Origin of the sequence: Massilia sp. UMI-21 (assembly GCA_015277795.1) — a bacterium.
Classification (GTDB): Bacteria; Pseudomonadota; Gammaproteobacteria; order Burkholderiales; family Burkholderiaceae_D; genus Telluria.
This window is the reverse complement of the sequence record CP063848.1, coordinates 4,475,474-4,533,144: the sequence shown is the minus strand read 5'-3', so window position 1 is coordinate 4,533,144 and position 57,671 is coordinate 4,475,474. Positions and strand designations below refer to the sequence as shown.

Genomic DNA, 57,671 nt, shown 5'->3' with positions numbered 1-57,671 from the left:
GCCCACCGGCTGCGACTGCGCCCCGATCTATCCCGAAGGCTTCGCCTACTGCCCGAACTGCGGTCGACCCTTGCAGCGCCTTCCGGGCACGCCCTCGCGCCAGCCCGGCTGGTGGGGGCCTGACGGCGATGCCATGTTGCCGCGCCATGTGCCGCATGGGCTGCCGGTCACCTCGCTGCCGCTCGGCGACAGCCTCGAGGAGCGTCCCGCCGCGCCGCATCCCGGCCGCTGCGACCTGACCATGCCGGCGCCGCCCAACGCCTACTGCGTGTTCGCCGCCGCCCACTACGGCTTTCCCGAACAGCGCCTGCTGGCGCTGGCGCACACCCGCGGCGTGCTGCAGTACTGGGACCCGATGGCCGGCCTGTGGCACGTGATGACGCCGGACGATGGCGCCGCCAGCCTGGCCTTCACGGCATCGCGCTATGCCTGGCTGCCGGTACAGGAACCGCGCCGCGGCGAGGTCGCCATCGTGCCCACGGCCGGCGGCCTGCAACGCCTGTGGATCAACCCCGTCAACGAGAGCTTCCGCCTCGAACCGGTGCTGGAGGCGCCGCTGGTGGCCGCGCCCGGCGCGATGCGCCGTCACATCGCCTGCCTGATCGCGCCCGAAGGGACTGTGCGCCTGTGGAGCACGCGCGCGGATACCGGCGCGGTGGAGGAATTCGCCTGTCCCGACCTGCCGCTGGCCGGCTGGTCGCGCCCGTTCGGTTACGACGGCCGGCTGTTCTGGCTGCACGAGCAGGGCCAGCTCGCGTGGCGCCCGGGCGAGCCGCCGCTGTTCACGCCCTGGCCGCCGGGCTGGCAGCCGCGCCTGGCCTTCGGCGGCCCGACGCAAAGCCGCGACGGCCGCCTGTGGCACATCGGCCACGACGGGCAGGGTTATTCCTTCCTGGAGCTCGGCAGCGAGCGGCCGGAAGCGGCGCCGATCGACGGCGCGCGCCTGGGCTTCGCCAACTTCCTGTTCCGGCGCGGCCATCCGGTGCTGGACGAACCCTGGTCCGGCGAGCACGTGGAAGACCTGAACCAGGACGAGACCCTGGTGCTGCCGCTGCTGCGCGCCTTCAACAACAACCGCAGCCAGCCGAGCGGGCTGGTGCTGCGCCTGCACAAGGTCACCGGCCGCGCCGAGGATGCGCTGGAGTCGAAGATAAGCGCGCGCACCACCATCGAATGGATCGGCCGGCGCAACGTCATCCTCGACGAAGTGGTGCGCCTGGCCCGTCCGCTCGAATGCGTGCCTTTTGTCTACGACGGCTGCCTGTGGCTGCACCATCCCGACTGGAATGTGGTGCGCGGCTGGCGCCTGGAAGAACCGGCATGAGCGCACTGTTACGGCAACTGGTCGCAGCCCTGGCGCTGCTGGCCGCCGCCGGCGGCGCATCGGCGATCCCGCATGTGTTCCTGGTGCAGAACTCGGGCTGGATGGAGCCTTTCTACAGCGACCCGAACTCGCGGTTCAAGCCGCTCGTGGGCGCGCTGGCGGGCGCCGTGGTGCAGCCGGGCGACGCGCTGGTGCTGGCAGCCTTCAACCAGTCGCTGCCCGGCGCGCCGTCGCCCAGGGCGCTGGCCTCCTTCAAGGCCGGCGAGAAGTCCGTGCGCGGCCGCGTCGATGCCGCCCTGGCCGGGCTCGAGACGGCGCGCAAGCCGGGCGGCGGCGCCTTGGCCGACACCGACCTCGGCGAAGCGGTGGGGGCGGCCATTTCCACGGCGCTGGGCGGCAAGCCGGGCATCGTCTGGCTGGTGACCAACAACCGCAACAGCCCCAACAACGACCAGGCAACGGCCTTGCGCAACCGCGAATTCTACGCACTGATCCACCGCGGCGCGGCGATCGACAAGGTGGTGGCCTTCCCGCTGCGCATGCCGGTCCAGGGCCGGCACTACGGGGCGAACGGCCTGATGATCTACGCCTTCGCGATCGGCAGCGAGGGCAGCCGCGCGCTCGACGGCCTGCTGGCCTCGGGCCGCATCGCCACGGTGATCACCGAGCAGCCCGCGCGCCTGAAACCGCTCGACCGCGACACCGTGCGCCTGGCGCCGGTCCAGGTCGAGGATGCGCCGGGGGTGGCGTTCTCGCAGGCGCCGGGCGGCGCCCTGCGCGCCGACGTCGACCCGGATGCGCGCACGCCGCGCGCGCGCATCCGCTGGAACCTGGAAAACGCGACGTACCCGTACACCATCACCTCGGCCACCCTCGCTGCGCGCTCGATGCTGGCCGGCGAGGACCGCAAGATCGAACTTGCCGGCAGCCGCATCGAGAACCTGGCGCCGGGCAAGCCGCTGCCGCTCGGCTCGACGATGCAGCTGCCGGTGGCCCGGTTGCCCGACAAGTGGTCGATGCAGGCGCTCAAGTCCGCCGGTTCGGCCTATGTGCTGCCGGGGCGGATCGAGCTGCACCTGGCCGACCAGCGGCTCGAACTGTCGCAGGACTTCCGCCGGCGCATGGCCGCCCTGTTCCCGGGCGACCCGCTGCCCGAGATCTTCACGCCCCCGGCGTCGGTCCAGGCCTCGACCGCGGTACTGCCGCTCGAGGTGCGGGTGCACTACGGCATGGGGCCGCTGGCGGCCCTGGGCGGGCTGGCGGCGGCCTTGCTCGCCGCCGGGGGCGCCCTGGCCTGGGCCTATGGCCGGCCGCGGGTGGCGCAGCTCACCGTCGAGGACGAGCTGCGCACCATGCGCGCCCGCCCCGGCACGACGCAACCGGTCTACGACAAGGCCGGCGCCCAGGTCGCCACCCTCAAGACCACGCTGTTCGGCCACCAGCTGACGGACCTGCGCGAAGGCGCGCAGGTTCGCCTCGGCCGCTAACAATAAAAAAGAAAGGAAATCCATGCAAGGCACCCAGACACCATCCGCACCGTCACCCGCCGATCCCGGCTTCAAGCTGCCGGAAGAATCGGCCTCGCCCCAGGATTCGCTGCCGCGCACCCAGCCGGATACCGCCGGCCGCCCGGTCGAGGTGGTGCCCGGCGCCACGACGGCGCCGGCGCCGGCCACCGACACCTCGACGCGCGACCTGGCGATCGGCGCGGCGGTGTTCCTCATCCTGCTGGTGGTGTACTTCTTCGTGCGCAACGCCTACGTGCACCACCTGGTGGTGCGGCGCGTCGCGCCCTCGTCGGCGGGCAGTGCCGGCTGGCTGCTGTTCGTGGCCTTAAGCTTCCTGTCGGCGGCCGCGGTGCTGGCCATCATCAACGCGAGCAAATTCCTGACCTTCGCCGTGACCGGCCCGCTGGTGGCGGTAGGCCTGGTGGCGCTGGTCGCGGCCCTGTTCATCGGGCGCCGGTAATTCAACCAGTAGAGCGCATTCAAGAGAGCGATATGGCAGATTTCCCCAACCCAGCAGCCCTGAACGCCAAGTCGGAGCTCAAGGTCGATCTACGGCCGACCCTGTTCATCGGCGCCGGCGGCACCGGCATGGAAGTGATGATGCGGATCCGCCGCCGCATCCTGTCGGCGGTCTGGAACCGCCACCATCCGACCCGGGTCGAGTCGATCGCCGACTTTCCGGTGGCGCGCTTCCTGCACTTCGACCTGGACAACAACGCCGTGATCGACGAGGGCAAGTCGCAACGGACCGATCCCTGGTACGAACTGGTGAAGCTCACCGACGAAGAGCGCCTGGTCGAGCCGCTCGACCTGCCGCAGTACCACGAGTCCGACGACAGCCTGGCGCGCTTCCCGCTGATCGAAAGCTGGATGCCGCTGCGTCCCAAGAAGCTGCGCTCGCTCGGCATCGACCCGTCGAAAGGGGCGGGCCAGATCCGCGCCCTGGCACGGCTCTACCTGTACGACAAATACCCCAAGCTGCGCGGACGCATCAAGGGCGCGCTCAATAGCCTGAGCAGCAATGCCGGGATCGAACGCAAGGAGAACTATCAGCGCCTCGGCCTGCAGGTCGACACCTCGAAGTTCCGCATCGTCGTCATCGCTTCCTGCGCCGGCGGCACCGGCGCCGGCAGCGTGCTGGACCTCGGCTGGCTCTCGCAGGCCATCGCGCGCCAGGAGGTATCGAGCAGCCAGGTCGACCTGGTGCTCTTGATGCCCTCGGGCTTCGCCAAGGCCAACAAGGAACGCACCGAAGCCAACGCCTACGCCACCCTGATGGAGCTCGAGACGGCGATGCGCGACATGAACGCGCAGGTCCACTGGATGGACCCGGACAGCGTGGTCGGTCGCGGCGCGCCTTTCGACGACGTGTACTTCGTCGACACCGCCAACCTCGCCAACAAGGCCACGCTGGACGTCAAGGACGTGTACCAGATGGTGGCCGACACCCTGTTCGAAGATTTCGCCTCGGCCGATTTCGCCAACCGCAAGCGCTCGGTCGCGGTCAACCAGCAGCAGCACAAGCTGGGGCCCTACAACCCGCGCGTGCCCGAGCAGCGCTTCGGCGACATGCGCCTGTCCTACTCGAAGGCGTATTCCGCCTTCGGCCAGGCCGTGCTCGACACCCAGCAGAGCCTGCGCGACGACATCCGCGCCTACGAGCTGGCCGGCCTGATGGTGAAGGCCTTCTTCGGGCTGGTCGGCACTGACGGTTCCATGGCGCGCCGCGCCGGAGACGCCGAGCGCGACAGCTTCATGCGCGAGCACATGGACATGGCCGAGCGTCCCTTCGACACCTTTCCCGACTTTCGCAAGGGGACGGTGGACACCACGCCCTTCCCGGAATACGCGCTCACCGGCACGCTCCTGCTCGACAAGGACGGCCGCCTGCTGCTCGAACGCGTCGAGAGCAAGGTGCAGCTCGAGGTCGACCGCATCATGGCGTCCTACGACATCGGGCAGTGGCGCGAGAAGGTCGCCGAGCTGCTGCCGCAGCTCGAGCGCGACGCGATCCGCGAGGCCGGCGCCACCGCCGAGACCAGCGAAGACCGGATCAAGCGCCACACCACCGAGGTGACGGCGCGCCTCAAGACCCGGGTGCGCGAGCGCCTGTATGCGCTGCTCGACGACCGCAAGCAGGGCGGCCTGGAATTCGTGCTGTCGCTGCTGGAGCAGGTCAAGGCGCGCCTGTCGCAGCGCGACATCGCCAACGCCGAGCGCAACGGCCGGCGCTACCGCGACATTCGCGACGCCCTGCGCACGCGCCAGGTCGAGGAGTCGCTGAACAACCTGTCCCAGGCCGCCGGCCGCATGTTCGGCAAGGAGCCGCAGGCACGCGAAGTGATGAACCACCTCAAGCGCGACATTGCCGATTACCTGCGTTTCCACCTGCTGGCCGTGAGTGCCGGCCAGTCGATCGAAGTCATGCGCAACATGTCGGCCTGGCTGGGCGAGCCGCAAAGCACCGACGAGCACGGCAACGCGCAGTGGAGCGGCATCGCCGGCGAGTTCCAGGAGGGCCGGCGCCAGGTCCAGGCCATGCTGATGGCCGCCGACCAGCGCATCAGCCAGCTGCGCGCCGACGCGCGCCAGGAACACGCCACCTACATCAAGCTCGCCGGCGACACCCTGCCGCCGCCGGTCCGCCTCAGCGGCGACGTCAGCGCCTGGAGCGAGGAGGTGCTGCTGGAGTTCGGCGGCTCGGCGCGCCTGTTCCCGCAGCTGGGCGACGAGCGCCTGCGCGCCGACCTGCTGCTGAAACTGTTCCGGCGCGCCCAGCTGCAGCTGTCGAACCAGGAACTGGAGCAGCCCGAGCCGGTCGACCCGCTGCTGGAGCGCCTGTCCAGCATGACCCCGCCGGAGCGCCAGCGCGTGTTCGCCGAATGGATTCGCAGTGCCATGCCCTGGGTGAATGCGCGCTTCTCGGCCGAATTCACGCCGGCTGCCGACCAGTTCAAGTGCTTCATCGGCGTCGGCGACGTCGGCGCCTGGCGCAAGATGGAAGCCGAGCTGCGCGCCGCGGTACCCACCGGCTACTTCCACGGCGAGCTGCTGTCGATCGTCAACACCGGCATTTCCGGCAAGGCGGTCTGCTATATCGAGCTGTCGGGCTTCCCGATGACGGTGCTGCGCGGCCTGCCGACCTGGCGCGCCTCGTACCAGATCGAGAACCCGAAGATCCCGACCCACCTGCACTTCGACGCCACGCGCTTTCGCCATCCCTTGTCGCCTTCGATGGATGAACTCAACCGGCTGGCCGACGACTACGAGTGGTTCTTGCAGGCGATCGCGCTGGGCGTCATCCGCCGCAAGGCCGACCTGGGCGACCGCGAGGCCAGCTTCCAGCCGCGCGGCCAGTACCTGTTCGAGGTCGAACCCGGTTCGGGCGAGTGGCTGCAAATCGGCAACGAATTTGCGATTCGCTCCAACGGCCTGCCGCCGTACTACCGCGACGGCGTGATCGGGGCGGTGCGTCACCGCCTGGCCAATGTGGGCCCGCACCAGCTCCTGCTGCTGGCGGCCCTGATGCGCTACTACCAGCTGCGGGTCTACGAACCGCGCCTGGAGGTCGATGAAACCGGCGCCCAGCTGCCGTCGCCGTCGCTGCCCAACATCACCGCGCGGCGCCTGTACGACCAATGGATCCGCCGTGCCGCCGCGCTCGATCCGACCCTGACCCCCGAGCAGATCGAGGCCGCCCTGAGCGGCATCCAGGGGTGGACCGAGACCGTGCCGGATTCCGCCGGCGACGCCTACAGCTGGGAAGTCGAGCGGCCGGTGGACAAGCGCGTAATCCTGCCGCAGTACCTGCACGGCGACGAGCAGGCGGCGGCGGTGCTCCAGCGGCGTGGCGCGGCGGTGGAGCTGGCCAAGGCGCCGGTGGGCGCGGCTGCGCCGCTGACGCCGCGCTACAAGCTGTTCGTGCAGGGCGCCCAGCGCGGCCCGTTTACGATCGACGAGATCGCCACCCAGGCCGCGCGCGGCGAGATCGACGCCGCGACGCGCGCCTGGAACATGGCCTGGAACCCGAGGCTCGACAAGTGGAGCAGCATCGGGGCGCTGCCCGAACTGGCGGCGCTGCTGGGCGATGCGATTCCCGACCCGGACGACGCCGGGGCGGAATCCGGCGACGGCATTCCGGATCCTGAATGAAGGACGGCATGGTGCAAGACGACGTGGTCTACCGCTGCATCGGCCCGCACTGCGGGCGCCTGATGCCGAGGCGGGTAAATTTCTGTCCATGGTGCGGCACGGCGCAGCAGGCGGGGCAGCCGGCGCCCGCCGGCCTTGCTGCCGGTCCGGCCTGCATCGCGCCGGTACCGGCCAAGCCGCCGGTGGAGCCGCCGCGTCCGGTGTCCGCTACGCCGGCCCCGACTGCCGCCCCATCGCCGGCCCCGACGGCAAGCCCCGCAGCCGGTCCGATGCCGGGAGCGCGCCCCCAGGCCCAGCAGCCCCCGCAGCCCCCGCAGCCCCCGCAGCCCCAGCAGCAGCGCGGTCGTGGCATTCCGCCCCCGCCGGGTGTCGGCCGCGCCGCGCCCGGCCCGACACCGGCGCAGCGCGCGCAGCGCGCCCCGATCCGCCTGCGCTGGTGGATCGTCTCGCTGGCCGCCTTGTGGCTGGTCTGGATCATCGTGCGCCCCGAGGGCACCCGCATCGAGCGGCGCATGGAGCGCGCGGTGGCGCTGGCCGTCGAGTGCAAGGCCAGGCAGGCGCAGGACGAGCTGATCGCCCTGCGCGACACCCGCGCCACGCCCGAGCAGCTGCGCCAGGTGCAGCAGTCGCTCAACAAGGCGGCGGCCGACTGCACCCGCGCCGAGCAGCGCGCCAGGGCCTGGCGCGACGCCAGCGCCGCCATCCAGAAGCTGCGGCGTGCGCATACCTACGACACGGCCTTGGCCCGGCTGGCCGTGTTCACGAAGCGTTGGGGCGAGGACGACCAGACCCGGGCGCTGGCGCTGGCAATCAAGGACGAGCGCGAGCATCCGCTGGCCGACCCGACGCGCGGCGAGTAGGCGCTTGCCCATGCTACGGTCAGCCGCGTTTTTCGCAGCGGGTGTATGCTGGTGGGCAAGCAGACAGCCGGGAGTCGGACATGAAAACGAGCATCTTGGGCACGCTGCTGCTGCTTGCCGCGCTGGCAGGCTGCAGCCGCGATGAGGAAGCGTTAGGACCGGCGCAACGGGCCGGCAAGGCGCTCGACGAAGCCGGTGCGCGCGTCTCGCGCCAGCTCGACAGCGAGCTGGCCAGGGCCGATCGCGCCGCCGACGAAGCGCGCGACAAGATCAAGGATGCCACCAGGGATGCCAAGGGCGGCCTGAAGCGGGCCACCGAGGAAGTCGGCAAGAAGGTGGAAGACGCCGGCGAGAAGCTCCAGCAGGCGGTCGACTAAGGTCTGATTGATGCCGGCAACGGGATAGCGAAGTTCGTAGGGTGGTCGGCTCGGCCGACCGCGCGTTCAGCGCCGGCATGCGATGCGACTGCGCTCGCATCATGCGCTGGCGCGCAGATCCTGCTGGCTCCCCGTCACCACCGACAGCTGCACCTTGCCCGCGCGCCAGGCGCCCTCGAGGTTCTGCTCGATCTCTTCCATGCGCACCTCGGCCGGGTTGCCGAAGCCCTGTACGCCATAGGCGCGGTTGCGGCCATGCGACTTGGCCAGGTACAGGGCCATGTCCACCATGTTGACCGCGCGCTCCCACGGCAAGACCAGGCCGCCGCAGGCCAGCGGGAAGGGCGCGAAGCCGATCGACACGTTCACCGTCAGCACCTGGCCGCCGTGCGCGATCCGCACCGCCGAGATGCCGCTCAGGATGCGCTGGGCGACGTCGTCCAGTTCCGCGCGCGGAATGCTCGGCAGGAAGGCAAGAAATTCTTCGCCGCCCCAGCGCACGATCATGTCGGTCTCGCGCAGGATCTCGCGCAGGCTGGCGGCAATCGCGGTCAGCACCGCGTCGCCGGCGGCGTGGCCCCAGGTATCGTTGACGTGCTTGAAATGGTCGACGTCGAGCAGGAACAATGCGCCGCATTGTTCGCGCGCCGCGCTGTCTTCCTGCGCCTCGGGCTGGGGCATGGTGTGCATGAACTCCAGGAAGTGGCGCCGGTTGTACAGTCCCGTCAGCGGGTCGCACACGCTCTGCTGCTTGAGTTCCCTGTTTTTCTCGTACAGCTTGGCGTTGGCCTGGCGCACCTTGCGGTACAAGAGACCGACCACGGCCGAAGCCAGCGCGAAAACCGCCGCCAGCAGCCACCAGACACGCTGCTCCAGGCGGTTGACCTCGTTTTCGCTGCGCAGCAGTTCGATTTCGCGCTGTTTCTTTTCGGTCTCGTATTTTTCCTGCAGGTCGAGCACTGCGCGCTGGCGGCGCTTCTCGAACAGCTCGTTCGAGATCGCCCGTTCGCGGTGGTAGGCGCGCAGCGCGCCCGGCAGGTCGCCGACGCGTTCGAGCGCCTGGCCGTATTCCACCAGCACCTCCTGCAGCGCCGGCTGGTCGCCCAGGTTCTCGTAGGCCGACATGCCGGCCTCGATATGGCGCTTGCCTTCCACCAGGCGGCCGAGGGCCAGGTAGGCCTGGCCCAGGTTCAGGCGCGCGGTCGCTTCCAGGCCCGCGTCATTCAGCGCGCGCGCCGCGGTGATGGTTTGTTCGGCGTAGTGCGCGGCATTGCGGTAGTCGCGCAGTTTCAGGTAGCAGTCCGAAAGGTTGACCAGCGTATAGGCGACCATCGAATCGGCCCCGAGGCGGCGTTCGATGGCCAGGCTTTCCTGCAGTGCCTTGAGGCCGCGTTCGTACTGGCCGGTGCCGGCGGCCAGGTTATATTCCGCATGCTTGAGGGTGGACATGCGGCCGGGCGAATCCGTCTTCCGGGCCGCCCCGAAGGCTTCGTTCAGCGCCTCGAAGCCCTTGTCGTATTCGCGCATCTGCGCGTACAGGGCGATCAGTGCATTGAGCGACATGACCACCTGGGTCGGATCGCCATGCTTGCGCGCGACCGCCGCGGCGACCTGCAGGCGCGCCAGCGCCTTCGGGAAGTTGCCTTCCTCGGCGAAGGACTCGCCCGAGGAAATCGCGGTGCGCACCTGCAGTTCGATGTCGTCGGTGGTGAAGGCCAGGCGTTCGGCTTCCCATGCCAGGCGATGCGATTCGGCCAGCTCCGAACGGCGGTAGGCCATGTAAGCCTTGCGCAGCAGCCCCTTGGCCACGGCGATGTTGTTGTTGTGCTGGCGGCCGAGCGCCACCAGCTCGTCGGCAACGGCGTCGGCCGCATCGAGCTTGCCGACACCGTCATAGCCATTCGACAGCTGGTTGAGGAATTCGATGCGTTGCGCCAGCGGCGCCGCCCGCCCTTCCGTTTCGATCGCGAGCAGCATCGGCAGGGCCTGTTTCGGCACATACTTGTTGATCTCGCGAATCTGCGCCAGGCGCCCGGCCAGCGCGGTGCTCCCGGCCGCCGGCGCCGCCGTCTCGCCCGCCACCGCGCCCGCCGCAATGCACAGCGCCACGACAAGGGCGATGCCGCGGGAAGGCGTCGGCGGGGGAGGGGAGGAGGCGGTCATGGAAAGGTCTCGGGCTACCGTCAAGAAGACATCCGCTGGTATCGCGATCGTGATGACTAATTATATTCCTGTTGCAAACAGGAAATTCAGTTTCTCTTCAATTGTCACAGAAAAGACACATATTTGTAATCAATAATAGTCATTCTCATTGGACGTCCATCCCCCGATGTCGACCGTTTGTCGCAAATGGCTGGCGCTACCCCTGGCGATGTCCCTATAGTCGAACCCGACAAGACTATGGGGGGAAACACATGCTGGAGCTGCGCGCGGTGACCAAGTATTTCGGCAAGGACGTCAAGGCGGTCGACCAGGTGTCGCTGTCCCTTGGGCCGGGCGTCGTCGGCCTGATCGGCCACAACGGCGCCGGCAAGTCCACCCTGATGGGCATGATCGCCACCCTGGCGCGTCCCAGCGCCGGGCAGATCCTGTTCGACGGCGCGGATATCGTGCGCAAGCCGGACGCGATTCGCCGGCGGCTAGGCTACCTGCCGCAGGACTTCGGCGTCTATCCGAACCTGAGCGCGCTCGAATTCATGCAGTACTTTGCCGCGCTGAAGGGCGTGCGCGATCCGGGACGTGTGCGCCGCCTGCTCGAACTGGTCAACCTGCACGACCAGGCGCGGCGTCCGGCGGCCTCGTTCTCGGGCGGCATGAAACGCCGCCTCGGCATCGCGCAGGCGCTGCTGAACGACCCCGACATCCTGGTGGTCGACGAGCCCACCGCCGGGCTCGACCCCGAGGAGCGGCTGCGCTTTCGCAACCTGCTGGCGGAGCTCGGCCAGGGCAAGCTGGTGATCCTGTCGACCCACATCGTGTCTGACGTGGAGAGCATCGCCACCGAGCTGGCGATCATGCGTTGCGGGCGGCTGGTGGCGCACGCGACCCCGGAGGGCATCCTGGGGCGCGCCCGCGGCCAGGTCTGGACCGCCAGCGTGCCGGCGGACGACTACGCCGCGCTGCGCGAGCGTGTCCACGTGCTGGGCGCCCAGCGCCAGGATGGCCGCATGGTGCTGCGCATTGCCCACCCCGAGCTGCCTTGCGCGGGTGCGCGCCCGGCCGAACCGAGCCTGGAAGAAGCGCTGATGGCGCAGCGCTACGCCGTGCAGGCGGAGGCGGCATGAACTCGCATCCCCTGTTCCTGCTGGCCGCCAGCGAGGTGCGCCTGCGCCTGCGCCGCCTGTCCACCCTGGCCGCGGTGCTGGCCGTGGTGGCGGTGAGCTGGGCCATGATCGCCGACGTCGCCAGCGGCAAGGCCCTGATGGTGGTGAGCGGCGCGCGCGTGCGCTACACCAGCTCCGCGCTGGCACTGGGCAGCGCCACCCTGGCCGGCCTGCTGTTCAGCCTGGCCGGCTTCTACCTGGCGCGCGGACGCACCGGCGAGGACCTGCGCAGCGGAATCGGCGGCGTGATCGGCGCCACCCCGGCCGGCGACGCGCTGCTGGTGCTCAGCCGCTGGCTCGGGGCGGTCGGCTGGCTGGTGCTGCTGCTCGGCGCCTTCATGCTCACCACCCTGGCATGTCACCTGCTGCGCGGCGACGGTCCGGTGCAGCTGCTGGTCTACCTGCAGACCTATGCCTTGCTGCTGCTGCCCATGGCCTTGTTCGCCGCCAGCTGCGCCGTGCTGTGCGACAGCTGGAGTCCGCTCATGGGCAAGGGCGGCGACCTGCTGTATTTCGTGGTCTGGATGGGCATGCTGTCGTTCGGCGCGACAGTCGAGGAGGGTGGCGCGGCGGCCTCGCTGGCCTGGCTCGACTTCACCGGCACCGCCAACGCCATTGCCGCGCTGCGCGGCCAGGTCGATACCCGCGCCATGGGCATCGGCAGCATGCCCTTCGACGCCGCGCTGGCGCCATACACGCTGCCGCAGTGGCTGTGGAGCGGGGCCGTGGTGCGGGAGCGCCTGCTGTCCGCGGTGGTGGCGCTGCTGCCGCTGCTGCCTGCGGTGTTCCTGTTCCATCGCTTTTCGCCGGATCGGGTCAGGGCCGGCAAGGCGCGCCGGCGCCGCTCCCCGCTGGCACTGCTCGACGGCTGGCTGCGGCCGCTGGCGCGGGTGCTCGCGCCCCTGATGCGCCTGGCCGCGCGCCTGCCGGGGCCGGGCGGCCAGGTGCTGGCCGATTGCGGCCTGGTCCTGGCGTCCGCGCCCAGCGCGATCGCGGCGATTGCCGCCTGCCTGGCGGGCGGGCTGCTGCTGCCGGCGGGCGTCCTGCCCGGCCTGCTGGCCACGGCGCTGGTGTTGTGGGGCGTCCTGTGCAGCGAGAGCAGCACGCGCGATATCAGCGCCGGCTGCGCGGCCCTGAGCGCGGCCGTCCCGGGCGGCATCCGGCGCCGCTTCCTGCGCCAGTGGGCGGCCGCGTTGTTGCTCGGCCTGCTGTTCATGGGGACGATCGCGCTGCGCTGGAGCATGGACGACCCGGTGCGCGCCTTCGCGGTGCTGGCCGGGATCGTGGCATTGTCCGGCTGCGCCGCCCTGTTCGGTCAACTGAGCCGCACGCCGCGTCTGTTCCTTGGCCTGTTCCTGTTCGGCTTTTACGTGATGATACAAACCAGGGGCATGGCCATGATGGACGTGGTCGGCTTTCATGGGGATGCCACGCTGCGCACGGCCGGCGGCTTCCTCGTGGCGGGCCTGGCGGCGGTGGCCGCCGGCGCCGCCGCGAGCAGGCGCGCCTAGCGGTCCTGCGGGGGCAGGGCGCGGGCTGTTACCATGGCGATATCCCGAATGCGCTGCCAGCCATATGCGAATACGTGAAATCGCCATCGGTCTCGTGTCGGCCGGCCTGCTGGCCGGCGCGGTGATGCTGACCCTTCCCCCACCGGCGCCGGTCGCCCCGCGGCCGCCCGCCGCCGTGCCGGCGCCGCAGGGCACGGGGAAGGGCGCGGGCACGGGCGTGGACCAGGGCGCCACGCCGGTTCCGCCGGCGCGGCAGGCGCCGGCTGCGTGGCGCGACATGCATGCGAAATTCGTGCAGGCGACGAACCTCCGGGTGTTTTTCTACGAGGCCATGCGCAAGCCGGGAAACGGCGCCTATTTCTACGCGAGCAGCGTCCTCGAGACCTGCCGCCGCGCGCTGGACCAGGCGCCGTCCAGCTTGCCGGAACCGCGCCGCGCGGCCGCCGCGGAACTGCAGCGGCGCTGCGATTTCACCCCGGATGGCCTGGAAGACGCCGAACGCGAACTGGGCGCGGCGCGCCATCTCGACCTGGCCACCGATCCGCTGCTGGGCAGCATGTTCGACTACCTGGCCGCGGATGGCCCGGATGGCCGGGCGCGCATGCTGCTGGCAGCCTTCGAGCAGGGAAATCCGGAGGTCATCGCCTCGCTGGTGGCGCCGGTCTTCCACGAGCGCGCGCCAGGCCGCGACGAACAGGATTCGACCGCGCGCGGCATTCCGTTCGGCGGCGCCCTGGTCGCCTGCCGCCTGGGCGCCGACTGCGGAGCGGGGGCGCCGCGCACCCTGGAACTGTGCATGCTGCTCGGCTGGTGCGCCGACAGCGTCCCGGCCGCCCTGCGGCAGGGCCTGGGGCCGCATTTCGCGGCGCTCGACCGCATGGCCGCCCAGGTGGTGGACGAGATCCGGCGCCGCGACCCGCGGCGCCTGGTGCCGGGGCGCCAGGGCCCGGGCCGGGCCGACTAGAGCGCGATCTGCTGCAGCAGGTACAGGCGCTGGTACAGGCCGCCCTCGATGCGCATCAGGTCGTCGTGCGCGCCGGCTTCGGCGATGCGGCCGTGGTTCAGCACGATGATGCGGTCGGCCGCGCGGATGGTCGACAGCCGGTGCGCGATCGCGATGATGGTCACCTGGCCGCGCAGTTCTTCCAGCGCTTCCTGCACGATCTGCTCGGTGGCGCTGTCGATGCGCGAAGTCGCCTCGTCCAGCAGCAGGATGCGCGGCTGGCCCGCCAGCGCACGGGCGATCGCCACCAGCTGCTTCTGGCCCGAGGACAGGCGCGAGCCGCCTTCGCCCAGCTGGGTTTCGTAACCCTGTTCGAGCGCGGCGATGAAACCGTGCGCATGCGCGGCGCGCGCCGCCGCTTCGATGCGCTCGGGCGGCAGGCCGCGTCCCATGTCGATGTTCTCGCGCGCCGTCGCGGCCAGGATGAACGGGTCCTGCGGCACCAGGCCGACTTCGTTGCGGAAGCGCTCGTTGCCGATCGTGCCGAGTGGCAGGCCACCGATCTCGATGCTGCCTTGGTCCGCAGTGTAGTAGCGCAGCAGCAGCGACAGCAGGGTCGACTTGCCGCTGCCGGTGTGGCCGACGATGCCGAAGAACGCGCCCTGCGGAACCTCGAGCGACAGCGCGTGCAGCACGCGCTGGCCCTCGATGTAGCCGAAGTCCACGTCGCGCACGCGAACCGCGGGAGCGTGCGGGTCGAACGGCGCCGCGTTGCCGATCCGTCCCTGCGCGTGTTCGGCCGCGCCGCTCTCTTCCAGCAGCTGCGACACGCGCGCGGTGGCCACCACCGCCTGCTGCAGGCCGCTGAACTGCATCGTGATCTGGATGAGCGGCTCGACCACCCGCGCGATGTAGCTGATGAAGGCGTACAGCACGCCTACTTCGACCGCATTCATCTGGCGCTGGCCGAAGCCGTAGATCACGATGATCAGGAGGAGCACGTTGAGCAGGTCCAGTGCCGGGCGCAGCAGGAAGGCGTTGGCGCGCAGCTCTGCCAGTCGTGCCTTGCGGTGCGCCCGGTTGGTGTGGACGAAGCGTTCGCCGAAGCGGTTGGCGGCATTGCTCGCCTGGAGCACGCTCATGCCGCCGATCGATTCGGCGATCTGGCCGTTGATGTCGCTGCGCAGGGCGCGCGCGCGGGTCACGGCCGGCGCCGACAGGCGCTGGTACAGCCAGACGATGCCGACCACGGCCGGCACCAGGGCCAGCACCACCAGCATCAGGCGCCAGTCGAGCCAGGCCATCGCCGCCATGGTCCCGAGCAGCACGATGCTCGAGTCGAGCATCACGAACAGCACCTGGATGTACAGCGTCTTGACCGCCTCGGTGTCGTTGGTGACGCGGCTCACCAGCTGGCCGGTGATGGCGCGATCGAAAAAGGCCATCGGCAGGCGCAGCACATGCTCGTAGACCCATTCGCGCAGGCGCCGCACCGAGCGCATGGCCAGGCCCGACAGGCGGATCAGCTGCAGGTAGCGGATCCACGACGAGGCCCAGCCGGTGAGCACCAGGCCGCCCAGCAGCAGCGACATGCGGGTCCAGTCCAGCTGGCGGGTCAGGAGATGGTCGTCGATCAGCGCCTTGCCCAGCAGCGGACCGATGACTTCCAGACCGGCGGCCAGGGCCAGCCACAGCGTGGCCCAATACAGGTGACGGCGGTCGGGGGCGGCGGCGCGGCGCAGCAGGCCCGCGGCCCGCGCGGCCTGGGCCCGCATTGCCCCTTTTGTCGCGCCTTTTTCAGGGATGTTGTCAGGCGGCGTCAATGCTGGCCTCCAGTTGTTGGTAGCGCCACTGGCTGGCATACCAGCCGTCCAGGGCAAGCAGTTCGTCATGGGTGCCGGACTCGGTGATGCGACCGTCGCGCAGCACCACGATGCGGTCGGCCCCGGCCACGGCGGACAGGCGGTGGCTGGCGATGATGGCGGCGCGTTCCGGCCGCGATGCTCCGCCCCTGTTGCGCAGCGCTTCCAGGTGTTCGAGGATGCGGGTCTCGGTGCCGGTGTCCACCGCCGACAGCGCATCGTCGAGCAGCAGCAGGGCGCTGTCGGCCAGCAGCGCGCGCGCGATCGCGACCCGCTGGCGCTGGCCGCCCGACAGGGTGATGCCTTTCTCGCCCACCGGCGTATCGTAGCCGTGCGGGAAGCGCAGGATGTCGTCATGGATCGAGGCCATCTTCGCCGCTTCCTCGATCTCGGCACGCGAGGCGCCCGGACGGGCCAGGGCGATGTTCTCCGCGATCGTGCTCGAAAACAGGAAGGATTCCTGCGGCACCCAGCTCATGGCCGCGCGCAGCGCGGCCAGCCGGTAGGCTTCCAGCGGCTGGCCGGCCCAGGTGACCGTGCCCTGTTGCGGCGTGACCTGGCGCAGAAGCACGCGCAGCAGGGTCGACTTGCCGGCGCCGGTCGGACCGACCAGGCCCAGGGTCTGGCCCGGTTCCACCCGTACCGACACCCCGTCCAGCGCCGGGTGTTCCGCCGCATGGTAGGCAAAGCGCACGGCGTCGAGCGCCAGGGCGCCGCGCCCGACGCCGTCCAGCGTGCCCGTGTCTTCGACCGTGAGCGGCATGTCGAGCAGCGGCTGCAGGCGCGCCAGGCCGGCGCGTCCGCGCTCGATCAGCGACAGCACCCAGCCGGCGGCGAACATCGGCCAGATCAGCTGGCCCAGGTACATCGTGAAGCTGGTGAGCGCGCCCACCGTCAGCTCGTTGTTCCAGACCAGGTAGCCGCCCAGGCCCAGGGTCAGGCCGGTGGCGGCGGTCAGGGTCAGGCCGACGGCGGGCTCGTAGGCCGCCTCCCAGCGCCGCGCGCTGAGGCTGGCGGCGGCCGCGTTCTCGGCCAGTTCGCTGAACTGGGCGCTGCTGCGCGCTTCCAGGCCGAGGGCGCGCAGGGTGCGCACGCCCGACAGCGATTCCTGCACATGGTCGTTCAGGGCCGAGAAGCGCTTGAGGGCGTCGCCTTCCGCCGTATGGATGTGGGACGAGATGCGCCAGAAGGCGAAGGCCATCAGCGGAAAGGGCAGCAGGGCGATGCCGGCCAGGCGTGCATCCACGCCGAGCGTCATGATGCCCAGCACCATGACCAGGGTCAGGGTGCCGTCGAAGCCGGCCAGCATCGCCTCGCCGGCCGCCATCTCGATGGCATCGACGTCGTTGGTGGCCAGCGCCATCAGGTCGCCGGTGCGCTGGCGCTGGTAAAAGGCCGGCCCTTGCGCCGCCAGCCGCGCGTACAGGCGCGTGCGCAGTTCGACGCCGAGGTTGTAGGCGGCCGAATACAGGCGGATGCGCCAGCCGACCCGCAGCACGTAGATGGCCACGCCCAGACCGAGCAGTTGCGCCAGGCCGAGCAGCAGCGCGTGCCGGTCGAGGCTTTGTGCGGCCAGGCCGTCGATCAGGGCGCCGACCTTGCGCGGAATCAAGACCGTGCAGATGGCTACGCCGGCCAGCATGAAGGCCGACGAGACATAGGCATGCCAGTGCCGGCGGACGAAACCGCCGATCAGCCTTGCGAGACTCATGTTGTTCCTTGGAGATGAAGCGTCCCGCCTGGCGTCCAGAAACGACGAGCGGGCCGAAGCCCGCTAGTGTAGTCGCTTTGCCGGACGGGCGCAGCCGCGCCCGTGCAGCTTTTATTTCCTGCGCCTGGAAGAGGAGTGCGGGGTGACGAGCTTCGGCGCCTCGGCTTCCTTGCCGCCAGCGGCCGCGGCGACCGGCGCCGCTGCGGGATGGGGAGCGGTGGCGGCACGGAGCGTGCCTTTGCCGGCGGCCCTGGCGATGCTGGTCGGTTCGGCGACCGGGACCGGCGCCGCGGCAGCCAGCGGCGCCTGCGCCGGCGCGGCGACGACGACCGGTTCGATGGATGGTTCGATGGCCGGTTCGATGGCAGGAGCGGCCCCGGCGGCCGCTTCCACCTGCGCGCCAGCGGCCGGAGCAGCCTCGGCCACCGTCTCGGCGAGCCTGTGCTCGATCAGTTCCACGGTCTCGATCGCCAGTTGGGGAGCCTGCGGCTGCACGGGCGCCGGACGCAGCGCATGCGGGCGCACGGCGCTGGCGATGCCGAGCAGATCCTGGCCATAGGAGAACAGCTCGCGCATCTGTTCCTGGGCCTGGCCGCCCACGGCGAGGACGTCGCGCGGATCGCGCGCGCTCATCAGCGCGAACGAGGCGCCGAGCGAACGCTGGAGCGCATCGCGCGACATGGCCAGATTGAGGGCGGCAAGGCGGCCCGCGCTTTCCAGCGCCTGCCTGGTCATGGCATCGAAGAAAGCGAACTGCGCGTCGAACTGGGTCTTGCTTACTGCGGAAAACTGGTCACGAAGTGGATTCATTGGATTTCCTTGTCAGTCATTTATGGCGCACTGCAATATTGCCTAGTGTAGCCACGAAAGGGGGACGTTGCCAACCATTTATTGCACAGTTTAGTTAAGGAAATATTGCGATGCAGCATGGCAGACATTGGTTAGCTTGTTCAGCCGCCGCATCCCGCAAGAAATGTTTACAATCGGGGACAAAATAGGAGAAGCGCATGGATCTCGTGATTCGCAACGCCACCCTGCCGGATGGCAGCCGCGACATCGACATCGGCATCAACGGCGAACGCATCGTCGCCGTGGAAAAGCGACTGGCGGCGCAGGGCGCGCGCGAGATCGAGGCCAATGGTGACCTGGTCAGCCCGCCCTTCGTCGATGCGCATTTCCATATGGATTCCACGCTCAGCTACGGCCTGCCGCGGGTGAACCGCAGCGGCACCCTGCTGGAAGGGATCCGCCTGTGGGGTGAACTCAAGCCTCAACTGGCGCAGGACGCACTGGTCGAGCGTGCGCTGCGCTACTGCGATTGGGCGGTGGCGCGCGGGCTGCTGGCCATCCGCACCCATGTCGACATCTGCGACGACCGCCTGCTGGCGGTCGAGGCCTTGCTGCAGGTGCGCAAGCAGGTCGCGCCCTATCTCGACCTGCAGCTGGTGGCCTTCCCGCAGGATGGCCTGCTGCGCAGCGCCGGCGCCTTCGACAACCTCAAGCGCGCCATTGCGATGGGCGTCGACGTGGTCGGCGGCATTCCGCACTACGAGCGCACCATGCAGGACGGCGCCGAATCGATCCGCCTCCTGTGCGAGTATGCGGCGGAACAGGCCCTGCGCGTGGACATGCACTGCGACGAGACCGACGACCCGATGTCGCGCCACATCGAGACCCTGGCCGCCGAGACCTATCGCCTCGGCCTGCAAGGCCTGGTGGCCGGATCGCACCTGACCTCGATGCACTCGATGGACAACTACTACGTGAGCAAGCTGCTGCCGCTGATCGCGGAAAGCGGCGTCGCGGCGATCGCCAACCCCCTGATCAACATCACCCTGCAGGGCCGCCACGACAGCTATCCGAAGCGGCGCGGCATGACGCGCGTGCCGGAGCTGCTCGCGGCCGGCGTCGACGTCGCCTTCGGCCACGACTGCGTGCTCGATCCCTGGTACGGCATGGGGTCGGGCGACATGCTCGAAGTGGCGCACATGGGATTGCACGTGGCGCAGATGACGGGCGTGGAGGCCATGCACCAGTGCTTCCTGGCGGTGACCGAGACCCCGGCGCGCATCCTCGGCCTCGAGGGCTACGGCCTGGCGCCCGGTTGCCAGGCCGACCTGGTGCTGCTCGACGCCGGCTCCACGGTGGAGGCGATCCGCCTGCGCGCGGCGCGCAAGCTGGTGGTGCGGCGCGGGGCCGTGGTGGCCGAGGCGCCCGCCGGGCAGGCGACCCTGCATTTGCCCGGACGGCCGGCCAGCACCGATTTCCGGATGCCGCAGCAGGGCACGCGGTAAATCCGGCCCAAATGCAAAATCGGGCGCACGATTCGTGAAATCTCGAACGGTTTGAGGCTAGAATAGAACGCTTTCCAGTTCAGTACCGCCCTCCGACAGCCGTGAAAGACATTCAGATCCGTCCCGCCGGCGAGCATGATTTCGATGCAATGTGGAGCATCTTCTGCGCCCACGTCGCCAATGGCGAAACCTATCCGTTCACCACCTCCACCTCGCGCGAGACGGGCCATGCGTACTGGCTCGGGCCCGAGGTGTCGAGTTTCGTCGCGACGTCCGGTGGCGGACGCATGCTCGGCATGTACCGGCTGGTCCCGAACCAGGTCGGGCGCGGCCACCACGTGGCCAATGCGTCCTTCATGGTCAGCCCCGCGGCGCAGGGAGCTGGCATCGGGCGCCTGCTCGGCGAGCACTGCCTGCTGGAGGCACGCCACCAGGGCTACCTGGCCATGCAGTTCAACTACGTCGTGAGCACCAACACCGCCGCCATCCGGCTGTGGAAGAAGCTCGGCTTCTCGATCGTCGGCACCCTGCCCAAGGCCTATCGTCACAAGCGGCTCGGCTATGTGGATGCCTACGTGATGTACCAGCTGCTGCAAGACCCGGACCACTGGCCGACGGTGGATGCATGACGGCGCACGGCGCCGAAGTCCTTCGTACCGAACGCCTGCGCCTGGTGGATGCGGGCGACGCCGCCGTCTACCTGGACATCCTCAACGACCCGGCCTTCATCGCGCATATCGGCGACCGCGGCGTGCGCACGCTCGACGCGGCGGCCAGGTCGATCGAGGAGGGGCCGGTGGCGATGCAGCGCGCGCGCGGCCATTCCTTGTACATGGTGGAGCTGCTCGGCCAGGATGGGCAGGGCGGCGTGCCGGTCGGCCTGTCGGGCCTGGTCAAGCGCGACGCGCTCGAGGACGTCGATATCGGCTATGCCTTCCTGCCGCGCTACCGCGGCCAGGGGTATGCCCTGGAAGCCGCGCGGGCGGTGGTGGCCCATGCGCGCAGGCTCGGCATCCCGCGGCTCGCGGCCATCGCCACTCCGGGCAACGCCGCCTCGATCGCACTGCTGCTCAGGCTGGGAATGCGTTTCGAAGGAACGCGCGCGCTGGTGGCGGGCGAGTCCCCGCTCAATCTCTACCGCATGGACCTGCCGGACGCGCGCTAGCGTACCGTCGCGCGCTCGCCGGGGTGGTAGGATGATGTTGGCAATCCGTCCACCAACCGTTTAACGAGTCATCGATGCCGACTACCGAGCCGCGCCCCGACGCGCCGTTCTTCATTGTTCTCAACGCGGGATCCGGCCATTCGGAGACCGAGCTGCGCCGTTCGACCATCGAAAGCGTGCTGGCCGCCGCCGGCCGCCGCTGCATCCTGGAACTGGTCGACGATCCGGCCGAGCTGGCGGACAAGGCGCGCGGCATGGCGGCGCGCGCGCTCGCCGAGGAGGGCATCCTGGTGGCGGCGGGCGGCGACGGCACCATCAACCTGGTTGCCCACGAAGCCGTGCTGGCCGGCTGCCCCTTCGGCGTTTTGCCACAAGGCACGTTCAATTATTTCGGACGCACCCACGGCATTCCCGAAGACCTGGCCGAGGCCGTCTATGCCCTGCTGCGCGCGAAGGTCCATCCGGTCCAGGTGGGACTGCTCAACAACGAGATCTTTCTGGTCAATGCGAGCGTCGGCCTGTACCCCAAGCTGCTGGAAGAGCGCGAGCACGACAAGCGCCAGTACGGGCGCAGCCGGGTGGTCGCCTTCTTCTCGGCCATCAAGATCGCGCTGCGGCCGCACCGGCACCTGCGCATTACGCTCGAACGCGACGGCAAGGAGCGCCGCCTGCGTACCACGACTTTGTTTGTGGGAAATAACCGTCTGCAGCTGGAACAGGTCGGCATGCGCGACGGCCTGATCGAGGCGGTGGAAGAAGGGCAGTTGGTTGCCATCGCCCCGCGCCCGATGGGCAAGCTCGGCCTGCTCGGCCTGCTGGTACGCGGCATGTTCGGCAAGCTGGGCACTGCCGATGACGTCGAAGCCTTCGCCTTCAAGCGCCTGACGGTGCGCACCCCGGCCCTGTACGGCCGCAAGCGCATGAAGGTGGCGACCGACGGCGAAGTGACCCGCATGGCGATGCCGCTGGAATTCCGTGTGCTGGAAGGGCGGCTGAGGCTGATGCTGCAGGGACCGTCGCGCAAGCAAACGCGGCCGGCCCCTGGTGAAACGGCCACTGCCGGCGCTTAATTTACCCGCAACAAGCGCAGCGCGTAGATATCGAAGCGGTTCGACGGTCCGGTGAGCCCGCCGGCCGCGCTGAAGCTGCTGTTACTGTCGAGATAGCTCATATTATAGAAGTCGCTCATCTCGATGCGGTAGCGGCCCGGCGCCAGTTGCGCCGCCAGCGGCGTCGAATACACTGTCGGCGTATGCGTTTTCGCCAGCGGGGCGTGCGGCAATTGCACCACGCCTTGCGCCACGATCCGGCCGCGCCCATCCTTCACCGCCAGCCACTTCACCCCGCCGCTGATGCCCAGGTTCACCTGGTTCGCAGCATTGTGGTAACGCACTTGCACTTGGTAAGTGCCGGCCGTCGGCACGTCGAGACGCTCGACGGCGTAGCGGTCGCCGGGCTGGCCCCAGGCGCGCAGGTGCGGCGCCGCAAAACGTGCGTTCGGCGCGCTCGGCGCCAGGTTCGATACGGTGCGCGGATCGGTGACGCCGACTTCGATGCCGTCGTCGACGCAGCGCGGCATGCTGTGGTGGCTGCGGTTGCCGGTGGTGCCAAAGCGCGCCTCCACCGCATAGCAGGCGAATGCGTTCCCGGCGCGGTCGGTCCAGCTGCCGGCAGGCAGTCCGTCCGCGACCAGCTTGCCGTCGCGGTAGACGCTGTAGCGCAGGTCCGGTTCCTGGCCGCCGGCGCCGATCTGCAGGGTCGTGCCGCGGGCGTCGCGCCGCAGGGCGGTGATCGCCGGTTCGCGCGGGCCGAAGGTGGCGCCGCCCGCGGCATACGGATCGTCCGCGACGCGGTGGATCCCTTGCCGGCCGGGGAGCAGCCGGCCGAGCACGATCTCGACCTGGTTTTCTTCCTTCAGCTGCGCGAGCGCCACCCGCGCGCCGCTGCGCCGGCCGTTGATCAGGACGTCCTCGACGGCGTAGTAGCCGTCATCCTCGCTCATCTGCGGCAGGCGAATCCGGATGTCGAGGCGCTTGCCGTGCAGGCGCAGCGCCTGCAGGCTGATGTCCCTGGAAGCGCCGAACATCTCGCGCCGCAGCTTCGCGGTGACGAAGGGCCGCAGGAGCAGGGCGTCGTCCTGCAGCGACACCCCGAACACTTGTCCCACCACCATGCCGAGGTAGGCGCCCACCGACCACAGCTGGCGTCGCGAGTTGATCACCGGGCCGATCAGCGAGGGATTGCCTTCGTCGAGCAGCAGCGGCTGGCCGGACAGCCATTCGAGGTTCTCCATGTTCGACATGTTCAGCGCCGCCCCGCGCATCAGGGACTGGTAGGCGGCATCGGCCACCGCCACGTTGTTCGCGTGGGCGGCGGCGCGCAGGCCGTAGGCCGTCACGAAGGGCCACAGCGCGCGGTTGTGGTAGACCGGCATGCCCGGCTGCTGCGGCCAGATGACGGGTGCGCCCATCGGTCCGTGCGGGTAGTGCGCCAGGATCGACGCCGCGCGCTGCTCGCTTGCGATGCCGGTGACGATGGCCAGCGATTGACCGAGCCAGTCGAACTTGTGCATCGGTGCGCCGTCCAGGTGTCCGGCGGTGAGGCTGCTGTACATGCCGGCATCATTCAGCCACAGTTCGCGGTTGACGGCACGCTTGAGCGCTGCCGCCCAGCCGGCGTAGCGCTTGCCGCGCGCGGTCTCGCCCTGCTCGCGCGCCAGCTGCGCGGCCAGGCGCAAGGCCTGGTAGTGGCCGACGTTGGTCGACAGCGACTTCGCGGTCGCCATCGAGGCCAGGTGGTCCGGGATCCACGCGGCGTAGCTCTGGTCGCGCCAGTCGAGGAAGGACTGCTCGCCCGTGTACAGGCCGGTCCTGGCGTCGAAGGCCGCGATGCGGTCGTTCTCGATGGTGTTGACCAGCGCCCGCAGTGCGCGCCGTGCGAACGGGGCGCGCGCGGCGGCGGGGAGGGCGCGCAGGGTTTCCTCGGCGGCGAAGGCCCAGGTGACGCGGTCGGTGCTCACCGGCCAGCTGCCGCCGCTGCCGGTGTCCTGCACGATCTGCAGGCCGTCCGGCGTGCCCGCCACCTGCGGCGCCTTGGCGATGCCGGCCCGCCAGCCGGACAGCTTGAAGTCGAGCGAGTTGCGCACCCGTTGCGGGTCGAGCAGGGCCAGGCCCAGGTCGGCCGCATACGACAGGTCGCGCGTCCATACGTAGTGCCACTTCTCGCCGGTCTCGAAGCAGTCGCAGGGGATGGCGGCGCCGCCGTTGTAGTTGCCGTCGCGGATCTGCTTGACCGAGTCGAGGCGCATTTCAGAGCCTGCCAGCGCGAACAGGGCGTCGAAGGCCAGGTTGCCTGTGCGGATGCGCGGCAGGCCGGCCTCCTCGCGGTATTCGCTGTGCTGCGGGCCCGGGTCGCGCAGGCTCAGGGTGGTCGAGTGGGTGTAGGTGCGCAGGGCCGCCTTTGCGTCCGGCGTCGAGAAACGGGCGGTCTCGGTCTTGCCGTCCCAGGTCGGCCAGGCCAGCGCCGCGACGGCCTCGCGTCCCGCGTGCGGGTCTTGCGTGGCGGCGGTCTGCGGCGTCTCCAGGCGTAGCACGCGCAGCGTCGGCGCCGCCGGGTCGGAGGCATCCACCGTGAAGCGATAGCTGCCGGTCTGGCGCACGAACAGGTAGTCTTCCGGCCCGGGCTGGATCGCCAGGCGATAGGGCTTGCCGGGCGCCACCGTCACGCTCCGGTCGGCGTCGGCCACCCATTCGTCGCTCCAGTCGCGGCTGCCCACCTTGAAGGCATGGTTGCCGGGGCTGACCAGGATCTCGGCCTGGTAGATGCCCTGGCCCTTGTGGACCAGGGCGTTGTCGGTTCCCCAGCCGTTGAAGGCGCCGCGGACGTAGAGCTCGCGGGCGTGCTCCTGCGCCTGCGCGGATGCGCCCAGGCCGGCGAGGAGGGCGGCGGCGGCCAGCAGGCGGCGCTTCATCGGGCCGCTTCCAGGTCGAGGATCACGCTGGCCCCGGCCGGCAGGCGCAGCGCCTTGCGCAGGTCGAAACGCTTGCCGCTCAGGACATCGACCCCGCCCGCCACGCCGGAGAGCATCTCGTGGAAGCGCCCGGTGTCGAGCACCATCTCCTTCGGGTTGTTGTTGAAGGCGACCAGCACCTTCTTGTGATCGTCATAGCGGAAGTACACCCAGGTATTGTCGCGCGGGCCGTAGTGCATCAGCTTGCCCTTATGGATCACCGGCTGGCCCTTGCGCCAGTTGGCCAGCTTGCGCACCAGGTCCTGGGCCGCGCGCTGCCGGGCGCTGAGGCCCTTGCCGGTGAAGGCATCGATCTTGTCGCCGGTCCAGCCGCCCGGGAAGTCGCGCCGGTAGCTGGCGTCGTCGCGCTCGCCGGTGGCGCTGGTCATCAGGATCTCGTCGCCGGTGTAGAGCTGCGGGATGCGCGGCATCGTCATCAGGAACACCATCATCATCCGGTAGCGGTCGAGGTCTTCGCCGACTTCGCTCCAGATGCGCGAGACGTCGTGGTTCGCCTCGAACAGCACCAGCTTGTGCGGTTCCGGATACAGGTAGTCGAGCGAGAGCGTTTCGTACACATCGGTGAAGACGTTGCCGCCGCGCTTGCCGGCCAGGGCGCCGCGCATGCTTTCCGCCAGCGGGAAGTCCATCATGCTCGGCATGGTGGCCCGGTAGCCGTCGAAGTTGTCCTTGCCGCGCTGCCAGCGCGCCACCACCGGCGGGCGCGTGCTCCACTCTTCGCCGACCATGTTCAGCCCGGGGTATTCCTCCATCAGGCGCCTGGTATACGCCGACAGGAAGGCGCCGTCCGAATAGCCGAAGGTGTCGATGCGCAGGCCCGACAGCCCGGCATACTCGATCCACCAGATGTTGTTCTGGATGAGGTAATTGGCCACCAGCGGATTGGACTGGTTCAGGTCGGGCATGCTCTCGACGAACCAGCCGCGCGTGAAGTTGTCGGCGTCTTCTTTCGAGGCATACGGGTCCTGCACCGCGGTGCGGTGGTGCTGGGTCGGCACGAACTTGCCACCGTAGTTGATCCAGTCGGGCGTCGGCAAGTCCTTCATCCACCAGTGCCCGCTGCCGATGTGCGACAGCACCACGTCCTGGATCAGGCCGATGCCGCGCTTCTTCGCCTCGTGCGAGAGGCGGCGCACGTCTTCGTTGCTGCCGTAGCGCGGGTCGATCCGGTAGTGGTCGGTGGCCGCGTAGCCATGGTAGGAGTAGGCCGGCATGTCGTTCTCGACCAGCGGCGTCGGCCACAGCTGGGTGAAGCCCATGCCCTGGATGTAGTCGAGGCGGTCGATGATGCCCTGGATGTCGCCACCGTGGCGCCCCGAACCGTTGGCGCGATTGGCCTTCTCCAGCGTGTCCCTGGTGGAGTCGTTGTCCGGATTGCCGTTGGCGAAACGGTCCGGCATCACCTGGTAGATCGCGTCGCTGCCGTTGAAGCCGATGCGCTGCGCCGAACCCGGCTCGCGCGCCAGCAAGCGGTAGGCGTAGCTGGCCTGGCGCCCCGCACCCCGGAACACGATATCGAATTTGCCCGCGTGCGCGTCCTGGCTGATCTCCAGGTTGACGAACAGGTAGTTCCTGTTGGGGACGCGGGTAACCGAGGCGATCCGTACGCCGGGATAGGCGAGGCTGGGTTCGAGGTCGGCGATGCGTTCGCCATGGACCATCAGTTGCAGTTCCTTGTGCTGCATGCCGGCCCACCAGAACGGTGGCTCCATGTGGGCAATGGCGGGCGACTGGGCGCAGGCGGCGAAGGGAGTCAGGGCGGCGCTGCCGATCAGCAGGGTGGCGAAGAAGTGTCTCATGAGTATGTCGGGCGCCTCTTCGTCACCGGCCAAGCCCTTTGGGCGTCTTCTCGTAGTCAGACTACAGTAAATGAACGAGGCCGATGCTGCGAGAACGCTCTGCTTGGTTGTCTTGCCGCGAGAATACTACGGAATGGATGTAGCGCACAAACCAAACGGCAGCGCTGCCATCTAGTCAAAGTACAGCTTTTCTGTAGTAAATTTTCATTTCCAGCCGCCAATTTAATGCGTCCAAGACGGCTTCTGCCGCGAGGGCTGCACTAAGTTGGTGCATTGCTAGTCACCAATGCATGTAAAAAGCGCGTTTGTAGTCCGACTACAGCCATCTGTACATGGTTTTGTAGCTCGAATACAACGAAAAACACGTGCTCGCCTAACGAATCCGCGAAAAACATGCCATTATCGTAGTAGCAAGCAACTCCCGTTGACAGTGCATCTAGTTTTGCTACAGAATCCTTGACAGAACGTTCGAGAGCGTTTGCTTGAGGCTGCCGTGCTGCTGCCTGTTGCGCTGTAGTTTCGGGAAAAAAATTATTGGTCTTTATTGAGGGGACAAATGAGTATCTTCGCAACCAAGCGCACCGCAGAGCCGGTTCGCCTTTCTTTCCAGCTGAGCCCGGTCGCTGCCGGCTGCGCAGTCTTCCTGTCCGTCTTCGCGGGTAGCGCTTACGCGCAAGCGACCGCACAGGACAACACCACCACCACCACGAGCGCGACTTCGAGCGTGGCGACCGCGCCGAATTCCGCCGAGCAGGCCGCCGCCGCCGCCGAACCGACCCCGCCGGGCGCGACCGCCGTCGTCAAGCCGGGCGTGGCCACCGTCCAGGTGACCGGTATCCGCCGCGGTATCGAAGCGGCGATCTCGATCAAGAAGAATTCCAGCTCGATCGTCGAAGCCATCTCGGCCGAAGACATCGGCAAGCTGCCCGACCAGAGCGTGGCCGAATCGATCTCGCGCCTGCCGGGCGTGTCGGCCCAGCGCGGCCGCAGCTCGGGCAAGGCGGCGGACATCTCGGTGCGCGGCCTGTCGCCGAGCTTCAACGGCACCCTGCTGAACGGCCGCGAAATGGCCTCGACCGGCAACGCCCGTTCGCCTGAGTTCGACCTGTTCCCGGCCGAACTGATGGGTTCCATCGTCATCTACAAGACCCCGGACGCCAGCGTCGTCGGCCAGGGCCTGGCCTCGACCATCGACCTGCGCACCGTGCAGCCGCTGGACTTCGGCAAGCGCACCGTGGCGGTCAGCTACAAGAAGAGCCGCCTCGGCGTGAAGCAGCGCGACGGCCTGCCGGAAGGCGACGGCGAGCGCTACACCCTGTCGTACATCGACCAGTTCGCGAACCGCACCATCGGCGTCGCGATGGGCTTCACCCGCTACGAGGAAATGGGCGGCGGCCAGTCGAAGTTCAATTCCTGGGGCACCGCGACCATGGATTACAACGGCACCCAGGTCAAGACCCCGGGCGGCTTCGGTTATGACACCGAAGTCAGCTCGCACAACCGCGATGGCGCCTTCGCCTCGCTGCAGTTCCGTCCGAACCGCAACTTCAAGTCGACCGTCGACCTGTTCTACTCGGCCGGCGAAACCGGCCTGAAGAAGACCGGCTTCGAAGGCGGCGTCGCCTACAACGGCGGCGGCAAGTATGAGCTGCCGCACGTGCTCAGCACCGCCACCGTGTCGAACGGCGTCGCCACCAGCGGCACCATCAGCAACTGGAAGGGCGTGGTCCGTAACCACTACGAGGGCGCGGAAGACGACCTCAAGACCATCGGCTGGAACACCGAGCTGAAGATCGCCGACTGGACCACCGCGGCCGACCTGACCTGGTCGAAGGCCACCAAGCTGGGCTCGCGCTACGAGACCACCGCCGGCATCCCGGGCCGCGCCCAGGACACCCTGCAGTATTCGAACTTCGACGGCGGCAACGTCACCGAAGTGAAGTACACCCCGGGCAGCAACTACGCCGACCGCAGCGTCGCGCGCCTGACCGACGTCATGGGCTGGTCCGGCGGCGAAGCCTCGCCGCAGGCAGGCTACCTGGCGCAGCCATATGTGGAAGACCAGGTCAAGGCGGTGCGCCTGACCGCCAAGCGCGCCCTCGAGTTCGGCCCGCTGATCGGTTCCAGCTTCGGCTTCAACCACACCTCGCGCGACAAGTCGCGCACCGGCGACGAAGGCCGCCTGGTGATCAAGGGCGGCAACGGCCCGTACGCAGCCGTCGACATGCCGGGCAGCGAGGTGGCCATGGCCGGCGCCTCGGGCTTCCAGGTTGCTTCCTGGGATCCGCGCGGCTCGCTCGGCACGGTCTATGAGCTGGCGCCGAAGGTCGACGCCGACATCTACAACAAGTACTGGGACGTCCAGGAGCGCATCAACACCGTCTACGCCATGGGCGACCTGGAAGGCGAGATGTTCGGCCTGTCCTACCGCGGCAACGTTGGCCTGCAGGCGATCCACACCAACCAGACCGGCGGCGGCTACGTGATCGACAAGGCCCGCTGCGTCGGCAACACCGCCGACACCTGCCCGGCGCAGCGCGTCGTGGAAGGCAGCAGCTACTGGGATGTCCTGCCGAGCCTGAACCTGTCCTTCGACCTGAAGGACGAGCAGAAGGTGCGCGTGGGCCTGGCCAAGGTCGTCTCGCGCGCCAACCTGGACGACCTGCGCGCCGGCCAGAACTTCGGCCTGGCGGGGCAGGGCGTGTCGATCCTGACCGGTTCGGGCGGCAATCCGCAGCTCGAGCCGTTCCGCGCCAAGTCCTTCGACCTGTCGTATGAGAAGTACTTCGGCAACAAGGGCTACATCAGCGCCGCCGTCTTCTACAAGAAGCTCGACAGCTACATCATCCGCGTGCCGCGCATGTTCGACTACGCGCCGTACATCACGCCGACCACCCCGCTGCCGCTGACCGGTCCGTACGCCGGCTCGACCCAGGGCCTGTTCACCCAGCCGATCAATGGCGACGGTGGCGCGATCAAGGGCTACGAACTGGCCGTGAACGTACCGTTCTCGATGGTCAGCCAGTACCTGGACGGCTTCGGCGTGATGGTCAACCACTCGGATACCAAGAGCAACGTGACCCTGCCGGAAAGCGGCTTCCCGAACGTGAATGGCGATCCGCTGAACATTCCGCTGCCGGGCCTGTCGCGCAAGGTGACCAACCTGCGCCTGTACTACGAGAAGAACGGCTTCCAGATCGCCGCCGCGGCGCGCAAGCGCTCGAGCTTCCTGGGCCAGGTCTCGGACTTCCAGGACAACCAGCAGCTCACCTTCATCAAGGGCGAGACCATCGTCGACCTGCAGGCCTCGTACGAGATCCAGTCGGGCTGGCTGAAGGGCGTGAGCCTGTATGCCCAGGCGCAGAACTGGAACAACGCACCGTTCCTGGAGTTCACCGACGACGAGAACAACCCGTCGAACCGCGTGGACTACGGCCGTACCTACCACTTCGGCGCCAGCTACAAGTTCTAAGCTGAGCTGAATTGCGGTACAGTAACAACCCCTGCAGGCTTCATGCGTGCAGGGGTTGTTTTTCGTAGGGCGTCCAGCGCCGGCCAGCTCCGTGATGTCCTGGCCGGGCGTCGGACGCGCGGTCGGCACAGCCGGCCACCCTGCAAATCCTGGAGCACAGACATGAACACTGAACCAATCAAGGACATCGTCATCGTCGGCGGCGGTACCGCCGGCTGGATGACCGCGGCGGCGCTGTCGACCCTCCTCAACGGCCGCTACAACATCCGCCTCGTCGAGTCCGACGAGATCGGCATCGTCGGCGTCGGCGAGGCGACCATTCCGATGATCCAGCGCTTCAACCGCATCATCGGCATCGACGAGAACGAATTCATGCGCGAGACCCAGGGCAGCTTCAAGCTGGGGATCGAGTTCGTCAACTGGGGCAAGCCCGGCGAACGCTACATGCACGGCTTCGGGCGCCTCGGGCAGGACCTGGCCACGCTTCCGTTCGACCAGTACTGGCAGAAGATGCGCCGCGCCGGCAAGGCCGCGCCGCTCGAGGAATACTCGATCACGCGCATGGCCGCCAAGGCCAACAAGTTCATGCCGCCGCGCTTCGACGTCGCCAATTCGCCGCTGCGCGACATCGCCTACGCCTACCACTTCGACGCCGGCCTGTATGCGAAATACCTGCGCAAGCTGGCCGAAAGCCGCGGCGTGGTGCGCATCGAAGGCAAGATCACGCGCGCCACCCAGCGCGAACCGGACGGCCACATCGACGCGGTCGAGCTGGAGAACGGCACCCGCGTGGAAGGGGAGCTGTTCATCGACTGCTCGGGCTTTCGCGGCCTGCTCATCGAACAGACCCTGCACACCGGCTTCGAGGACTGGACCGGCTGGCTGCCGGCCGACCGCGCGCTGGCCGTGCCTTGCGAATCGGCGCCGGCGCTCACACCCTACACCCGCGCCACGGCGCACAAGTCGGGCTGGCAGTGGCGCATTCCGCTGCAGCACCGCACCGGCAATGGCCACGTCTACAGCAGCCGCTTCATCAGCGACGACGAAGCGGCAGCGACCCTGCTGGCCAACCTGGACGGCAAGGCATTGGCCGAGCCGCGCCTGGTCAAGTTCCAGACCGGCATGCGCAAGCTGGCCTGGAACCGCAACGTGGTGGCCCTGGGCCTGGCCAGCGGCTTCCTGGAGCCGCTCGAATCGACCAGCATCCACCTGATCCAGTCCGGCATCCAGCGCCTGCTCGACTTCTTCCCGGACCGCGGCTGGAGCGCGGTCGACCGCGACGAGTACAATCGCCAGTCGCGCTTCGATTACGAACGCGTGCGCGATTTCATCATCCTGCACTACCACCTGAACCAGCGCACCGATTCGGCCTACTGGACCGAGTGCGCCAACATGGCCATTCCGGAAACCCTGCGCCACAAGATGGCGCTGTACCGCGCGCATGGACGCGTGGTGCGCGTGGACAACGAACTGTTCTCGGAAGTCGGCTGGATCCAGGTATTCGAAGGGCAGAACATGCCGATCGACGGCTATCACCCGCTGGCCGACGCCCAGTCCGACGAGGACATCGCCGAATACCTGGCCAGCGTGCGCGAGGTGATCGCCAAGTGCGTCGATGTCATGCCTTCGCACAACGACTACATCGCGAAAATGTGCGCGGCTAAAAAGATGTAGCACGAACCTGTATCATGCGCAGCCCCATGCGTGAAGGCGCATGGGGCTGTTTTTTTTACCATATGGTAAAAAACAGCCCTGTTCCAAAAAGTGCCCGCCCTCCCTGGCCGAGGGAGTAAACTGGCGCTTGGTTTTGCATTCAGTACCCACTTTGAAAGTTTTTCCATGTCCGACACCCCCCTCCCGACGTTTGCCGACCTGAACCTCTCCGCCCCCGTACTCAAGGCGCTGAAAGAAGTCGGCTACGAAACGCCGTCGCCGATCCAGGCCGCGACCATTCCGCTGCTGCTGGCCAACCGTGACGTGCTCGGGCAGGCCCAGACCGGCACCGGCAAGACCGCCGCCTTCGCCCTGCCGATCCTGTCGCGCATCGACGTCAAGCAGGCCACGCCGCAGGCGCTGGTGCTGGCGCCGACGCGCGAACTGGCGATCCAGGTGGCCGAAGCCTTCCAGAGCTATGCCGCCCACATCAAGGGCTTCCACGTGCTGCCGATCTACGGCGGCCAGAGCTACGGCCCGCAACTGTCGGCGCTGCGCCGCGGGGTGCACGTGGTGGTGGCAACGCCGGGCCGCGTGATCGACCACATCGAGAAAGGCTCGCTCGACCTGTCGATGCTCAAGACCCTGGTGCTGGACGAAGCGGACGAGATGCTGCGCATGGGCTTCATCGACGACGTCGAGCACATCCTGCAGCAGACGCCGGAATCGCGCCAGACCACGCTGTTCTCGGCCACCATGCCGCCGGCGATCAAGCGCATCGCCAAGACCTACCTGCGCGACCCGCAGGAAATCACGGTCGCCGCCAAGACCGGCACCGCCGAGAACATCACCCAGCGTTACTGGCTGGTGGCCGGCATGCAGAAGCTCGATGCGCTGACCCGCATCCTGGAAGCGGAGCCTTTCGACGGCATGATCATCTTCGCGCGCACCAAGCTCGGCACCGAAGAACTGGCCACCAAGCTGCAGGCGCGCGGCTTCGCCGCGGTCGCCATCAATGGCGACATGGCCCAGCAGGCCCGCGAGCGCACCATCGAACAGCTCAAGAACGGCAAGATCGACATTCTGGTGGCGACCGACGTCGCCGCGCGCGGCCTCGACGTCGAGCGCATCAGCCACGTGATCAACTACGACGTGCCGTCCGACCCGGAAAGCTACACCCACCGCATCGGCCGCACCGGCCGCGCCGGCCGCAGCGGCGATGCGATCCTGTTCATCACGCCGCGCGAGCGTGGCCTGCTCAAGGCCATCGAGCGCGCCACCCGCCAGCCGGTGGCGCCGCTGCAGCTGCCGACCGTGAAGGCGGTGAACGAGGTCCGTATCGCGAAATTCAAGGAACAGATCGCGGCCACCCTGGCCGAGGGCGGGCTGGAGGTGTTCCGTTCGCTGATCGAAGACTACGAGCGCGAACAGAACGTGCCGGCGGTCGACATCGCCGCCGCGCTGGCCAAGCTGGCGCGCGGCGACCAGCCGCTGCTGCTGGACAAGCCGGACCGCGAGGTGAAACCCGAGCAGTTCCGCAATGATGTCGCACCGCGCGAGGCCGGCGGCTGGGAAGACCGCCCGGCGCGTCCGCCGCGTGAACCGCGCGAGCCGGCATTCAAGAAGGAACGCGTGCTGCGCGAGGCCGAACCGGGCATGGCGACCTTCCGCATCGAGGTCGGCCACCAGCACGGCGTCAAGCCGGGCAACATCGTCGGCGCCATCGCCAACGAGGCCAACATGCCGGCCAAGTACATGGGCCGCATCGAGATCTACGACGACTACAGCACCATCGACCTGCCGGACGACATGCCGCAAGACCTGGTCGACCACCTGAAGGCCGTGTGGGTGGCCGGACAGCAGCTCAACATGACCCGTGACGGCCTCGAAGCGCCGATCGTCACGGCGCCGAAGAAGAAGAGCTTCGCCAAGCCGGGCGCCGATCGCCGCATGGCCGAGAAGGGCGGCAAGAAGCCGCACCGTAAAGGCTGAGGTATACCATAGCGTGGTCGGCTCTGCCGACCACGCGTTCAAATCACAGCAATGAAAACGCGACGCGACTCATCAAGGTTTAGCTGAACGCGCGGTCGGCTCGACCGACCACCCTGGGTATTACGACTTATCCGGCGCAAACATCCACAACAGCGCCTCACGCAATTCCCCCGCCCAGAAGGCTTCGTTGTGCTCCGCCCCCGGCACGATCTTCAGTACCGTGTTCGTCGCCGGATGCCCGGTCTTCTTCACCGTTTCCGCCATGCGCTGGACGTCCGCATTCATCTGCGGTCCTTCCTTCTCGCCCATCAGGAGGAACACGCGCGCGTCGGTCGGCACCGGCCTGGCGGCCACGAAGTCGAACGCCGGCGCCGCCGTCCAGTAGGCCGGCGAGAACACGCCGGCCTTGCTGAACACGTCCGGGTACTGCACCAGCGCGTAGTGCGAGGCCAGGCCGCCCATCGAGCTGCCCATGATCGCGGTGTGTTCGCGGCCGGGCAGCGTGCGGTAGGTCCGGTCGATCATCGGCTTGACGGTCTTGACGATGAAGTCGGTGTAGGCGCGGCCTTCGCCCTTGCCAAACTTCTCGTTGTCCCAGGCGTTGAGCTCCGTCATGCGTTTCTCCTGGCCGTTGTCGATGCCGACCACGATCAGTTCCAGCTTGCCTTCCCTGGCCAGCGCGTCGAGCGTCTCGTCCACCTTCCACTCGCCCGCATACGCGGTCGCGGCGTCAAACAGGTTCTGGCCGTCGTGCATGTAGAGCACCGGATAGCGCTTGTTCGATGTCGCATAGCCGGGCGGCAGGTACAGGCGCAGCTGGCGCTTGCGCGCCAGCCCCGGCATGTCCAGCGGAGCGCCCAGCAGACGCACGCCGGGCAAGGCGGTGGAGGCTTTCGCGCCGTCGGCCGGCTTGTCGGCAGCCTGGGCCGGGACGCCGAGCGCGGCGCTCAGCAGGAGGGAAATGGCGAGGGTGCGACATGCTGACATACGGGGGTCTCCGTGCGCGGTTATTTTGTTGTTTGACTACAGAGCTACGCTGTTAGGCCACTCTGTTGTGGGGATTCTACTATGAGAGCTCTTCGATTGACACTCCGAAACCGCCATGTTATTTTGCTACAGCTACGGTAGGTCAGCCGCATCTGTGCTGCCTGCATCACACGAGAGCCCGCCAGGTCCGGGCCATTTTGGGGACACACATGGATATGCAAACCGGCGTGCTCAAGCCGCGCCTGTCGTTCTGGCAGCTCTGGAACATGAGCTTCGGCTTCTTCGGCATCCAGTTCGGCTTCGCGCTGCAAAATGCCAACACCAGCCGCATCTTCTCGACGCTCGGCGCCAACCCCGACAACCTGCCCCTGTTCTGGCTTGCGGCGCCGGTGACCGGCCTGCTGGTGCAGCCGGTGATCGGTTACCTCAGCGATAACACCTGGCATCCGAAGTGGGGACGCCGCCGTCCCTTCTTCTTCATCGGCGCGGTGCTGGCCGCGATCGCCCTGTTCCTGATGCCGAACTCCAGCGCGCTCTGGATGGCGGTGGCCGTGCTGTGGCTGATGGATGCGGCCATCAACGTCTCGATGGAGCCGTTCCGCGCCTTCGTGGGCGACAAGCTGGACGCCTCGCAGCAGACCGCGGGCTATGCCATGCAGACCTTCTTCATCGGTTGCGGGGCCGTGATCGCTTCGCTGCTGCCCTGGTTCTTCGAGAGCATGGGCGTCTCGAACGAAGCGTTGGGCGGCACCATTCCCGACACCGTGCGCTACTCCTTCTACGCCGGCGGCGCGATCTTCTTCCTGGCCGTGCTCTGGACCGTGCTCACCGCCGACGAACTGCCGCCCGCCGACATGGAGGCCTTCAACCGGGAGCGCCAGCATGCGCGCAGCCTGGGCGTGGCCATCTCCGAGATCTTCGGCGGCTTCGCCAAGATGCCGAAGACCATGGTGCAACTGGCCTTCGTGCAGTTCTTCACCTGGATCGCACTGTTCGCGATGTGGATCTACACCGGCTCGGCGATCGCCGACAAGGTCTACGGCACCGTCGACGCCCAATCGTCGGCCTTCCAGGCCGCCGGCAGCTTCGTGGGCATCATGTTCGCGGTCTACAGCGGCGTCTCGGCGCTGGCCGCGTTCATCCTGCCGATCTTCGCGCGCGCCACCTCGCGCAAGACCGTGCATGCCTGCTGCCTGGCGATCGGCGGCCTGAGCCTGGCCAGCATTGCCCTGATCACCGAGCGCAACATGCTGCTGCTGCCGATGATCGGCGTCGGCCTGGCCTGGGCCTCGATCCTGACCATGCCCTACGCGATCCTGGCGGGCTCGCTGCCGGCCAAGCGCATGGGCTACTTCATGGGCCTGTTCAACTTCTTCGTCGTGATCCCGCAGATCTGCAGCGGCCTGCTGCTGGGCGGCGTGACCACGCACTTCTTCGGCGGCCATACCGTCATGACCGTGGCGCTCGGCGGCGCCTCGATGCTGATGGCGGCGGTGCTGACCCTGTTCGTGACGGACCGCGCCGCGCCCGTCAAGGCGGCCGTCTAGGCCTCGCGCGACAGTGAATTCGCGCCTGTCGTATCGTAACGTTTTACTAACATTGACCGATGTTGCACGACGTTATTACGACAGGAGCGAAGCATGACCATCCAGATCGTCCCGACCACGCCGTTCGCCGGACAGCGGCCCGGCACCTCGGGCCTGCGCAAGAAGGTGAGGGAGTTCCAGCAGCCCGGCTACCTCGAGAATTTTGTCGAAGCGATCTTCCTCACCCTGGGCAAGGGCGAAGGCCGCACCCTGGTCGTCGGCGGTGACGGCCGCTATTTCAACCGCGAAGCGATCCAGACCATCCTGCGCATGGCCGCCGCCCATGGCGTGGCGCGCTGCCTGGTCGGACGCGGCGGCATTCTCTCCACGCCGGCGGTCAGCTGCGTGATCCGCAAGCACGCGGCGTTCGGCGGCATCGTGCTCTCGGCCAGCCACAACCCGGGCGGGCCGGAGGGCGACTTCGGCATCAAGTACAACATCGAGAACGGCGGCCCGGCCCCGGAGAAGCTCACCGAGGCGATCTTCGCCAATACCCTGGCCCTGGACGCCTACCACACCAGCGATGCCGGCCCCGTCGACCTCGACCGGCTCGGCCAGACCCGGATCGAGAACATGGCGGTCGAGGTGATCGACCCGGTCGCCGACTACAGCGAGCTGATGGCGCGCCTGTTCGACTTCGACGCCATCCGCGCGCTGTTCGCCAGCGGCTTGCGCATGCGTTTCGACGCCATGCACGCGGTGTCCGGGCCGTATGCCAAGGCCATCATCGAGGGCCTGCTGGGCGCCCCGGCGGGCACGGTGGTCAATGGCGAGCCGCTGGAAGACTTCGGCGGCGGCCATCCGGACCCGAACCCGGTCAACGCGGCCGACCTGATCGCCCACATGAACGGGCCCGATGCGCCGGACTTCGGCGCGGCCTCGGACGGCGACGGCGACCGCAACATGATCGTCGGCCGCGGCCTGGCGGTGACGCCTTCGGACAGCCTGGCCATCATTGCCGCCAACGCCACCGTGGCGCCGGGCTACGCCGGGGGCATCAGCGGCATCGCGCGTTCGATGCCCACCTCGCAGGCGGCCGACCGCGTGGCGGAAAGCCTGGGCATCACCTGTTTCGAGACCCCGACCGGCTGGAAATACTTCGGCAACCTGATGGACGCCAACCTGGCGACGCTGTGCGGCGAGGAGAGCTACGGCACCGGTTCGAGCCACATCCGCGAGAAGGACGGCCTGTGGGCCGTGCTGTTCTGGCTGAACCTGCTGGCGGCGCGCGCCCGGTCGGGCACGGCGTCCGTGGACCAGATCGTGCGCGAACACTGGGCGCGCTTCGGCCGCAACTACTATTCGCGCCACGACTACGAAGCGGTCGACGCCGGCGCCGCCGACGCCTTGATGTCGGCCCTGCGCGCCAGGCTGCCCGACCTGGCCGGCCGGCGGCTGGGAAGCTTCCGCGTGGCGGAGGCCGACGACTTCGTCTACAACGACCCGGTCGACGGCTCGGTGGCGACGCGCCAGGGCATCCGCCTCATCATGGTGGATGGCTCGCGCATCGTGTTCCGCCTGTCCGGCACCGGCACCGAAGGCGCGACCATCCGCCTCTACCTCGAACGCTTCGAGGCCGACCCGGCGCGCCACGATCTCGACACCCAGCAGGCCTTGTCCGAACTGATCGCCATCGCCGACAGCGTGGCCGAACTGCGCCGGCGCACCGGCCGCGACACCCCGACCGTGATTACCTAGACCCATTCACCCACCACACAGGAACCCGCATGAAACTTCCCGTCCTTGCCGCCTCCATGCTGCTGGCCTCGGTTTGCACATCCTTCTGCCACGCCGGCGCACAGGCTGCCGCCGCCAGCAACCCGGCGGCCAAGCCTTTCGTCTGGGAGAACGCCACCGTCTACTTCCTGCTGACGGACCGCTTCAACAACGGCGACAAGACGAACGACCTGGCCTACGGCCGCAAGATGGATGCCGCCAAGCTGCGCGGTTTCATGGGCGGCGACCTGGCCGGCATCACGGCCAGGATCAAGGACGGCTACTTCACCGACCTGGGCGTGACCGCCATCTGGCTCACGCCGCCGGTCGAGCAGATCCACGGATCGACCGACGAAGGCACCGGCAAGTCGTACGGCTTCCACGGCTACTGGGCCAGGGATTTCACCACGGTCGACGCCAACCTGGGTACGGAGCGGGACTTCCGCAATTTCGTCGAAGCCGCGCACGCCAAGGGCATCCGCGTGATCCTCGACGTGGTGATGAACCACACCGGCCCGGTGACCCCGCAGGATCCGGTCTGGCCCAAGGACTGGGTACGCACGGCGCCGAAGTGCGCCTACAAGGACGTGCCGACCACGGTCGACTGCACGCTGGTGGACAACCTGCCGGACTTCCGGACCGACAGCAAGAAAAATGTGGCCCTGCCGCCGGCGCTGGTGGCCAAGTGGAAGAAGGAAGGCCGCTACGAGCGCGAAATGAAGGAGCTGGACGCCTTCTTCGCGCGCACCGGCTATCCGCGCGCGCCGCGCTACTACCTCGTCAAGTGGCACACCGACTGGGTGCGCAAGTACGGCGTGGACGGCTTCCGCGCCGACACCGTCAAGCATACCGAGCCGGACGTGTGGAAGGACCTCAAGCAGGAAGCCAGCCTGGCCTATGAGGAGTGGAAGCGCGCCAACCCGTCCAGGCGCCTGGGCGACCTGCCGTTCTTCATGACCTCGGAAGTCTACGGCTACTCGATCGACCACGGCCACAGCTTCGACATGGGCGGCAACGTCAAGGTCGACTGGCTCGCCAACGGCTTCGACAGCATGATCAACTTCGACATGAAGTCGGACGCGGCCCAGCCGTACGAAAAGCTGTTCTCGGACTACTCGAAGGCCCTGCATGGACCGATGAAGGGCTACTCGGTGCTGAACTACATCAGCTCGCACGACGACGGCAGCCCCTTCGACCCGGCCCGCCAGCGTCCGATCGAGTCGGCCAACAAGCTGCTGCTGGCGCCGGGCGCGGCCCAGATCTACTACGGCGACGAGACCGCGCGCCTGCTCAACATCGACGGCGCCGAAGGCGATGCCAAGCTGCGCTCCTTCATGAACTGGGACGAACTGGCGTCGAACGCGCAGCGCGGCATCCACCGCGTGGCCGAGGTGCGCGAGCACTGGGCCAAGCTGGGCCGCTTCCGCGCCGCCCACCCGGCGGTAGGGGCGGGCGTGCACCAGATGCTGGCGTCGAGCCCCTACACCTTCAAGCGCACCTGGCAGCAGGAAGGCAAGGAAGGCAAGCGCAGCGACCGCGTGGTGGTCGCGCTCGACCTGCCCAAGGACAAGGCGGTGCCGGTCACGGTGGCCGGCGTGTTCACCGACGGCCAGACCGTGCACGACTGGTACACGGGCAAGCGCGCCGTCGTGACTGACGGCAAGGTGAACTTCGGGGTGGCGGCGCCGGCAGCCCTGATCGCGCTGGACTGAACCCTGCGCCGGGTTTGCATTGCTTGTCGTAGCGCGGACGGCTTCGCCGTCCGCGCCTGCCAGTCCGCCGAGGCTGTTGCCCTGCCACCCTACCAACGGCTTTGCCGTATTCTTGCCAATCGTTCAATGGTATCCTAGCGCGATCCGGGACAGGCGTCCCGCCCAGACCCGATCGCAATGACTGTTGAACCAGAAACCGACCAGAAACCCTCCCGCGCCGCATTCGCCGACGGTCCGCGCCTGCTCGCCGACATCGGCGCCACCCATGCGCGCTTCGGCCTCGAGACCGCGCCCGGCGTGCTGCGCCAGGTGTCGGTGCTGCGCTGCGACGACTACGGCGGCATCGTGCCGCTGCTGCATGCCTACCTGGCCCAGGCCCAGGTGCAGGGCAATGGGGTGCGCATCAACCACGCCGCTTTCGCGCTGGCCAACCCGATCAGCGGCGACTACATCCGCATGACCAACCGCGACTGGGAGTTCTCGACCGACGAGGTGCGCCGCACGCTCGGCCTGTCGACGCTCCTGATCGTCAACGACTTCACGGCGCTGGCGATGGCGCTGCCGGGCTTCGCGCCGAAAGACCTGCTGCAGGTGGGCGGCGGCGCGCCGCAAAGCCACGCGGTGGCCGGCGTGCTCGGCCCGGGCACCGGCCTGGGCGTGTCGGGCGTGATCCCGACCATCGACGGTTTCGTGACGCTGGGCAGCGAGGGCGGCCACGTCAACTTCGCTCCGGCCGACGAACGCGAGTTCGCGATCCTGCAGTACGCCTGGCAGGAATGGCCGCACGTGTCGAACGAGCGCCTGATCTCCGGCCCCGGCATCGAACTGATCTACCGCGCGCTGGCCAGGCGCAACGGCGTGCAGGCGCCGGAGCGCAGCACCGCCGACATCGTCAGCGGCGCGCTCGACCAGCACGACGCGCTGTGCCTGGAGGTGCTGGAAACCTTCGCCGGCATGCTGGGCGGCGCCGCGGCCAACCTGGCGGTGACGCTGGGCGCCTTCGGCGGCATCTTCATCGGCGGCGGCATCGTGCCGCGCATCGCCGAGTGGTTCGCCCAGTCGCCGTTTCGCGCGCGTTTCGAAGCGAAAGGGCGCTTCACCGAGTACATCGCCCAGATCCCGACCTACGTCATCATGACGCCCAACCCGGCGCTGCATGGCGTCTCGCGCATCCTGTCGGAACACCTGCGCGGCCGCAGCGGCGCGAATACCCTGATGGACCGGGTGCAGCAATTGCGCCACGAACTCTCGCCGGCCGAGCAGCGCGTCGCCGCCCTGGTGCTGGAGCATCCGCGCAAGGTGCTGTCCGAGCCGATCGCCGAGATCGCGCGCCTGGCCGACGTGAGCCAGCCGACCGTGATCCGTTTCTGCCGCTCGCTCGGCTTCCAGGGGCTGGCCGAATTCAAGCTCAAGTTCGCCGGCAGCCTGACCGGCACCATTCCGGTGCGCCACAGCCAGGTGCGCATGAGCGACAGCACCCACGACCTGTCGGCCAAGGTCATCGACAACACCGTGTCGGCGATCCTGAAATTCCGCGACCAGCTCGACGTGCACGCGATCGACCGCGCCATCGAGCTGCTGCGGCGCGCGCGCCGCGTCGAGTTCTACGCGATGGGCAATGCGCGCGCGGTGGCGCTGGACGGCCAGCACAAGTTCTTCCGCTTCCGCATTCCGGCCGCGCTGTACGGCGACTCGCACCTGTTCACGCTGGCCGCCGGCCTGCTGGGACCGGGCGACGTGGTGATCGCGATCTCCACCGCCGGCCAGCTGCCGGAGCTGCTGGAAGCGGTCGATATCGCGCGGGCCGCCGGGGCCGACGTCATCGCCATCACCAGCAGCAAGTCGCAGCTCGCCAAGAAATCCACCGTCTGCCTGGCGGTCGACCACAGCGAGGACAGCACGACTTTCCTGTCGATGATCTCGCGCATCCTGCAACTGCTCCTGATCGACATCATGTCGGTCGGGATTTCGCTGGGCACGCAGAACGGCCATGGCGAAGCGGGGGAGGGTGACGCGCAGCGCAGGCTCCTGATCTCGCACCTCGACATATAGGCTTGCCGATGGGTTGATCTGTATCAATAGGGTGCTAGAATTGGCCCACCCCACGGTTTTGGAAGCGTTTCCATGTACGAGCATTCCCCGCGCCGGCGCCAGCTGCTCGGTGGCGCACTGGCCCTGCCGCTGGCCGGCATGGGCGGCGCCGCGCAGGCTGCCGTCGCGCCCTCCCGGCCGCTGCAGGTGGGCGGCCTCCCGGTCACCTGCAACCTGACGCTGCCGATCGCCTGCAAGGCCAGGGCCGCGGCCGACGGCAAGCCGGATGCGCCCTTCACCGCATTCGAATACAACAAGTTCTCGGGCTGGCCGGAGATCAAGGAATCCCTGATGACCGGGCGCATCCAGGCCGCCTACATGCTGGCGCCGCTGGTCATGGACCTGAGCGACTGGCGCATTCCGCTGAAGATCGTCTCGCTCGGGCACCGCTCCGGGGCGGTGATCATGGTGCGCACCGATTCGCCGTACCGCAAGTTTGCCGACCTGCGCGGCAAGAGCATCGCCATCCCGAGCCGCTTCGCGGTCGACTACCTGTTCCTGCGCAAGATGCTGGCGCGCGAAGGCATGTCCGCCAAGGATATCGAGCTCGTCGAAATGGCGCCGCCGGACATGCCGGCCGCGCTCTACGCCAGGGCGGTGGACGGCTACTGCACCGGCGAACCCTTCGGGGCCGCGGCCCAGCGCGCCGGATATGCGCGTCCGCTGTCGATGACGAACAAGGAATGGCCGAATTACATCTGCTGCGTGCTGACCGTGCGCCAGGAACTGATCGACACCAATCGCCCGCTGGTGCAGGAACTGGTTAATTACGTGCAGGCCGCCGGCGACTGGCTCGATGCCTCGCCAGGCAATCGCGACAAGGCGGCCCTGATCGCGGCGAACCGCAAGTTCTTCAACCAGGACCCGAACATCATCCGCTTCGTCATGCAGAATCCGGCCGACCGCGTCACCTACGGCGACCTGCGCATGCTGCGCGCCGAGTTCGACGAACTGATGCGCTTGTCGGTGGGGGCGGGCACGCTCAAGCGCCCGGTGCGCTACGAGCAGTACGTGGACGAGAGCTTCGTGAAGAACATCCGGCCCGTCAGGGTGGCATTATGAAGCGCGCATTGCTGGCAGCCCTGCTGCTGTGCGCCGCGCTGGCAGGGCAGGCCGCGCCGCTACTGAAGTCCGGCAGCTTCTCGCCGGCGCGCATGGCGCCCGAGATCGCGCAGCAGGCCGCCGACGGCAGCGCTTTCCGCTTGTCCGCGCTGCGCGGCAAGGTGGTGGTGCTGGAGTTTGGCTTCACCCATTGCGCGGCCGTGTGTCCGGCCTCGCTGGCCATGCTGGCGCAGGCGCGCCGGGAGCTGGGCGCCCGGGCCGACCGGCTGCAGGTGGTGTTCATCTCGGTCGACCCGGAACGCGATACGCCGGCCCGCCTGAAGTCTTACCTGGCGCAGTTCGACAACAGCTTCGTCGGCCTGACCGGCACCCCGGAGCAGATGGCGGCGATCCGCAAGGACTACGGCATCACGGCGACGAAGTTCCCCGCGCCGGCGGGCCGGCAAGGCTACCAGATGGGCCACTCGTCCTACCTGTATCTGATCGACAAAAAGGGCATGCTGCGCGCCCTGATGCCCTTCGGCCGCCCGTTCGACGAGATGGTGCACGACGTGAACGTGCTGGCGGCCGAACGATGAAGCGGCGCACCCTTGTCGTGGTCGCTGCCGGGCTGCTGGCGGGGCTGCTGGCGGCGCTGGCCTGGGGCGCGTTCGCGCCGCTGCGCGCAGGCACGCGCGACCAGCTGTTCGAGATCCCGAAAGGCACCTGGGAGCGCCGCATGAAAGGCGACCAGGCCAGCATCCTGCCCGAGCAAGTCACCTTGACCCTGGGCGTGCGCGACGTGCTCCTGCTGCGCAACAGCGACACGGTGCCGCAGATGTTCGGCCCGGTCCTGATCATGCCCGGCCAGGATTTCCGCCTGCCCTTCGCCCAGGCCGGCGAACACCCCTTCGACTGCACCGCCCACGCCAGCGGCAGGATGACGGTGCTGGTCGAGGAGGCGCCCGCCGCCGGCCTGCCGCGACTTGGCTGGCGCCTGCGCTCGCTCCTGAAACACGACAATGCGTAAATCATGGATAGACTGAACCGGATCTGGCCCCCGCTGCTGGTGCTGGCCGCCATCGTGCTGCTGTGGTGGGCGGCGATCGTCCACAGCGGCAGCCTGATCTTCCCCTCGCCGCAGCAGGTCGCCGCCGGCGCGCTGGAGCTGGCGGCCGACGGCACGCTGTGGGAGCACATCCTGGCCTCGCTGCTGCGGGTGGCTGCCGGCTTCCTGCTGGCGCTGCTGGTGGCGCTGCCGCTCGGCCTGTGGATGGGGCGCGTGGAGGGCGCCTACCGCACCCTCAACCCGGTATTCCAGATCATGCGCCCGATCTCGCCGATCGCCTGGATCCCGATCGCGATCCTGTGGTTCGGCGTGGGCGACGTGGCGCCGGTGTTCCTGATTTTCCTGGCCGCGGTGTTTCCGCTGATCGTGCAGACCTCGGCCGGCGTGCACGCGATCGATGCGCGCTACCTGCGCGCCGCCGAGAACTTCGGCGTCCCGCGCGCCAAGCTGTTCCGCCAGGTGATCGTGCCGGCGGTGCTGCCCGAAGTACTGACCGGCATGCGCATCGCGCTCGGCGTGGCCTGGCTGGTGGTGGTGGCCGCCGAGATGATCGTGCGCAGCTCGGGCCTGGGCTTCCTGATCATGGACGCGCGCAATGCCGGCAACCGCTACGACCTGGTGGTGGCGGCCATGATCATCATCGGTCTCATCGGCCTGGGGCTGGACGTCCTGATGCGCCGCCTCGAAGGCCTCAAGCAGGTAAGGTGGCGCTATGCACGCTAAGGTGAACGCTGCACTGAACGCCAGGGTGGACGCCAGGGGCGAAGCGAAGATCGGAATCCGCTCGCTGCGCAAGGGCTTCAAGTCGCTGCAGGTGGTCGGCGGCATCGACCTGGAGGTCGCGCCGGGCGAGTTCATCGCCATCGTCGGTCCGTCCGGCTGCGGCAAGTCGACCCTCATGAAGCTGCTGTCCGGCTTCGAGCGTCCGGACAGCGGGACGGTCGCGATCGATGGCGTTCCGGTGACGCGGCCGTCGCCGAATGCGATCGTCATTTCGCAGCACGGTTCGGTCTTTCCGTGGCTGACGGTGCGCGAGAACCTGATGTTCGGCCTGTCCGGCAAAAACGAGGCCGTCAAGGCGGCCACCGCCGACCATTACGCCGAGGTGGTGGGCCTGAAAGGTTTCGAAAAATCCTATCCGCACGAACTCAGCGGCGGCATGCTCAAGCGCGTCGAGATCGCGCGCGCGCTGGCGGTCAAGCCCGACATTCTGCTGATGGACGAACCGTTCTCGGCGCTCGATGCGCTGACGGCCCTGAAGATGCGCAACGAGCTGCTGCGCGTGCTGCGCGAAGAGAATCACACCGTCATCCTGATCACCCACGACGTGGAAGAGGCGATCTACCTGGCCGACCGCGTGGTAGTGCTGTCGCAGCGCCCGACCACGATCCGGTCGGTGTTCCCGATCGCGCAGGCGCATCCGCGCAAGGTGTCGCAGCCGGCACTGCAGGCGATCAAGGACGCGATCCTGGCGCAGCTCGGACTGTAGCGGGCGGCGCCAGCCACAGGGAGCGGTAGGCCTCGGACCGGTTGAGGACGGACGCGCGCATTTCCGCCAACCAGCCCGGCCCCGGCCTGGCCCGGTGCCGGTTGAAGCCGCTGTAGCCGAGACCGAGCCTGCCGCCGCTCACCGTGAAGCCGCTGAACTCGAGGATGGTCGGCAGCAGGTCGAAGTGCACCAGTTGCTCGCGGTTTCGGGAGGGCAGGTCAGCGCCGATGAATGCGTTGAACAGCGGGCGCTCCGGCATGCGGTCGAGCGCATCGGACAGCGGATTGCGCCGTGCCTTGTGGTCGCCCAGGATGACGATATTGGTGTCGGCAAGGTAGCCGCGTTCGCGCACGAAATCGACGAATGCGGCCACTTCGGCGGCGCTGCAGCGGATCACGCCCGTGAAGCCGGCGTGGCCGCGCCGTGCGCAGCCCGGCGACAGATGGCCGGCCGGTTCATGGGTGTCCACCGTCAGCAGCGTCAGGTTGAACGGCTGGCCGGACGCATGCAGCTGGCCGAGCTTGCGGCGTGCGCGCTCGAAGAGGGCGTCGTCGAACAATCCCCAGCCATTCATGCTGCGTTCCTGCACCCCCTGGGCTTGCCAGTCTTCCTTGCCGAGCACCTCGTGGTAGTGGTGGGCGCGCAGGAAGCGTCCCTTGCCGGCGAAGCTGGGCGAACCGCCGCCCATGAACACGTTGCGGTAGCCATGGCGGGCCAGGATATCGCCGAGACAGGTGGCGTTCGGCAGGAAGGACCGGACCTGTTCTCCCTGCGTGTTCTCGTCGAAGATCGTGATCCGCTTGAGCGGCAGCCCGCACTGGGTGGCAATGATGGCGGCGATCGTCCAGCCGGTGCCGGGCATCTGCACGAAGGAGCGGAAACTGCTGGCCTCGAGATCGGTCAGGGGCGCGATCAGGTTGCTCCCGAAAACATTCCGGTTGCTGTAGCCGGCCTCCAGGCTCTCGACATAGATCAGGACGAGGTTTTTCGGCTTGCTGCCGTGCACGGCAACCGTGGATGGCTTCACGTAATGCCTGGAAAAGTAATCCGGCCCCATGCTCGAGACGAGATAGTCGACCACGGACAGCTGCACCAGCCAGAGCAGCACCGCCGACAGCAGCGCCAGCTTCGGCAACACCGGGCAGGCCCGCAGGAGGCTGCGGTAGCGGCATGCGAGAATCGCCCAGCGCTCGGTCAGCAGCACCGTTGCCAGGAGGACCAGGGGAATCAGCACGCCCCAGTTGACGAAACGCTGGATGATGGCAGGGTCGGAGTCTTCCAGCCCTTGCGTGCCGAACTGCAGGTGATAGGCGATCTGGTCGATATCCGGCCTGCCGAAGTAGCGGTTGATCCAGTGGTTCAGGCAGAACAGCAGGATCGCGGCGAGATAGAGGCTGGCACGGACCGGGCAGAACGTTCGATAGCTGGCCTCTTCGGGCATCGTCACGGTTTGCTTGGATTTCATGGCCTTGCATTCCAGACAGCGCGTCAGTCAACGGATAGTGTGATCCATAAAGAACGCAAAAAAACTTGCCCACGCCGCTGGCGGCGGCACCGCCGATGGCAGGGCGCGGCTTTGGGTATGACTGCGCCGCGTGTCAGCAGTTCCGCGATCCGCGCCAGGGCCTGCCTGACGAATGCCGGGCACGGCAAAGCGATTGTCCGCAGGGTGGTCGGCTGCGCCGACCGCGCGTCCGACAGGCACAGGCGCAGTGATATCGCTTGCCGGAGCCGACCACCCCATGACAAGAAGGTCCTTGTCGCGAGCATGTATTCAGTCGGGCCCTAATCGCGCGCGGTGCGCCATTCCTGCGGCTTGGCAGGCGTCTCGGGCCCAGGGCAGCTGGTCAGCCGGATCTTGCCGTGCATTTCGATCATCTCGACGTTGGTGGCGGGCGAGCGTTCGGTGACGCAATAGGTGCCGTTGCCGGTAATGACGCGGGTGCGGCGCGCGCCGTCGCCGGTGTTGTTCACCAGTTCCTCGACCTTGGGCGCTTCGAACAGGCCCGGCGGCGCCATGGCGTGGGCCTGCTCCATGCCCGCGCGCATGCGTAGTTGCGGACTGTCCGGCGGGACCACGATGAGGGGCTTGCCTTGCTTGCGCAGTGCGCGGTCGATGCCGGCCGCGCTGCGCCGCGCATTTGCCACGATGTCGGCGGCGCTTGGCCGGGGCGGCGTCGCGGCGGCAGGCGCCGCAGCCGGCGCGGGCTCTGCGGCGGCAGGCGCCCGATCGGCCTGGGCCGGGACGGGGGCGGGGCGGGACGCCGGAAGCGCCGGCCGCGTGGAGCGCGCCGTTGCCCTACGGGAAGGCGGGCCCGCATCGACTGCGGGTGCGACGGGCGCCGGCTTTACCTGCGGCGCCGGCAAACGCAGCCATTGCATGCGCGGTCCTTCCGGCTCCGCCGGCCCGGGCGGGGTCGTGCGCGCCAGTTGCCAGCCCAGGATCAGCGCGGCGTGGACCAGCACGGTGGCAAGGAGGACCGCCAGGCGCCGGTTATTGCTGCCGGCAACAAGCGGAGGGGCAGGAGGGAGCAGGGAACGGGCCATATCCGCGCAAGTATAGCGAACGGGGTGCGTCGCATATCCACCAATTATTTCCATCCAGCCCGGCATCAGCTGATCAGTCATCCTTGTTGTGATAGCATCGGCAGATTCCTTGCATCAATGGCAAGCTCCGTCCTCATCCTATGCCCGCTCCGCTCCTTCTCGCTCAGCCAGCAAGCCATGCGGCATTGCGCGGCGCCGACGCGTGTTTGCATGAAGGATATGTAGATTCGGGAACGGCCTGGCAGCCACCGCGTTTTCCATGGCGCCTGCGCATCGCGGTACTGGTGTCCATGCTGGTGCATGCCTTGCTGCTGAGCCTGAGCGTCGGCGGCGACGCGCTCGGGCTGCCCGGCCTGCGCTTCCCGTGGGAGGAAAGACGCCTGGCCGACTACGACCTGCGCGTCGTGCTTGCCGATGCCCCGGCAGCGGCGCCGTCGACGCCGCCCGCACCCGCACCCGCACCCGCACCCGCACCTGCACCTGAACGGCCATCGGCACCGGCGACACCTACCACCGAAGCTGCTGCCGCTGTGCTGGCCATGCCCGCGCCGGAACCCCGCGCAAAGGTCGTGGTGACGGCGCCCGGGGCGGACACCGCAGCGGTCAGGCGCGACGAAGCGGCGCAGTCGCGCATCGAGCAGGATGCGCGCGAGCGCGTGCTGGCAGCGGAACAGCGCGCGCAGCGGGAAGCGGCACGCGCCGAGGCGGAGCGGCTGGCGCTCGCCCGGCAGGAGAGCTTGCGGCAGGAAGAAATTCGGCAGGAAGCAATGAGGCAGGAAGCAATGCGGCAGGAAGCAATGCGGCAGGAAGCAATGCGGCAGGAGCAGGCGCGCCGGGCCCAACTGGCGGCACAGGAGGCGGCACGACAGGAAGCAGCACGACAGGAAGCGGCCCGTATCGAGCAGGCCCGGCAAGCCCAGCGTGAGGCGGAGCGCCAGGAAGCCCTGCGGCTGGAACAATCGCGGCTGGCGGAACAGGCCAGGGAAGACGCTGCGCGCCGGGAACGCGAGCGTGCCGAGGCCGCGCGGCTGGAGGGCGAGCGTCAGGAAGTCCAGCGGCGCGAACAGGCCAGGCAGGAGCAGGCCAGGCAGGAACAGGCGAGGCAGGAACAGGCCAGGCAGGAGCAGGCACGCCAGGAACAGGCACGCCAGGAACAGGCAAGGCAGGAAGCAGACAAGCGCGAGCTGGCCCGGCGGGAGCGCGCCGAACAGGAAGCAAAACGCGAAGAGCGGCTGCGCGCGATCGGCCGGCAGCTCGACCAGGAAGCCGCCCAGCGCGACAGGGAAAGCCGGGCGCCGACCAGCAGCGGCCTGCGCCGCGGCTGGCTGTTCGGGCGCGCCGACCCGAACGCCGACCTGATCCAGTACGCGCAAGCCATGGGCCGCAAGATCGAACTGAACATGACCTACGACCTCGTCCGCGACGCGCTCAGGCAAGGCCATGTCAGCCCGGTGGTCACGGTGGCGGTGCGCGCCGACGGCAGCGTCGAGAAGGTCACGTTCGTGACTTCCAGCGGCGTCCCCGCGCTCGACGAGGCGGTACGCAAGGTGATTGCCAGCCAGGCGCCCTACGGCGCCTTTCCGCCGGCCCTGGCGCGCCAGTACGACGTCGTCGAGATCCGCCGCACCTGGATCTTCGACATGGCCATCCGCCTGGAATGATGCGGGCCACGGGCCGGCGCCGAGCTGTGCGTCGTCCGCACAAGGCTTCTGCTAAGGTCTGAATGAACATTACCAGAGGAGCCGGCATGGAACGATACCTGATCGTTTACCGCGGATCGACCGTCGACGAGTCGGAAGGCCCGCAGCACGACCCGCAGCGCTGGGCCAAGTGGTTCGAGATGCTCGGCACCGCACTGGTGGACCGCGGCGCGATGTCGCACAGCAGCGTCGAGGTGCCGAGCCGCCTGCTCGGTCCGAAGCTCAGCAGCGCCGCGCTGTCGGGTTATTGCGTCATCGCCGCCGCCGACTTCAACGCGGCGGTCGGCATCGCCGAGGAATGCCCGATCTTCGACGAGAAGGGCGCGGTGGAGATCGCCCGCCTGGTCGGCCCGATGGGTTGAGCCCAGCGGGCTGCTGCTTCATTCGGCTACGAACACCACCGCCGTGCGCGGCGGCACGGTGAAGCTGCCGCTCGCGCTGTCGAAGCGTGCCTGTCGCGCGCGCCCGTCCGCCGCATCCGTCGCCAGGTGCACCGGATGCAGGGTCAGGCGCTTGCCGCGCATGCCGGCGTCGCTCACCGTGTGCGCCACCTTGTCCACGTTTACCAGGTAGCTGATGCCGGCGAACTTCGCTCCCGGATAGCCCTTGCCGTCGATCCAGGCCGCCAGCACGGTCGCCTGTTGCTGCGGTCCGGTGTTGAAGAAGCGCAGGCGGTTCACGATGTCCTCGGTCGAGCGCAGGCGCAGCAGCGTCGTGCTGGCGCGGATCGCCAGCAGGTCGCGGAAGGCGTCGCGGGCGAAGGCGATGTCGGCCGGCGCCGGCTTGATCGCGGCATTGGCCAGGTAGGGCTTGAGCAGCAGCCAGTCCTTGCCGTTGTCGTCCTGCTGCGGCAGGCCGCTGCCGAAGTAGTTGTCCTGGTAGGTCCAGTCGATGCGGTTGAACCAGTCGCCCGAATTGAAGCTGTTCTTGTCGAGCGACTTCGAGCGCAGCGTGTCGATGCCGGCGTGATAGTAGGCCACGCCCTGGCTGAAGGCGTTGATCGCCATGCCCAGCACCTGCACCCGGGCGCGCTCGGCGGCCGGGGTCTCCACCGGCAGCTTGAGCACGTTGATGTCGAACAGGGTCTGGTTGTCGTGGTTCTCGACGTAGTTCACCACCTCGCCCGGCTGGCTGGCATAGCCGGCCGGCTGGTTGCCGTAGGCGATGTCTTCCAGCCTGCGCCGCTTGCCGTCGAAGGTCTGGAAGGCATACGGGCGCACCGAGCCGGCCAGGCCGACGCGGATCATGTCGGCCGTCTTCATCAGGTCCTGCAGGCCGGCCGCCTTGGGTTCCCCGTCCGCCGCCCTGGCGGCCGCATTCGGGTCGTACACCAGGCCATTGATGTAGCCCTGGCGACGCACCATCGCCGCGCCCGCGTCGCCGGCCGAGCCGCCGCGCACGGCGTCGCGCGCGCGGTCGCTGAAGGTGCCGATGCCCGAGCCGTTCAGCGACAGCTGCGAGGCCTGCACGAAGCGGGTTCCGTCGGCGACCTCGCCGAAGTTCCAGCCCTCGCCGATCAGCTGCACGTGGTGGCCGGCCGCCTTGTCGACCCGCCGCTGCAGGCGCTCCATCGCCGCGCGCGGCTGGTGGCCCATCAGGTCGAAGCGGAAGGAATCGATCTTGTAATGGCGCGTCCACAGCTCGCTTGAATCGATCATCAGCTTGGCCATCATCATGTTTTCGGTGGCCGTGTTGTCGCAGCAGGTCGAGCGCTCGATCGCGCCCAGCGGGTTCAGGCGGTGGTAATAGCCGGGCACCACGCGGTCCAGCACCGACTTCTCGTTCTGGCCGGCGATGAAAGTATGGTTGTAGACCACATCGAGCCCCACGCGCAGGCCGGCCCGGTGCAGGTCCATCACCATCTGGCGCAATTCGAGGATGCGGCGCGCGCCGTCCGCCGGATCGGTGGCGTAGCTGCCTTCCGGCGCATTGTAGTGGTAGGGATCGTAACCCCAGTTGAAGCAGTCGCTGTCGGCGGTCTTGCGGGTGAGCGCCTGCTGGCGCTCGCCGTCGGGCGCGCCGCTTGGTGCCGGCACGGCGCAGTCCTTTTCCGGCACGCTGCCGAGGTCATACACCGGCAGCAGGTGGATGTCGGTCAGGCCGGCCTTGGCCAGGGCCTTCAGGTGGCGCATGCCGTTCGAATTCGCCTCGCCGAAGGCGGCGTACTTGCCGCGCTTTTCCTCCGGCACGCTCGGGTCGTTGATCGAGAAGTCGCGCACGTGCAGCTCGTAGATGACCATGTCGGTCTGCGCCTTGACCGTATCCGGTGCGCGGGTCCTGTCCCAACCCTTGGGCTTGAGGCGCGCCGCGTCCAGGTCGGCGATGTAGCTGCGTTTCGAGTCGGTGCCGAGGCTGACCGAATACGGATCGGTGACCAGGTTGCGCACCAGGCCCACGCCGTTCACCGCCACGTCCACCGCGTAGCGGTAATAGCTGCCCGAGAGGTCGCGCGGGACGCTCGCGTTCCAGGCGCCGGTACGCGCGTCGAAGGCCATCTCGTGCACCGCACTGGCCTTGCCGCTGGCGCTGTCGTAGGTGCAGACGGCGGCCGTGCGCGCGGTCGGCGCCCACAGGCGAAAGCCGGTGCGCTGCGCCTTTGGCGTGGCGCCCAGGTCGGCCAGGTTTCCGGCGGCGGCGTACAGGTCGTCGAGCGCGCCCGCGGCCTGGATGCGGGTGGCGGCGCGCACGCTGCCGTCCGGCGCTTCCTGCACCAGCACCAGCTGGCCCCGGTGCAGGTCCTTCAGGCGCGGCGCATCGAGCGCGCGCACCGACAGCACCGGGCCGGGAGCGAGGTACTTGAAGCGGACCGGCAGCGTGGCATCGGAAGCCTCGAGCGCCAGGGCCCCGTCGGCGCCCGTGACCCTGGCGCCGGGCGTGGCGACGATCGATGCGGTGCGCGAATGATAGAGGCGGAAGTTGGCGCCGGCCTGCGCGCCGGGCCAGGTCAGTAGGCGCCGGTCGAGCCAGACGGCGCGGGCGTCCAGCGCGGCGCTGGAAGCGTTCAGCACCTGCTGGAAGGACGGGTCGTCGCAGGTGGCGAGGGGAACCGCGGCGTGCGCGGAGGAGGCAAGAGCGGCCGCCGCGAGGGCGGCATATCGGAGTCGGGTCATGGTAGGGTGGGCGGGGCAATCCAGGCCGGCGGCCTGGATTGCGAACGCCGGTAAAAGTGAGCAGGCAGCAGTGACCCGCCAATCGGGTTGATCAATCAGGCGCGGTAGTGGTCGACCATCTTGTAACGCCTGGCGTACAGGCCGAAGGCCAGGGCCGCCAGCATGGCGAAGCCGGCGAAGAAGAACATCTGGAAGGCCATCAAACCCACGCCCGAGCTTTCGATGCCGGCGATGACCTCGGGGTTCCTGACGCCCGCATTCACGATCAGCACCCACAGGTTGCCGACGGTGACGGCCAGCGACCACAGGGCCATGATGATGCCCTTCATCGCGGCCGGCGCCTGGCTGTAGGCGAACTCCAGGCCGGTGGCCGAGACCAGCACCTCGCCCAGGGTCAGCAGGGCGTAGGGCAGGATCTGCCAGGCGATCGACACGGTGTCGCCGGCGTCGAGCTGCAGCTGCAGCCAGCCGACCGCGATCCAGGACAGCGCCGTCAGGGCGATGCCGGCGGTCATGCGGCGCAGGGCGGTCGGCTCGATGCCGAGCTTGCGCAGCAGCGGGAACACCACGACGTTGTTGAAGGGGATCAGCAGCATCACCAGCAGCGGATTGAGCGCCTGCATCTGGGCCGGCAGCACGCTGAAGCTGAAGCCGAGCAGGTCCACCTGGGTTTGCATGTCCTTGGCCTGCACGATCCAGGTCGAGGCCTTCTGGTCGAACAGCGACCAGAATGGGGTAACGAGGGCGAACACGATCAGGATGCGCAGCACGGCGCGCACGCCGTCCACGGCGACATCCGGGTGCACGCCGCGGGCACGGTCGAGCTGCATCGAGGTTCCCATGCCGCCGAAGGCCAGCAGCAGCACCAGGGCCGTGCAGGCGGCGATGACGAAGCCCCAGCTTGGCGCCATGGCCAGCGAACCGATCGCCCCGGCCACGCCGATCAGGGCTACCACCAGGCCCGGACGGCCTGCCCCCGGCCGCTTCGCCAGCAGGGCAGTGCGCGCCACGTTCATGAACGAGTGCGGGTCGCTCGGGCTGGGCGGCACGTTGACGTACTTCTTGCGGCCGCTCCAGAACACCACGGTGGCGATGGCCATCAGGATGCCCGGAATGCCGAAGGCCACCGCCGGGCCGTAGTTCTTGAGGAACAGCGGCATCAGCAGCGAGGCGAAGAAGGAGCCGAAGTTGATGATCCAGTAGAAGGCGTCGAATACGACTTTCGCCTTGTCCTTGTTGGTCTGGTCGAACTGGTCGCCCATGAACGAGGCCACCAGCGGCTTGATGCCGCCCGAGCCGAGCGCGATCAGGAACAGGCCGAAGTAGAAGCCCTTGACGTTGTCTTCGAAGAGGGCGAGGCAGGCATGGCCGGCCACGTACACGAGGCTGAGCCAGAGGATGGTGTTGTACTTGCCGAAGAAGCGGTCGGCCAGCCAGCCGCCCAGCAGCGGAAAGAAATACACCCCGATCACGAAGGTATGGAACACGTCCTTGGCTTCGCCGGTGCGCATCGACTCCGGCAGGAAGATCAGCAGCGTCGAGATCAGGAAGGGCGTCAGGATGTTGCGCATCCCGTAGAAGCTGAAGCGCTCGCAGCCTTCGTTGGCGATGATGTAGGGGATCTGCCGCGGCAGGCGCCCGGCAGTCTTGATTTCACGCGTCGCTGGAGAGTTCATGGCATTCCCGGAAAATCGAAACAGACGCGATGCTATGCCGAGGCGGTGTGATTTTGCAATAAAAATATGGCTGTGAAACAAAGGCGATACAAATGATGCGTAGTTTAGCTACTTCGATGTCGCCTTATTTAAGCGGAAAAAAATGTAAGTCATTGAATGGAAAGGATTAATTAATCCAATGTTTGATCCAATCACGTTGTAAATTTTTCCACCGTCCTGTATATTGCCTAGAATTGCGTACTCATCCGACGGACCCGCCATGACCCAGATCTCGCAGACCAACAACCCGAACTGGTGGAAAGAAGCCATCATCTACCAGGTGTATCCGCGCAGCTTCCTCGACACCAATGGCGACGGCATCGGCGACCTGGCCGGCATCACCGACAAGCTCGATTACATTGCCAGCCTGGGCGTGGACATCGTCTGGCTGTCGCCCTTCTTCAAGTCGCCGATGAAGGACTTCGGCTACGACATCGCCGACTACTGCGACGTCGATCCGATGTTCGGCACCCTGGACGACTTCGACCGGCTGATCGCGAAGGCGCACCGCCTGGGCCTGAAGATCATGATCGACCAGGTCATGTCGCACACGGCCGACACCCATCCCTGGTTCGTCGAGAGCCGCAAGAGCCGCGACAACCCGAAATCAAGCTGGTACGTGTGGGCCGACCCGCTCGCGGACGGCTGCCCGCCGAACAACTGGCTGTCGGTATTCGGCGGTTCGGCCTGGCAGTGGGACACCCGCCGCAAGCAGTACTACATGCACAACTTCCTTACCAGCCAGCCGCAGCTGAACTTCCACAATCCGGACGTGCAGCAGGCCCACCTGGATGCGCAGCGCTTCTGGCTGGAGCGCGGCGTGGACGGCGTGCGCATGGACGCCTGCGTGTTCCACTTCCACGATCGCCAGCTGCGCAGCAACCCGCCGGCCCTGGTGCGCGACACCTCGACCGTGACGGACGTGAACCCCTACGGCATGCAGGCCCATATCCACGACAAGACCCAGCCCGAGAACATCGCCTTCCTGCAGCGCGTGCGCGCCCAGCTGGACGAATTCGGCGCGGTCTCGATCGGCGAGGTCAGTTCGGACGACGCGCTGGCGCAGATGGCCGAGTACACCGAAGGCGGCGACAAGCTGCACATGGCCTACAGCTTCAACCTGCTCACGCCCGTGCACACCGCCGCCCACATCCGCACCCAGGTCGAGGAATTCAATGCGCGCGTGAAGGACGGCTGGGCCTCGTGGTCGGTCAGCAACCATGATGCGATCCGCGTGGCGACGCGCTGGGGCGACGGCAAGCCGACGCCCGCGCTGGCCAAGGTGGTGCTGGCGATGCAGCTGTCGCTGAAGGGCACGCCCTGCCTGTACCAGGGCGAAGAACTGGCGCTGGAAGAAGCCGAGGTGCCCTTCGAGCTGCTGCAGGACCCGTACGGCATCACTTTCTGGCCCGAGTTCAAGGGCCGCGACGGCTGCCGTACCCCGATGCCATGGCGGAGCGACGCGCCGCACGCCGGCTTCACCGACGCCAAGCCCTGGCTGCCCGTGGCCGAACCGCATGGCGCGGTGGCGGTCGACCGGCAGGAGGCCGATGCGCAATCGCCGCTGAACTTCGCGCGCCGCTTCATCGCCTGGCGCCGCAGCATGCCGCAACTGACCCGCGGCGAGATCGCCTTCTTCGACGCGCCCGAGCCGGTGCTGGCCCTGCGCCGCGACCTGGACGGCATGGACAGCGTGCTGGCCGCGTTCAACCTCGGTGCCGAGCCGGTCAGCTTCGACTGGCCGGAAAGCGGCAATGCCAAGGCGCTCGACGGCCAGGGCCTGGCGGGCAGCGCAAGCGGCGGACGCGTCACCCTGCCGCCGTACGGCGCCTGGTTCGGCAGTATCGCGGGCCGCGCAAAATAATGGGTAGCCGGCAGGCGGCCGTCACGTTCGCGGACAAGTCGGCACAGACGGCGTTTGCCGACGGGCCGCGCCTGCTGGCCGATATCGGCGCCACCCACGCGCGCTTCGCACTGCAGAGCGCACCCGGCGTGTTCGGCGCGGTGCGCGTGCTCAAGTGCGAAGACTTCGAGGGCATCGTCCCGCTGCTGCGCTACTACCTGCGCGACCATGCCGGCCTGCGCCTGCACCACGCGGCGCTGGCCGTGGCCAACCCGATCAGCGGCGACTTCGTCCGCATGACCAACCGCGACTGGGAGTTCTCGACCGACGCCGTGCGGCGCGAACTGGGCTTGACCACGCTCCTGATCGTCAACGACTTCACCGCGCTGGCAATGGCCATTCCCGGTTTTGCCCGGCACGACCTGATGCAGGTGGGGCAGGGCGCGCCGGCGCCGAACGCCGTGATCGGCGTGCTGGGGCCGGGCACCGGCCTGGGCGTGTCGGGGGTGATTCCGACCGCCGACGGTTTCATTACCCTGGGCAGCGAGGGCGGCCACGTCAACTTCGCCCCGGCCGACGAGCGCGAATTCGCGATCCTGCAGACCGCCTGGCGCGAATGGCAGCACGTCTCGAACGAACGCCTGATCTCCGGGCCGGGCATGGAGATCATCCATCGCGCGCTGGCCGAGCGCAACGGGGTCGACGCGCCGGCGCGCAAGGCCGCCGACATCCTCAACAGCGCGCTGGACGAGCAAGACCCGCTCTGCATCGAGGTGCTGGAATGCTTCTGCGGCATGCTGGGCGCCGCCGCCGCCAACCTGGCGGTGACGCTGGGCGCTTTTGGTGGCATCTTCATCGGCGGCGGCATCGTGCCGCGCATGGGCGAATGGTTCGCCGCATCGCCTTTTCGCGCGCGCTTCGAGGCCAAGGGGCGTTTTTCCAGCTACCTGGCCGACATCCCGACCTACGTCATCACCGCGCCCAACCCGGCCTTGCACGGCGTGGCGACCATCCTGGCCGAACACCTGCGCGGGCGCAGCGGCGCCAACACGCTGATGGAACGCGTCCAGCAACTGCGCCACGGCCTGA

Annotated in this window: 40 protein-coding genes (2 of these 40 running past the window's edge); 29 read left to right on the top strand and 11 right to left on the bottom strand. The window is 68.0% G+C overall.

Features of this window, described 5'->3' with window-relative positions:
• From IM543_19965 to IM543_19940, 6 genes are all read left to right on the top strand, one after another.
• Window positions 1-1,324, top strand: partial view of a hypothetical protein gene (locus IM543_19965; protein QOY93788.1) — the 3' portion only. The gene continues 170 nt to the left of window position 1, outside the view; the window shows 1,324 of its 1,494 coding nt (coding positions 171-1,494); its start codon lies beyond the left edge, outside the window; it ends in the stop codon at window positions 1,322-1,324.
• A complete protein-coding gene (locus IM543_19960; GenBank protein ID QOY93787.1) occupies window positions 1,321-2,811 on the top strand; it encodes a hypothetical protein in 1,491 nt (496 codons plus the stop codon). Before IM543_19965 ends, IM543_19960 begins: the two co-directional genes overlap by 4 nt.
• A 22-nt stretch (window positions 2,812-2,833) precedes the next feature.
• Window positions 2,834-3,292, top strand: a complete 459-nt coding sequence (locus IM543_19955; protein QOY93786.1) for a hypothetical protein — start codon at window positions 2,834-2,836, stop codon at window positions 3,290-3,292.
• A gap of 32 nt (window positions 3,293-3,324) precedes the next feature.
• The gene (locus IM543_19950; protein QOY93785.1) at window positions 3,325-6,984 is read left to right on the top strand and encodes a DUF4339 domain-containing protein; all 3,660 of its coding nucleotides are present in this window, start codon (window positions 3,325-3,327) and stop codon (window positions 6,982-6,984) included.
• Entirely contained in the window at window positions 6,981-7,844 is an 864-nt protein-coding gene (locus tag IM543_19945) for a hypothetical protein (protein QOY93784.1), read from the top strand. The genes IM543_19950 and IM543_19945 overlap by 4 nt, the downstream gene beginning before the upstream one ends.
• 92 nt (window positions 7,845-7,936) lie before the next feature.
• Window positions 7,937-8,221, top strand: a complete 285-nt coding sequence (locus tag IM543_19940) for a hypothetical protein (protein ID QOY96774.1) — start codon at window positions 7,937-7,939, stop codon at window positions 8,219-8,221.
• A 99-nt stretch (window positions 8,222-8,320) separates the two neighbouring features.
• Here the strand turns inward: IM543_19940 and IM543_19935 are convergent, their stop codons facing one another.
• The gene (locus IM543_19935) at window positions 8,321-10,384 is read right to left on the bottom strand and encodes a GGDEF domain-containing protein (GenBank protein ID QOY93783.1); all 2,064 of its coding nucleotides are present in this window, start codon (window positions 10,382-10,384) and stop codon (window positions 8,321-8,323) included.
• Window positions 10,385-10,635: 251 nt separating this feature from the next.
• On the opposite strand from IM543_19935, the gene IM543_19930 reads away from it, so the two are divergent.
• The 3 genes from IM543_19930 to IM543_19920 all read left to right on the top strand — a co-directional run bounded on the left by IM543_19930 (window position 10,636) and on the right by IM543_19920 (window position 14,019).
• Entirely contained in the window at window positions 10,636-11,505 is an 870-nt protein-coding gene (locus IM543_19930; protein QOY93782.1) for an ABC transporter ATP-binding protein, read from the top strand.
• A complete protein-coding gene (locus tag IM543_19925) occupies window positions 11,502-13,055 on the top strand; it encodes a hypothetical protein (protein ID QOY93781.1) in 1,554 nt (517 codons plus the stop codon). The genes IM543_19930 and IM543_19925 overlap by 4 nt, the downstream gene beginning before the upstream one ends.
• A gap of 64 nt (window positions 13,056-13,119) precedes the next feature.
• Entirely contained in the window at window positions 13,120-14,019 is a 900-nt protein-coding gene (locus IM543_19920) for a hypothetical protein (protein QOY93780.1), read from the top strand.
• Here IM543_19920 and IM543_19915 read toward each other — a convergent pair.
• The 3 genes from IM543_19915 to IM543_19905 form a co-directional block, all read right to left on the bottom strand.
• A complete protein-coding gene (locus IM543_19915) occupies window positions 14,016-15,773 on the bottom strand; it encodes an ATP-binding cassette domain-containing protein (GenBank protein QOY93779.1) in 1,758 nt (585 codons plus the stop codon). The two genes, IM543_19920 and IM543_19915, sit on opposite strands and share 4 nt — an antisense overlap.
• 34 nt (window positions 15,774-15,807) lie before the next feature.
• Entirely contained in the window at window positions 15,808-17,571 is a 1,764-nt protein-coding gene (locus IM543_19910; protein QOY93778.1) for an ATP-binding cassette domain-containing protein, read from the bottom strand.
• Window positions 17,572-17,682: 111 nt separating this feature from the next.
• A complete protein-coding gene (locus tag IM543_19905; GenBank protein ID QOY93777.1) occupies window positions 17,683-18,381 on the bottom strand; it encodes a phasin family protein in 699 nt (232 codons plus the stop codon).
• Between the two features lie 197 nt (window positions 18,382-18,578).
• On the opposite strand from IM543_19905, the gene IM543_19900 reads away from it, so the two are divergent.
• The 4 genes from IM543_19900 to IM543_19885 all read left to right on the top strand — a co-directional run bounded on the left by IM543_19900 (window position 18,579) and on the right by IM543_19885 (window position 22,100).
• Window positions 18,579-19,865: an amidohydrolase family protein gene (locus tag IM543_19900; GenBank protein ID QOY93776.1), complete on the top strand. Its 1,287-nt coding sequence runs from the start codon at window positions 18,579-18,581 to the stop codon at window positions 19,863-19,865.
• Between the two features lie 110 nt (window positions 19,866-19,975).
• Entirely contained in the window at window positions 19,976-20,494 is a 519-nt protein-coding gene (locus tag IM543_19895; protein ID QOY96773.1) for a GNAT family N-acetyltransferase, read from the top strand.
• Complete coding sequence (locus IM543_19890) at window positions 20,491-21,030, top strand: GNAT family N-acetyltransferase (GenBank protein ID QOY93775.1); 540 nt, start codon at window positions 20,491-20,493, stop codon at window positions 21,028-21,030. The genes IM543_19895 and IM543_19890 overlap by 4 nt, the downstream gene beginning before the upstream one ends.
• Window positions 21,031-21,104: 74 nt before the next feature.
• Window positions 21,105-22,100 (top strand): diacylglycerol kinase, encoded by a 996-nt coding sequence (locus IM543_19885; GenBank protein ID QOY93774.1) that lies wholly within the window; start codon window positions 21,105-21,107, stop codon window positions 22,098-22,100.
• Here the strand turns inward: IM543_19885 and IM543_19880 are convergent.
• Entirely contained in the window at window positions 22,097-25,000 is a 2,904-nt protein-coding gene (locus IM543_19880) for an esterase (protein QOY93773.1), read from the bottom strand. The two genes, IM543_19885 and IM543_19880, sit on opposite strands and share 4 nt — an antisense overlap.
• Window positions 24,997-26,859 (bottom strand): glycoside hydrolase family 13 protein, encoded by a 1,863-nt coding sequence (locus tag IM543_19875; protein ID QOY93772.1) that lies wholly within the window; start codon window positions 26,857-26,859, stop codon window positions 24,997-24,999. The genes IM543_19880 and IM543_19875 overlap by 4 nt, the downstream gene beginning before the upstream one ends.
• A gap of 556 nt (window positions 26,860-27,415) precedes the next feature.
• On the opposite strand from IM543_19875, the gene IM543_19870 reads away from it, so the two are divergent.
• The 3 genes from IM543_19870 to IM543_19860 all read left to right on the top strand — a co-directional run bounded on the left by IM543_19870 (window position 27,416) and on the right by IM543_19860 (window position 33,976).
• Window positions 27,416-30,331, top strand: coding sequence for a TonB-dependent receptor (locus tag IM543_19870; protein QOY93771.1), 2,916 nt, complete (start codon window positions 27,416-27,418; stop codon window positions 30,329-30,331).
• A 162-nt stretch (window positions 30,332-30,493) separates the two neighbouring features.
• A complete protein-coding gene (locus IM543_19865; GenBank protein QOY93770.1) occupies window positions 30,494-32,005 on the top strand; it encodes a tryptophan 7-halogenase in 1,512 nt (503 codons plus the stop codon).
• Window positions 32,006-32,170: 165 nt separating this feature from the next.
• Window positions 32,171-33,976 (top strand): DEAD/DEAH box helicase, encoded by a 1,806-nt coding sequence (locus tag IM543_19860; protein QOY93769.1) that lies wholly within the window; start codon window positions 32,171-32,173, stop codon window positions 33,974-33,976.
• 120 nt (window positions 33,977-34,096) lie between these two features.
• On the opposite strand, the gene IM543_19855 is transcribed toward IM543_19860, so the two are convergent.
• A complete protein-coding gene (locus IM543_19855; GenBank protein QOY93768.1) occupies window positions 34,097-34,963 on the bottom strand; it encodes an alpha/beta hydrolase in 867 nt (288 codons plus the stop codon).
• Window positions 34,964-35,172: 209 nt separating this feature from the next.
• On the opposite strand from IM543_19855, the gene IM543_19850 reads away from it, so the two are divergent.
• The 9 genes from IM543_19850 to IM543_19810 all read left to right on the top strand — a co-directional run bounded on the left by IM543_19850 (window position 35,173) and on the right by IM543_19810 (window position 45,667).
• The gene (locus tag IM543_19850) at window positions 35,173-36,510 is read left to right on the top strand and encodes an MFS transporter (GenBank protein QOY93767.1); all 1,338 of its coding nucleotides are present in this window, start codon (window positions 35,173-35,175) and stop codon (window positions 36,508-36,510) included.
• Between the two features lie 93 nt (window positions 36,511-36,603).
• Window positions 36,604-38,247 (top strand): alpha-D-glucose phosphate-specific phosphoglucomutase, encoded by a 1,644-nt coding sequence (locus IM543_19845; GenBank protein ID QOY93766.1) that lies wholly within the window; start codon window positions 36,604-36,606, stop codon window positions 38,245-38,247.
• Between the two features lie 29 nt (window positions 38,248-38,276).
• Window positions 38,277-39,977, top strand: coding sequence for an alpha-amylase (locus tag IM543_19840; protein ID QOY93765.1), 1,701 nt, complete (start codon window positions 38,277-38,279; stop codon window positions 39,975-39,977).
• Between the two features lie 177 nt (window positions 39,978-40,154).
• Window positions 40,155-42,029, top strand: a complete 1,875-nt coding sequence (locus IM543_19835; GenBank protein QOY93764.1) for a glucokinase — start codon at window positions 40,155-40,157, stop codon at window positions 42,027-42,029.
• Window positions 42,030-42,101: 72 nt separating this feature from the next.
• Window positions 42,102-43,130, top strand: a complete 1,029-nt coding sequence (locus IM543_19830) for an ABC transporter substrate-binding protein (GenBank protein ID QOY93763.1) — start codon at window positions 42,102-42,104, stop codon at window positions 43,128-43,130.
• Window positions 43,127-43,708, top strand: coding sequence for an SCO family protein (locus IM543_19825; protein ID QOY93762.1), 582 nt, complete (start codon window positions 43,127-43,129; stop codon window positions 43,706-43,708). Before IM543_19830 ends, IM543_19825 begins: the two co-directional genes overlap by 4 nt.
• Window positions 43,709-43,764: 56 nt before the next feature.
• Entirely contained in the window at window positions 43,765-44,139 is a 375-nt protein-coding gene (locus tag IM543_19820; GenBank protein QOY96772.1) for a hypothetical protein, read from the top strand.
• 3 nt (window positions 44,140-44,142) lie between these two features.
• Window positions 44,143-44,901, top strand: coding sequence for an ABC transporter permease (locus IM543_19815; protein ID QOY93761.1), 759 nt, complete (start codon window positions 44,143-44,145; stop codon window positions 44,899-44,901).
• A gap of 25 nt (window positions 44,902-44,926) precedes the next feature.
• A complete protein-coding gene (locus tag IM543_19810; protein ID QOY96771.1) occupies window positions 44,927-45,667 on the top strand; it encodes an ABC transporter ATP-binding protein in 741 nt (246 codons plus the stop codon).
• Here IM543_19810 and IM543_19805 read toward each other — a convergent pair.
• Both IM543_19805 and IM543_19800 read right to left on the bottom strand, forming a co-directional pair.
• Complete coding sequence (locus IM543_19805) at window positions 45,633-47,132, bottom strand: sulfatase-like hydrolase/transferase (GenBank protein ID QOY93760.1); 1,500 nt, start codon at window positions 47,130-47,132, stop codon at window positions 45,633-45,635. The genes IM543_19810 and IM543_19805 overlap by 35 nt on opposite strands.
• Window positions 47,133-47,452: 320 nt before the next feature.
• Entirely contained in the window at window positions 47,453-48,214 is a 762-nt protein-coding gene (locus tag IM543_19800; protein QOY93759.1) for a hypothetical protein, read from the bottom strand.
• Between the two features lie 284 nt (window positions 48,215-48,498).
• On the opposite strand from IM543_19800, the gene IM543_19795 reads away from it, so the two are divergent.
• Window positions 48,499-49,875, top strand: a complete 1,377-nt coding sequence (locus tag IM543_19795; protein QOY93758.1) for a TonB C-terminal domain-containing protein — start codon at window positions 48,499-48,501, stop codon at window positions 49,873-49,875.
• 86 nt (window positions 49,876-49,961) lie between these two features.
• Window positions 49,962-50,276, top strand: a complete 315-nt coding sequence (locus tag IM543_19790) for a hypothetical protein (protein ID QOY93757.1) — start codon at window positions 49,962-49,964, stop codon at window positions 50,274-50,276.
• An 18-nt stretch (window positions 50,277-50,294) separates the two neighbouring features.
• Here IM543_19790 and IM543_19785 read toward each other — a convergent pair whose 3' ends face one another.
• Both IM543_19785 and IM543_19780 read right to left on the bottom strand, forming a co-directional pair.
• On the bottom strand, window positions 50,295-53,024 hold the full coding sequence (locus tag IM543_19785; protein ID QOY93756.1) for a DUF3372 domain-containing protein: 2,730 nt from the start codon (window positions 53,022-53,024) through the stop codon (window positions 50,295-50,297).
• Window positions 53,025-53,119: 95 nt separating this feature from the next.
• Entirely contained in the window at window positions 53,120-54,700 is a 1,581-nt protein-coding gene (locus IM543_19780; protein ID QOY93755.1) for a POT family MFS transporter, read from the bottom strand.
• 259 nt (window positions 54,701-54,959) lie between these two features.
• Between IM543_19780 and IM543_19775 the strand changes: the two genes are divergently transcribed.
• Both IM543_19775 and IM543_19770 read left to right on the top strand, forming a co-directional pair.
• A complete protein-coding gene (locus IM543_19775) occupies window positions 54,960-56,603 on the top strand; it encodes an alpha glucosidase (protein QOY93754.1) in 1,644 nt (547 codons plus the stop codon).
• Window positions 56,603-57,671 carry the 5' portion of a glucokinase gene (locus tag IM543_19770; protein ID QOY93753.1) on the top strand. Its footprint extends 788 nt past the window's final position, so only the first 1,069 of its 1,857 coding nucleotides appear in the window; it begins with the start codon at window positions 56,603-56,605; the stop codon falls past the right edge of the window. Before IM543_19775 ends, IM543_19770 begins: the two co-directional genes overlap by 1 nt.

What these genes read in the sequence shown, in the direction of transcription:
- IM543_19900 (QOY93776.1), top strand. Translation starts at nt 18,579, where the DNA reads ATGGATCTCGTGATTCGCAACGCCACCCTGCCGGATGGCAGCCGCGAC.
- IM543_19885 (QOY93774.1), top strand. Translation starts at nt 21,105, where the DNA reads ATGCCGACTACCGAGCCGCGCCCCGACGCGCCGTTCTTCATTGTTCTC.
- IM543_19780 (QOY93755.1), bottom strand. Translation starts at nt 54,700, where the DNA reads ATGAACTCTCCAGCGACGCGTGAAATCAAGACTGCCGGGCGCCTGCCG.
- IM543_19905 (QOY93777.1), bottom strand. Translation starts at nt 18,381, where the DNA reads ATGAATCCACTTCGTGACCAGTTTTCCGCAGTAAGCAAGACCCAGTTC.
- IM543_19865 (QOY93770.1), top strand. Translation starts at nt 30,494, where the DNA reads ATGAACACTGAACCAATCAAGGACATCGTCATCGTCGGCGGCGGTACC.
- IM543_19830 (QOY93763.1), top strand. Translation starts at nt 42,102, where the DNA reads ATGTACGAGCATTCCCCGCGCCGGCGCCAGCTGCTCGGTGGCGCACTG.
- IM543_19775 (QOY93754.1), top strand. Translation starts at nt 54,960, where the DNA reads ATGACCCAGATCTCGCAGACCAACAACCCGAACTGGTGGAAAGAAGCC.
- IM543_19825 (QOY93762.1), top strand. Translation starts at nt 43,127, where the DNA reads ATGAAGCGCGCATTGCTGGCAGCCCTGCTGCTGTGCGCCGCGCTGGCA.
- IM543_19785 (QOY93756.1), bottom strand. Translation starts at nt 53,024, where the DNA reads ATGACCCGACTCCGATATGCCGCCCTCGCGGCGGCCGCTCTTGCCTCC.
- IM543_19790 (QOY93757.1), top strand. Translation starts at nt 49,962, where the DNA reads ATGGAACGATACCTGATCGTTTACCGCGGATCGACCGTCGACGAGTCG.
- IM543_19805 (QOY93760.1), bottom strand. Translation starts at nt 47,132, where the DNA reads ATGAAATCCAAGCAAACCGTGACGATGCCCGAAGAGGCCAGCTATCGA.
- IM543_19800 (QOY93759.1), bottom strand. Translation starts at nt 48,214, where the DNA reads ATGGCCCGTTCCCTGCTCCCTCCTGCCCCTCCGCTTGTTGCCGGCAGC.
- IM543_19890 (QOY93775.1), top strand. Translation starts at nt 20,491, where the DNA reads ATGACGGCGCACGGCGCCGAAGTCCTTCGTACCGAACGCCTGCGCCTG.
- IM543_19960 (QOY93787.1), top strand. Translation starts at nt 1,321, where the DNA reads ATGAGCGCACTGTTACGGCAACTGGTCGCAGCCCTGGCGCTGCTGGCC.
- IM543_19925 (QOY93781.1), top strand. Translation starts at nt 11,502, where the DNA reads ATGAACTCGCATCCCCTGTTCCTGCTGGCCGCCAGCGAGGTGCGCCTG.
- IM543_19850 (QOY93767.1), top strand. Translation starts at nt 35,173, where the DNA reads ATGGATATGCAAACCGGCGTGCTCAAGCCGCGCCTGTCGTTCTGGCAG.
- IM543_19860 (QOY93769.1), top strand. Translation starts at nt 32,171, where the DNA reads ATGTCCGACACCCCCCTCCCGACGTTTGCCGACCTGAACCTCTCCGCC.
- IM543_19845 (QOY93766.1), top strand. Translation starts at nt 36,604, where the DNA reads ATGACCATCCAGATCGTCCCGACCACGCCGTTCGCCGGACAGCGGCCC.
- IM543_19880 (QOY93773.1), bottom strand. Translation starts at nt 25,000, where the DNA reads ATGAAGCGCCGCCTGCTGGCCGCCGCCGCCCTCCTCGCCGGCCTGGGC.
- IM543_19920 (QOY93780.1), top strand. Translation starts at nt 13,120, where the DNA reads ATGCGAATACGTGAAATCGCCATCGGTCTCGTGTCGGCCGGCCTGCTG.
- IM543_19855 (QOY93768.1), bottom strand. Translation starts at nt 34,963, where the DNA reads ATGTCAGCATGTCGCACCCTCGCCATTTCCCTCCTGCTGAGCGCCGCG.
- IM543_19875 (QOY93772.1), bottom strand. Translation starts at nt 26,859, where the DNA reads ATGAGACACTTCTTCGCCACCCTGCTGATCGGCAGCGCCGCCCTGACT.
- IM543_19840 (QOY93765.1), top strand. Translation starts at nt 38,277, where the DNA reads ATGAAACTTCCCGTCCTTGCCGCCTCCATGCTGCTGGCCTCGGTTTGC.
- IM543_19870 (QOY93771.1), top strand. Translation starts at nt 27,416, where the DNA reads ATGAGTATCTTCGCAACCAAGCGCACCGCAGAGCCGGTTCGCCTTTCT.
- IM543_19910 (QOY93778.1), bottom strand. Translation starts at nt 17,571, where the DNA reads ATGAGTCTCGCAAGGCTGATCGGCGGTTTCGTCCGCCGGCACTGGCAT.
- IM543_19835 (QOY93764.1), top strand. Translation starts at nt 40,155, where the DNA reads ATGACTGTTGAACCAGAAACCGACCAGAAACCCTCCCGCGCCGCATTC.
- IM543_19945 (QOY93784.1), top strand. Translation starts at nt 6,981, where the DNA reads ATGAAGGACGGCATGGTGCAAGACGACGTGGTCTACCGCTGCATCGGC.
- IM543_19955 (QOY93786.1), top strand. Translation starts at nt 2,834, where the DNA reads ATGCAAGGCACCCAGACACCATCCGCACCGTCACCCGCCGATCCCGGC.
- IM543_19930 (QOY93782.1), top strand. Translation starts at nt 10,636, where the DNA reads ATGCTGGAGCTGCGCGCGGTGACCAAGTATTTCGGCAAGGACGTCAAG.
- IM543_19815 (QOY93761.1), top strand. Translation starts at nt 44,143, where the DNA reads ATGGATAGACTGAACCGGATCTGGCCCCCGCTGCTGGTGCTGGCCGCC.
- IM543_19935 (QOY93783.1), bottom strand. Translation starts at nt 10,384, where the DNA reads ATGACCGCCTCCTCCCCTCCCCCGCCGACGCCTTCCCGCGGCATCGCC.
- IM543_19950 (QOY93785.1), top strand. Translation starts at nt 3,325, where the DNA reads ATGGCAGATTTCCCCAACCCAGCAGCCCTGAACGCCAAGTCGGAGCTC.
- IM543_19915 (QOY93779.1), bottom strand. Translation starts at nt 15,773, where the DNA reads ATGCGGGCCCAGGCCGCGCGGGCCGCGGGCCTGCTGCGCCGCGCCGCC.